The sequence below is a fragment of the Paenibacillus herberti genome (genome assembly GCF_002233675.1).
Taxonomy (GTDB): Bacteria; Bacillota; Bacilli; order Paenibacillales; family Paenibacillaceae; genus Paenibacillus_O; species Paenibacillus_O herberti.
Window position 1 is genome coordinate 230,687 of sequence record NZ_NMUQ01000002.1, and the last position, 57,671, is coordinate 288,357.

Genomic DNA, 57,671 nt, shown 5'->3' on the forward strand with positions numbered 1-57,671 from the left:
CATCGAGCCCATACGCGTTGCAGACTGAATGACTAGCGCCGACTGCTCACGGATGATATCCGGCGTGAAACGGCCAGCAGGCCCGGATACGGACAGCGCAGCAGCCAAACGACCGCTGAGGTCAAATACAGGCGCCGATACAGCAGCAGCTCCAGGCTCGCGCTCCTCTAGGCTCGTGGCATATCCGTTGCGACGGATTTCATCCAGCTGGTCACGGAAACCTTGCGGGTCGATGCCCGGAGGAAGCGATTCAGATGACATCATCTGTTCTGCCAAAGAAGGTTCAGCAAAAGCGATCAACACCTTGCTGGATGCCCCGACGTACAACGGCAAACGTACACCGACCGGAGCGACCCGCCGAATGGCTTGATTACTCTGAACGGCCTGAATCCGAATCCGCTCACTACCGTCGCGAACGTACAGACTCACGGTCTCGCCAAGCGTGTCACGAAGCTTCTCCATCTCCGGCAGGCAGATGACAGCAGGATCGCCAGAGCGGGATCTATGCGCAGACAGTTCCCAAATCCGCATGCCAAGCCGATATCGCTCCGAGCTGCGGTCACGCTCAAGAAAACCTCTGTCCTCAAGCGTCGCCAGCATGCGATGCACAGTACTTTTATGCAGACCGACCTTCTCGGCGATTTCAGTCATGGGCAGATCGCTGTCCGTTGTGAAACATAACAAGATATCAAGGGCTCTCTCGACGGCCCGGACATTCGATTTGCCATCTTCGGAAGCTTTGGCCACTCGGGATGATTGATCCATAGGTTCACCTGCTTTCTCTTCAGCGACGTGATGAAATATAAAAATCATATGCCAGTTGAACGGCTTTATATATTGAGAATCATTATCAGTATAGTGGATGAGGCGACGTCCGTCCACTCTTCTTTCATTCCATCTAGTTTCACTCAATGAAACTTAGATTCTCCTAGTATAACCGCATTCCCTTTTTCCGTAAAGAAATTGGCTTTTTTTACAGCAACATTACAAGAGCTTAACAAATGCTCGACATCAATTGACAGCCCGGCCAAAAGACACATACAGTAGTAGTACATAGGATCTATAACGCTTACATGACAAGGGAGGGGAAGACGATATGAGCAGTTCCACTCTGCGTACGCCGCTTCAGCTAGAACCTGCGCTGATCTCCATCGTCCCTCGCCGCGATACACGCCGCAACGCTCTCGTAGCCGGAGTATCCGCAGCGGTCGCCCTTACGCTTCTGCTGATTGTCGCCTTTCACGGTTATATCGCCTGGATGGTCGCTTATCCCTATGTCGCTCCTGTGCTCTCCAATCCAATGGAAGCCAAGGGGCTGAAGTACCAGGATGTAACCTTCCCGAGTCTCAGCGGTCGCACGACTGTCAGCGGCTGGTATATCCCGGCGGCTGCGGGCCAATCCGCAAAAAGTGAATCAGACCGAACGATTGTGCTGAGCCATGGTTATGGTGCCAACCGCGAGGAAAACTGGGTTCCGATGTATGATCTAGCCAGCCTGCTCAATCGGCTGAATTATAATGTGTTAATGTTTGATTACGGATATGCCTCCAAGGAATACCGCGCCCCCGCCACCGGTGGCTGGGAAGAGTCACAGCAACTGCTGGCTGCGGTCGATTATGTCCGCTCCGAAGGCTCCAAGGAGGTTGTCGTGTGGGGATTCAGCATGGGTGCTGGCACGGCGCTGCAAGCCGCATTACAGACCGACCGAATCGACGCGATGATTCTTGATAGCACCTTTGTCGCCAGTCCCGATACGTTGTTCGAAAATGTACGCAATATCATCGACCTGCCCCGCTTCCCGTCGCTGCCTTTGATCGAGAAGTTGCTACCGCTGTGGACCGGGGTCGATTTTAACAAAATCCCGGCCGAGAAGGTCATGAATACATCCTACTCCATTCCGATTTATATGATTCATGGAACGATGGATGCCAAGGCATCTTATCAGTCCTCAGAATCGATTTTTGGGAAGCAGACCAACCCACTGTCCCGCGAATGGATCGTTTCAGGGGGCCAGCATGAGCTGCTGTTCCGTCAGCATCCGAAGGAATATATCCAGCGGGCTGCGCTTTTTCTCAGTCAGGTCAATCAATCACTTGAAAATGGCGATGGGCTGAAAGCTTAAGGGCTGTAGTAGTTGAGCCGAGTTTGAATTGAAGTTAACGAACCGAGTCCGTGGGATGGATTCGGTTTTTTTGCGTCCACTCGGAAGTAGCGACATAACCATGCCTGCATGACGAATACATCTATACAAGCAGCAACAGTCAAAACGGGGGAATAAAGGAGGAAACAAATCATGAGCCGATGGAAAGGACCTTCCGGACAGCAAAGACTGCTCGAGGAAATTAAGGAATGGAAGCTCGAAGAAGCCGAACATATCTCGCTCATTCTGCAATCGGCTCCAACACTGGAGCCGGCGTATATTAATCTTTTGCGGGAGTGGCAGCCGCTTCTGGAGCGTACTGCGGCTGCGGCCGAGGCTTTGCTGGAGAGCCGGCTTAGCCGGGCAGACGCAGGCTCCTCGGAAGCGGAGCTCGAGACCGCTTGGCCGAGCGCGGTAGAGTCTGAGACGGCGGAATCTGATGCGACTCGGGGCATTGCGGCGGCGGAACCCGGGTTGGCGGGGACTGCAGCGGCAGAGCCGGGTTCGGTGCAGCCTACGGCGGCTCAGTGGGATTTGGCTCAGCCTGCGGCGGCTCAGCCAGGTTGGGAGCAGCCTACGGAGGCCCGCCCGATTTCGGCAGAGCCCGCGACGGCGCAGCCGAGTTCATCAGAGCTGCTGGAAGCGTCGGCGGCGCAAAGCAGCGCTCTCGTCCAACAGCTACTGCAGTTGCTGGGATCAAGCTCTACGCTGGGGCGAGATGTTTCGGCAAGAGCTGTCGTTCATCATACGCTGCGCGAATCAACGGCCTGTTTGGCCAAAATCGAAGTGGCGCAGCTAGAAGCTTTGCGCGAGTCGGCAGATACAGAGCTTGAGGAGGAGGAGAATCGCACAGGAACCCCAGCAAGCGGTACGGCGGTAGGGGCCGGTACTGTCGGCGAATGGAAACAGGTGCCTATCGGTGGGCATACGCTGCCTCCACTGCCTTATCCCTACAACGCCCTGGAGCCATACATCGATGAGAAAACGATGCGCATCCACCATGACAAACATCATCAGACCTACGTCAATGACCTGAATAAGGCCGAGATCCAGCTTCAGGAATCGCGTAAAAGCGGTAACTTTGATCTGGTAAAACACTGGGAACGCGAGCTTGCCTTTAATGGAGCCGGTCATTATCTGCATACCTTGTTTTGGACGGTTATGTCGCCTCAAGGCGGCGGACGGCCAGTCGGCACGCTTGGAGACGCGATTGATCGTGATTTCGGTAGCTTTGACGCCTTTAAGAAGCAGTTTTCGGAAGCAGCGAACAAGGTGGAAGGCGGCGGATGGGCCATTCTCGTATGGAGTCCCCGCAGCCGCAGGCTGGAAATCCTTCAGGCTGAGAAACATCAGGATCTGTCCCAGTGGGATGCCATTCCGCTGCTGCCTCTCGATGTCTGGGAGCATGCCTATTATCTCAAGCATCAGAATGTTCGGGCCGACTATGTGAAGGATTGGTGGAATGTTGTGAACTGGCCCTATGTGAACCAACGGTTCGAAAAAGCAAAAATGCTAGCATGGGAGCCATTCTGAGAGCCAGAACTTTCTGATTGGCATTAAAAATACGAAAAGCCTCCTCCGTAATCGGAAGAGGCTTTAACTTATTGCTTGAGAAGCGCTAGGAATTCCGAGCGCAGCGCGCTGCTAGAACGGAACTCTCCACGAACGCCGGAGGTGATCGTTTTGCTTCCGGGCTTCTTGACGCCGCGGGAGCACATGCACAAATGCTCACCCTCTACGACGACCATGACGCCTTGTGGATTCAAAGCTTTTTCAAGAATATCGGCGATCTGGGACGTAATTCTCTCCTGCACCTGCAGCTTACGAGTGACAGCCTCGACGAGGCGTGCCATCTTGCTGAGTCCCAGGATATGGCCATTTGGCAGGTAGCCGATATGGATTTTGCCGAAAAACGGCGCCATATGATGCTCACACTGGCTGTAATAGACGATATCCTTGACGATGACGAGTTCCTCATGGTTCTCGTCGAAGGTGACGCCGAGCACGTCAGCCGGATTCACCTCATAACCTGCAAAAATCTCCTCGTACATGCGGGTCACGCGCGCAGGCGTGTCCAACAATCCCTCGCGGTCGACATCTTCGCCGACCAGCTTGAGGATTTCTCGGAGATGATATTCAATCTGCTCGCGGTTGCGTGCAACCATGGAGTTGGAATAATCTTTAAGACCTGCCATTGCTGCCTCTCTTCCTCGCGGACCGAGCGGGCGGCTGGCTTACTTTCGCTTGCCGCCACGCTGGTTGGGAATGAATTTCTGTTGTCCGCCGCCGCCCTGCTGGTTTTTCATCATGCTCTGGGCACGTTGCATTTGTTTGTTATTGAGGTTGTAACCCATCTGCTTGGCCATTTTTTGAAGCATTTCTGGATCGGATTGCATCTTCTCCATCTGCTTACGGAGATAGAACACTCCGATGAAAAATCCGCCGACCAAGCCGACGATCAGCGTTACAATCGGGATGACGATATTGTACCATTCCACGCGCTGTTCACCTGTCCTTTTTCGATGTTCATTAGAGCTTCTTCATCTTAGCATTATCACCGAAAAGGCGCAATTTGCAGCTTGTGGATGGCTTGTAGCCCTGAAGAAACTCACAAACTTATCGGCCCCGCTTTCGCCTTCGCCTCGCTCGTGCTCACGCGCTCCTACATCTCGCCCGCAGCGGCAGGCTCCGCCACTGCCGTCGCAGCCCGCTCGGCGCGCAGAGCCGCCAGCGAGCGCTCCGCCCAGGAGCGAGCTTCGCTGTCGCTCTCCTGCTCCGCCGCTTGCGCGAGCGCAGCTTCTGCTTCGGCTCCGCCAATGCGGCCGAGAGCCCAAGCTGCCGTGCCGCGCAGCACAGGCCGCGCATCCTCTTGCAGCACCTGGACAAGCTCAGGTACAGCCGAGGCTTCGCGGAAATTGCCGAGCGCAATGACCGCGTTGCGCTGAATCGGCTTTTTGCCGCGCCAGGAGGCGGCATTCGTCCCGAACCGCTCCTTGAATTCGCGGTTCGATAGCTGCAGCAGCGGGACCAAGAGCGGCTTCACTTGCTCGGGGTCAGCTTGGAACTCCGGATGCCGGGTCACGTTAATGCCCTTGTTCACCGGGCAAACGATCTGGCAAGTGTCACAACCGTAGAGCCGGTTGCCGATTTTGCGCATCAGCTCCTCGCTGACCATTTCCTTCGTCTGAGTGACAAAAGAGATACAGCGCTGCGCATTCAGCTGACCTGGACCGATAAGAGCGCCCGTTGGGCAGGAATCGATGCATTTGGTGCAGCTGCCGCAATTGTCCAAAAGCGGTGAATCCGGCTGAAGCGGCAAATTCGTAATCATCTCCGCCAAATAAATGAAGGTGCCATGCTTCCGATTCATAATAAAGCTGTTTTTACCGCTCCAGCCGATGCCCGCGCGCTCCGCTACAGCCCGGTCGGATAGCTCGCCGGTATCTACCATCGATTCCGCGCGCAGCTCCGGCACTCTTGCTTGCAGCCACTCTTCAAGCCGCTGCAGCCGGTTGCGCAGCACGCTATGGTAGTCCTCGCCCCAAGCAGAGCGGGACAGAATGCCGCGTCGCGCTCCAGGCTCCGAACGTGGAGGGTGGGGCAGCTTACTGGGATAGGCTACCGAAATTGCAATGATGGACAGCGGTTGCTCGAACAACAGCGACGGGTCCGTTCTCTTGTCTAGATCGCGTTCCTCGAAGCCGGACTCAAAACCCTGCTCTCGGTGTTGAATCAGTCGCCCTTTGAGCTCCGTGAACGGCTCAGCCGACGCCACGCCAATGTCGTCGATTCCCAGTCCAAAAGCGGCTTCCTTCATCTCTGCCTTCAGCCAGCTCCAAAAAGCCGCATCCCGAATCGGCTCTGCCATCTCCCTTCCCCCTTCGAATTCTCGAAAACATCCCTGCTCCGAGCAGCCTCATCTTCTGTCTAAACCTTCATCGCTCCGACGACTGCGAGCTATTCGCATCCTCGTTCCGATCAGCCTCAGGCTCTACCCGAAGCTTTCATCGCCTTGATCGCGCCGACCGCCAGCTCGTCGCAACGGTTATTCCATTCATTGTCGCTATGTCCCTTGACCTTGACATAGGACACTTCATGGATGCCCATCAGTTCCCATAACCGCTGCCATAGCTCCTTGTTCTCCACCGGCTGACCTTTGCTGTTTTTCCAGCCGTTGCGCAGCCAGCCTTTGATCCAGTTGTTTTGGAAACAGTTCACCACGTAGGCCGAGTCGCTGTGCACCGTAACCTTGCATGGAACCTTAAGCAGCGAAAGCGCCTCGATGACCGCCTGGATCTCCATGCGGTTATTGGTGGAGTGAGGCTCCGCCCCAGAGATTTCCTTGCGCTTGTCTCCATAAAATAACACCGCTCCCCAGCCTCCGGGGCCTGGATTGCCCGAGCATGCGCCATCCGTGTAGACCATGACCTCTTTCATGCCTATCGCTCCCTCCATACGTTTGCCCAATCCGTCCGCTCATAGACGTCCAGTTCGGTCGAGCGGCCAAAGGACTACTTCGGCCCGGCCTGTTATGGCCTTTTCCTCAATGGTGCCAAAAGCCCGGCTGTCGCGGCTTGCCCGCCACTGTCTATTGTCGCCCATTACGAAGAGATGCCCTGGCTCGACCGTGATCGGTCGAAAATTCTCCGCCGCCGGCTGCAGACCTACATAAGGCTCGTCAACCGTGTCACCGTTGCGCAGCAGCTGGCCTTTTTTGAGCTCAACTACATCGCCGGGAAGTCCGATCACTCGCTTGACCAAATAGCCGCTACTCCCTGCTAGCGGATTCGGATCGCGAATGATGATGACATCGTTTCTATGGATCGGCAGCATGCTGCCAGCGAGGCGGCTGATAAGCAGCCAATCGCCATCTTCCAGAGAGGGACGCATCGAACTACCCTCAACGACCGACAAATTTAGCACGAATCGGTTCAGTAAAAGTACAACAGCTACCGCAATTACGATCATTCGCATTAATGCAAAAAGCTCTCGCTGCCAATTTGGCCGCCATAAATTGCTCTGACCCTTGCCGGATTGGCCGGGGGACTGCTCCATCTCCATTCCCGCAACCTCCTCCGCTAGGGAGTTCGTCATGCCTGATCTTCCTCCGCTTCGTGGTCCGGACGGCTTGTCCAGGCCTCGTAATAGTCCAGTACGACTTGATCCTCAAAGGGCGATTTACCACTGCGAATACGCTGTGTGACCTCGCGTAACCCCTGATTAACCTTCGAATCTACGACAGGAGGATAACGATATTCCTGTTTGTGCCGCTCGTACTCATCCCGGTCAACGACAGCGAGTTCTCCGCCCGTCGTGCGAATCACATCAAGATCGTAATCGATATAGGTGAGTACATTGCCCGCAAGATAAGGAGGAGAAGCAAGATTGCAGTAGTATCGGATTCCATAATCTTCGATCATTGCCACTACATTGAACCATTTTGTCGGAATGAAAAAGGATACAGCCGGAACCCGGCTAACCCATGTCGAACCGTCCGCCTCCGTAATCGGCGTCTGGTTGTTAATCAGTACCAGCATGTTTTCCTCCGCATGCTGCGGAAGAAGCATACTTTGCGGCATCAGCCAGTTCCGCTGCCATTGGCGATGCAGATGGCCGTCGTGCTTAAAGCTTTTTATGAAACAGCGCCGATACGTATCCACTTACGCACTCCCTGACTTAAACATCTTATTTAATAAGAAAAGCACATCCGGACGCCAAAATCAATGGACGTCGGACATGCTCACAGGAATAGATGCCTTATTGAAGGACGAGAGCAGCATGAAACGCGAGGAAGGCTTGTCCTATCCTGCTACAATGCTGAGCTTCTGGAACGAATGATAAAAATCGCTCGGCTCGAAGCCAAGGGAGCTGTAAAACGTAAGAACGGGTTCATTATGCTTGTCCGCAGTGACGAGAATCTTCGATACGTTGCGTTGCTCAAAGCGGCTACGCAAGCCGGAGATAAGACCTTTAGCGATGCCTCGTCCCCGATAATCCGAGTGAACGGCCACACGATAGTAATATCCGCGGTTATTGTCAATTGTCCCGATGATGATGCCGGTAACTTGATCTCCATCCTGTGCAATCAGCACCAAATCGCTGTCCCAAGACAGCTGGCGGCTGAGAGCTTCCTTCGTTTCATCGTAACAATCCTCAGATAATACAGATTGCAGCAATGAGGTTACGGCACGATAGTCCGCAAGCTGGAAAGAACGAACCTGCATGAATGCTTAGCTCCCTTACATTCAATGTCGTTGTAAAAACTATTCTCGATTATACGACAAAAGTTAACTAAATCCAGCGTTTTTGTACAAAAAACTCAAATAAATTTAACATTGCGCTTACATTCTGCTGAAAGCGCTTCAATGCTAACGCTTACACAATTGTTTGGACTTTATAACGTCCGGGTAAGGGTATAAATAGAAATTTTAGTGGCATTCTAGAATTTGGATTGCCTGGATGTAATTTTCCTGTTTATGCAGGCGAACCGCCCAGCAAACAAACCGTTCCCTCAGATGTCGGTTACTAGGGTCAACTCTATATCCGCGTTTCCACATGGGTTTTTAAAGGTAAGAACCCGACTTTTGAAAGATAAATGTTGATTTATTCAAAAGCTTGAGGGATAATATTGTAGAATCGCTACATACCATTGAGGAGGTTTTCCTGAATTATGGCACATCAACTTCCAGCTCTTCCGTATGCTAATAACGCACTGGAGCCCCATATCGACGCTCTCACGATGGAAATCCATCACGACCGTCACCACAACACGTACGTAACCAATCTTAACGCCGCTCTGGAGTCCGCTCCTGAACTGGCTTCCAAATCCCTGGAGGATCTTATCTCCGACCTGAACAGCGTACCTGAGTCCATCCGTACAGCTGTCCGCAACAACGGTGGCGGCCATGCCAACCACAGCCTGTTCTGGACGACGATCGGCCCGAACGCTGGCGGCGCTCCTACAGGCAAGCTGGCTGAAGCTATCGAAAGCGAGCTTGGCGGCTTCGCGAAATTCCAAGAAGACTTCGCCAAAGCAGCTACAACGCGCTTCGGCAGCGGCTGGGCTTTCCTGGCGGCTGACAAAGAAGGCAAGCTGAAAGTGTACAGCCTTCCTAACCAAGACAGCCCGATTTTTGAAGGCGAAACGCCTTTGCTCGGACTGGACGTATGGGAGCATGCCTACTACCTGAACTACCAAAACAAACGTCCAGACTACATCAAAGCGTTCTGGAACGTTGTTAACTGGGATGAAGTTAGCAAACGCTACGAAGTAGCTGCTAAGTAATTCCTGAACCTAAGGTTCCGCAAGCCTCTGGCCTGCGGGGCCTTTTTTTTGTTTGCGTTGCTTGTGTTGCTTGTGTTGCTTGTGTTGCTTGTGTTGCTTGTGTTGCTTGTGTTGCTTGTGTTGCTTGTGTTGCTTGTGTTGCTTGTGTTGCTTGTGTTGCTTGTGTTGCTTGTGTTGTTCACACCAGTTGTCACTACTCCACCTGAATCATGAGCTTCTCGGGCTCAGTGCGTTCTTTCCATCCTTCCGAATCCTCGTCCTTCCCCATCGTGGGCAAAAGTTTTTGGGCAAATGGTCAAGAGGATAGGCATATGGCGCATAAACTAAGTTATTCGTGCGTCATACGGAAGGGAGATATTTGATCCGATATGTCTCAATCCTATCTGTACCATGACCCCAACGCCTATCGGTACGTATACGCAGGAGGAGATTGCGGCTGCGGAAGCCCCCGCGCCTTCCAGCCTGCGCCGCCACCGATCCCCCCGACTCCGCCGACTCCACCTAACCCGCTTCAGGGAGCCGGACTAATGCCGCCCTTCCTCTGGCCTGGCGGAGGAGGGCAACCCGGTCCAGGACACGGGCCTTGGCCTCCAGGGCCGGGGCCTTGGCCTCCAGGACACGGACCTTGGCCCCCAGGACACGGACCTTGGCCTCCAGGGCCGGGGCCTTGGCCCCCAGGACACGGACCTTGGCCTCCGGGGCCTGGACCTTGGCCTCCAGGGCCTGGACCTTGGCCCCCAGGACACGGGCCTTGGCCTCCAGGGCCGGGGCCTTGGCCTCCAGGGCCGGGGCCTTGGCCTCCAGGGCCTGGACCTTGGCCCCCAGGACACGGGCCTTGGCCTCCAGGGCCGGGGCCTTGGCCTCCGGGGCCTGGACCTTGGCCTCCAGGGCCTGGACCTTGGCCCCCGGGGCCTGGACCTTGGCCTCCAGGGCCTGGACCTTGGCCTCCGGGGCCTGGACCTTGGCCTCCAGGGCCTGGACCTTGGCCTCCGGGGCCTGGACCTTGGCCTCCAGGGCCTGGACCTTGGCCCCCGGGGCCTGGACCTTGGCCTCCAGGGCCTGGACCTTGGCCTCCAGGGCCGGGACCTTGGCCTCCAGGCCAGCCGCCTCGCCCGGGGCCGTTCCCGCCGAGGCCGGGGCCAGCGCAGGCCGTCGCTCCAACGCAGTCGGCGCCGATTAATTCGGCGCCGCCGGGCCCGGCCGCGGCTCCAAGTGCTACGGCGCCGGTGACCGTCCGCATTGACGGCGGGGAATCGTTCCCTTTTGTCACCGAGGACTACCAGATTCCGTTTTATGACGGCATGAACATTGCTCAAGCATTGGAGTATACCGGCGTTGTCCGCGCGAGTCCGAGCGGCTTACAATCCGTTGGCGGCGTGCGCAACGACATCTCCGACGACGTCCGAATCGGAGAAGGCGTGCAGTACACGCTGCGGCTGAATGGTCGGCAAATCCCCCATTCGCTGTTAAGCTTCCCTGTCCATCGCAGGGATGTGATCGGCGTCGAGCTAATTGTCATCGGCTAACAAACACAAAAAGACGGGGCCGTCCTAAGTCATCTAACGATGACTCTTGGGACGGCCCCGTCTTTTTATTAAAGTTCCTATCGCTTCGCTTCAACATTAGGGAAGTTCGGAGCGTCTCAGCTTGTCCATGCACATACTTAATGGACCTATTACCGCGAAATGCCCTCAATAGCGTCTCTCAGATCCGTTACGCATGAAGGGACTCTAATTCATGCACACGAAGCTCAAAGCGCCTCAGATTCGAATACAATTCAGCGCTATCAGCCTATATTGTATTGGCGATCAAAATAATTAAGGGGCAGCCCCGAAGTCATCTAACAATGACTTTTGGTGACAGCCCCTTATTGCTATTATATCCCCTGCCAGCCAAACAAAAAGGCAGACAGAGGTTCTATTTTAAACCATGACTTGGCAGATCTGATTCGTGAGCTCAACCGGATCTTCGATCGGCAGTCCCTCGATAAGCAGTGCTTGGCTGTACAACAGCGAGGTGAATAGCTCCAACTTCGCGCGGTCATTGGCATAAGCGTCCTTGAGAGCAGTGAATACTTCATGGTTTGTGTTGATTTCAAGAATTTTCTGAGCCTTGGCTCCGGAGCTGTCCGGCATAGCGGCCAGAACCTTCTCCATCTCGATCGTCAGCTCGCCCACAGTGGCGAAGCAGACCGGATGTTTGCGCAGGCGACGCGAAGCGCGCACAGCACTGACTTTGCCGCTCAGCAGCCCTGTCATATCCTCGAACAGCGCCTTATTTTCCTCATCGGCCGCTTCGTCCTCCGGCTTCTTCTCTTCCTCGATGCCAAGGTCGCCGCTCGCTACGGAACGGAATTCCTTCTCCTTGTAGTTCATCAGCATGCGGATTGCGAACTCGTCGATATCGTCGGTGAAGAACAAAATCTCGTAGCCTTTATCCAGCACCATCTCGGTTTGAGGCAGCTTCTCGATACGCTCGGCGGAGGAGCCGCTTGCGTAGTAGATGTATTTTTGATCCTCGGGCATGCGGGAGACATATTCAGCCAGAGTTACGAGCGATTTGTCCTTGGAGGAAGTGAACAGCAGCAGATCCTGCAGCGTTTCCTTGTGGGAGCCGTAATCGCTGTAGACGCCGAACTTCAGCTGGCGACCGAAAGCCTTATAAAACTTCTCGTAGTTGTCACGGTCATCCTTAAGCATCGATTGCAGCGCGCCTTTGATTTTAGACTCGATGTTTTTGGCGATTAGCTTCAACTGACGGTCATGCTGCAGCATCTCGCGGGAGATGTTGAGCGACAGGCTCTCGGAATCGACCATGCCCTTCACGAAGCTGAAGTAGTCAGGCAGCAGATCGGCGCATTTGTTCATGATGAGCACACCGCTGGAGTAAAGCTCCAGCCCCTTTTCGTACTCCTTGGTGTAGAAGTCGAACGGGGTCGTCTCCGGGATGAACAAAATCGCTTGGTATACAACCGCTCCATCGGCGCTGATATGGGCATGTTTAATCGGCTTGTCGAAGCCGTAGCGCTTCTCCTGGTAGAAGTTCTCGTAGTCCTCCGGCTTCAGCTCACTCTTGTTTTTGCGCCAGATTGGCACCATGCTGTTGACATGCTGCTCTTCGGTGAACTCCTCGAATTCGCCCTCTGCGCCTTCCTTTGGACGGCTGGAAGTGAAGTCCATTTTGATCGGATAACGAATGAAATCAGAGTATTTCTTGATGAGCGCCTTCAGACGGTACTCGTTCAAATAGTCGTCGTAGCTGTCTTCTTCGGTGTCTGGCTTGATGTGCAGGACAACTTCCGTTCCCACTTCAGCCTTCTCTGTCGGCTCGATCGTGTAACCTTCCGTCCCCTCGGATTCCCACTTCCAGGCGGTATCACTGCCCAGCGGACGCGAGATGACAACGACTTTATCGGCCACCATAAACGAGGAATAGAAACCAACGCCGAACTGCCCGATAATGTCGCGACCGTCCTTCGCCTCGTTCTCCTGCTTGAAGGCCAGGGAGCCGCTTTTGGCGATGACGCCGAGATGGCTTTCCAGCTCTTCCTGGTTCATACCGATACCAGTGTCGGTGATCGTCAGCGTGCGAGCTTCCTTGTTCGGCGTCACTTTAATGAAATAGCCCTCTTGATCAAAAGTTAGGCTGTCATCCGTTAACGCTCTATAATAGATTTTATCGATGGCGTCACTGCTGTTGCTGATGAGCTCACGCAGGAAAATCTCTTTTTGCGTGTAGATGGAGTTGATCATCATTTCCAGAAGACGTTTCGATTCCGCGCGAAACTGTTTCTTATCCAATTCGAATCTCTCCTCTGTTTATCGTAATGGGCGGATTAGCACTCTCTACGATCGAGTGCCAGCACCGTTTATATATCATGGACGGTTTTTACTTGTCAAGATAAGGAAGGGTATGATTAATTCTTCTTAAGCTCCTTGCCCTGCTTATCGAGCTCCTTACCATTGCCATCGATCAGCTTGAGCTGACCGTTCTCGTACCCGACTTTATAAACAACCTCGAAGTTTCTCTTCACCGTCTCGCCGTTTTGCGCATGCTCCTCCGCCTCGATGGTTGCCGTTACCGTCGCACTTCGATCGCTGTCCTTTGAGACGCTCAAGCTCTTAATGACGACATTTTTGGTTGGCAAGTAACCCTTGCGGAATTCCTCATATGGGTCTACCTGTTTCCAGATATAGCCGATGAGCGAGTACGCATACACATAATCACCATTGTTGAGACTTTCGTAGAAACGGGAAACAAGATACCCGGCATAATTCGTGATCGTCTTTTTGTCAGCCGCTGATGACTCGTCGTGATTGGTGACACCTGGCAGCTTGGTCATTGGACTGCGTGACCATGCCTCAGCAATGCTGATTAGATCCGCGATCGGTATGCTGAATCCAATCTCGCCATCCTGCATCTCGGCAGAGTTCATGCCTAACACCGCTCCGGTTGTCTGGTCTATTAAAGGCCCCCCGCTGTTGCCAGGAGCAATAGGAGCGGAAATCTGGTACAGATTGCGGTACGTGTACGGCTTCATCATGAAGCTTCTTCCAAGTCCGCTGACAATGCCGGTCGTAACCGTACTTTGCAGGCCCAGCGGACTGCCGACGGCGATGACGGGATCCCCCACTTCGACGCGTCCTCCGCGTTCCAGCTTAAGTGGCTGTGAACCAGCCAACTCCGGCACTCGTACAACAGCGATATCGAGATCGGTGCCGATGCCGATTACCTCGCCGGTTAGCTCCCTAGCGTCCGAGGTAGTCACCCTCACCGTGCGCGAGCCAGCTACCACATGTGCATTCGTCAGCACATCGCCTTTGTCATTGTACAAGAATCCAGAGCCAAGTCCGCTGTCGCTTGAGATCGTGACGACCTTTTTCTGAGTATTAAAAATAATTTCCTTCAACGCGCTCGCCCCACCGGTATCCTGGCCTGCAGGCGGAGTCACAGCGAGCAGCGGCTCTGCCCCTACTCGCTGTGGCAAATATTGATGCAGCGCCAGCGCAACCGCGCCTCCTGCCAGCAGCAGAAGCGCAGCCGCCGCTGCGGACAGCTTCTCGTTCCATTTCATTTTAGTCGTCCTCTTTCCACACCTGGCTAGCCTACTCAACATACCAGGTAGCCTTCGTGATGACAGCGGTGACTTCCACACCTGACATTGAACTTATGCCCTGGAATTTCGCCTTGCCGCCTGGCTCAATCGTCATTCCGGACTCGGTACGGGCTGTGCCGCTCCCCACCGTACGGCCTTCCTCATCAATCAGCTTGTAGTCCAACTGGACGGAATGAATTCCTCGTGTCGCCTTGCTCTCAACCTCGCCAGAGACGAGCACCTTACCCGAGTTGTCGCGGGATACCTCGATGTTCCTCAGCGCAACTGCGGCCGTATGGTTGCGCAGCTGCTCATCATACGCGATCTCCCGCGCTGCATCCAGGCGCTCCTGCTCCAAGCGCTCGTATTCCTCTCGCTCACTAGTAATCCGCGAGGACATATCCTTGAGCTCTTCTACCGCTCCAGCATGCTCCAGAGCCTCATTAACGACCGCCTGCGCAGCGGAATAATCTCGGGTGCGTAGCAGCTCATCGGCCTTTTTGACGCCGGTCTCAACCATGAGATCCAGGATACGTTGCCGCAGTTGAACCGCTCCGGCATCTTGCAGCCCCCGCAACCGCTGCAACCGATCTGCCAGCTCCGGCACTGTGTTCAGCCCCTCCAGTTCCAAATAAACCTGCTTCACCAAGAGCCTTGCCCCCTCGGCAGCAATCCGGCTGCGTACGGGATCGAACACCCGCTCCTGCCGGTTGGCAACAGCCGCCTGAGCTTGCCTGAGCACTCCCTCTGCCTGTTTTAATCGACCGCTCTCCAGCAGGCGCGCCGCATCCTTAACCTGATCATCGAGACGGTTCGCTTGCTCTACAATATCCAAGTCCCGCAGCAGTCCCGGGCTGTCCGGGCGCGACTTCGTCGCCTGCAGCAGCAGTTGCTCCGCCTGTGGATAGCGCCCTGCCAGCGCCTCACGCTCCGCCCGCTTTTGCCATTCAGCTACACGGTGATTCACGCTACTGTCATACCACAGCACACCGAGCGCTGATGCTCCGCCCAGCAGCAGCGCCAGTGCAGGCAGCAGCCACAGCCTCCGGCGGCGGGCACGCTCCTCTGGTGTGAGAGTTGCCCCTTTGACATCGACCATGACAGACTTCGCATACGCCGGCAGCATCCGACGCCGCGGGCGCTCACCCTTACCTCCATGCCGCTCTCCATGAAGCGGCATGGATAGCGACGGGCCCTCGTCCTCTTGCTCCGCCCGGTCTTCCCGCTCGTCTGCTCTCATACGATGCAGCAGCTCGCCAGCATCCGGCTGTCGACCAGCATCCGGCGAAGTCCCAATCTCCTGAATGTGCTCGAGCCACTCCGCGCGCTCACGCCTGCGCACGAGCAAAGCCGCCGTATGCAGCGGCTTGCCGCAGCGGCTACAGAAGCTCGCCTCGTCATCCAGCGTCTTATAGCCGCAGTATGGGCAAGGAGTTCTTATCACCGCAGCAGGCCATTCCATCTGTTCCGATTCCCTGCTCATGAATGGTTTGCCTCCGCTATCTTCAACGTCGTTCCGCCTAGGAACAACGGCTTTTTACGTTCATACGCCGATCGGCGTATTTTGTTTCCTGTATGTGCGCTTTAACTATACGATTGTACCTTATAAAAAGACCCAGCCCCAAGTATAACCCTTTTCCTATACATAGAAATATCATCCAATTGAACACGCCCGCCTTCTACAAAGGCCTATAGAGGTGTTCATACTTGGCATTATGATCTCGGTCATGCTGCGTGCCACAATCGGAACAGCTCCAATCCCGTAGGCTAGCTGTTTGACCTCGGGATTGCGAGTTCCGCAACCATGACAAAGCTGACTCGATGGATAGGTTTTCGCCACGACACTTAACTGTCGACCATACCAAACCGCCTTATAGATCAGCATGGTGCGGATCGTTGCCCAGTTGATACCTATACCTAAGTCAACGCCAAGGACGGTTTCTAACTTGGGAAGGGATTGAATGTCCACTTCGCAGAGAAGGAAAACAAAGTAGTTGCCGCTTGGGTTCTTTCTTTCGAATCGTAGCCGACGTTTTTTTTGCATTCAAAAAACGCCGATTCAGCTCCACTTTGTAGAAGAGGAAATCTTCTCGGCTATTTCAGGATAAAAAAAACCATCCAGAACCTATGACTCATCTGGATGGTTGATCAATTACGATGCCCGTCAAGTCAAATAGTGGTCAATCCGGGATTAAGCTTGTTACGCATATACTCGCGCACCGCATCAGCAAGGTCCTCGCGCTCCAACGCCATGTCTATTGTCGCTTGGACAAAGCCCAGTTTGTCACCGACATCATGACGGCGTCCCTGGAATTTGTAAGCGTGCATCGGCAACACGGAGTTGAGCTTCTGCAGGCTATCCGTCAATTGGATTTCGCCGCCCTTGCCCGGCTCAGCTCGCTCCAGCAGACGGAAAACAGCGGGATCGAGCACATAGCGGCCCACGACAGCCCAATTGGACGGCGCCTCACCGGGAGCTGGCTTTTCCACCAAATTGCGGATGCGGGGATACAAGCCCTCGCCTTCCAGATCCACGATGCCATACTTGTGAGTCTGATCCTTCGGCACTTCCATGACCGAGATGACAGACGACCCGGTTTCATGGTAGTAATTCATCATTTCGCCCAGGCAAGGCTTCTCAGACCGCAGAATATCGTCGCCGAGCAATACCGCGAACGGCTCACTGCCAATGAAGCTGCGTGCGCAAAGCACAGCATGCCCAAGCCCGAGAGGCTCACGTTGACGCACATATACAATGTCCGCCAAGCGGGAAATTCCACGTACCAGCTCCAGCATTTCCTCGCTGCCCCGCTCTTCAAGCTCGGCCTCCAACTCCACCGACTTGTCAAAATGATCCTCAATAGCGCGTTTGTTCCGACCGCTGACGATCATAATGCTCTCGATACCCGAGGCAACCGCCTCTTCTACAATATATTGGATGGCCGGCTTGTCGATTAGCGGCATCATTTCCTTCGGCTGCGCCTTAGTTGCAGGAAGGAATCTGGTGCCAAGCCCGCCGGCAGGGATAATGGCTTTGCGAATATGGGTCAAGATTGGACCACTCCTTAAGGATAAAAGTCAGTGGAAGCAGCCTCATCGCCTATCCGGCGAGAGTCATCCCTATCATCCATGATGCATTCAGTTTACCAATTCTCGAGGGTATGCGCCACATAGGGTTATGCTGCGAGGACACTTTAACAGATATATGGCTAAAGAGGGTAGGTCATGTTGATTACTGGATCGCTGCGAGCTGAATAGATTCCCCTTGACAAAAATACTTATTTATAATAATTTTAATTTAATAAAGATAACAATCTAAAGCCAAAAAGGAGCTGTTCTTTCATGACTCAAGTTAAAGGTAACGTTACCTCATCTGTAGAGGATCTTTCTGCTGCCCTCAATCTGCAAGTAGCGAACTGGAATGTACTTTATGTCAAGCTGCAGCAGTTCCACTGGCTCGTCAAAGGTCCTCATTTCTTCACGCTGCACGAGAAATTCCAGGCGCTGTACGAGGAAGCCGCCCTGCGCGTGGACGAACTTGCCGAGCGGATTCTTGCCATCGGCGGCCGCCCGATCTCCACGATGCGCGACTACTTGACCGCATCTTCTCTTACCGAAGGAAGCGGCAGCGAATCCGCCATCGAGATGGTCCGCGCGATCACAGCCGATTATCGCGTCCTCGTGACGGAGCTGAAACAAGCGATCACCGTAGCCGAAACAGCCGATGATGAAGTTACCGCCGATATGCTGCTGGCCATCAAGGAAGGGCTTGAAAAGCATATTTGGATGCTGGATGCCTTTACAGCACAGTGAGGGCAGCAACCCGCTCAGCAATATTCATCCCAAAAAGGCCGTTCCATGCTTTCCCGCTCACAGTCATAGCGGGAAAGCCGAACGGCCTTTTTTCATTATTGAAGAGTTCCGGTATAATGCAATGCGCTAAAAATATAAATCTCCATATCATCGATGAATTGCTTGATACCAAGCTCCGCCAGTTGGGAGGCGCCTTGGGCATCAACCATTCGCACATCCGACAGCAGCGTTCCGATAACAAATAAGTGGGTGGTGTCCAGGGAGGCGAATTGGAATATCCCCTCCTCCTTCCCCTTCTCCAGAATGAGTCTTAGGCGATTCCATACCTGTCCTCTATGCCGCTCAATCACATCGACGCGCGGCGACTGGAGAGCCAATTCCTGCTGTATGATCGCCCCGATCTCCCGATCCTTGAGCCGAAAGCTTGTCGCTCCCTGGATGATGTACCTAAGTTCTGTTGCCGGGTCCGTGGAAGAGGGCATTTCATCGAGTCTGTGATCTGGAAAATAAGTGTCGAAGATCGCCTCGAACACACCTTCCTTCCCACCAAAGTGGTAGGAAACAAGCGCGACGTTAGCGTCCGCCTCCTCGCAAATTTGCCGCACGGTCGTTTTGTCGAAGCCCTGGCGTGCGAACAGCCCTTTGGCCGATCGCAGAATTCGGCTCCGCACATCATCCTTTTCCTCGCTCAAAGCCTACATCCCTTTCCCATCTACCGTTCTTGTCTCTCTTCAGTTTAAGGGGCTTACTGCTCTTGGTGCAACCTGCTGCTGCCCTACAGACGGGCTTTTCTTAAAGAAGACGGTCGCCAGACTAACCAGCAGCGCCAATCCCGATATGAGCACCAGCATGAGTACGTCGGCGCTGGCGGAAGGACCTCCGAATAGCAGGCTCATACCGCCCTCCACCCCGTACGTAGCCGGCATAAAGGTTCCAATGGTGTGGAAAAAGGAAGGAAGAAGCTCGCGCGGTGTAGTCGCCCCGGAACTGACCAACTGCAGCGACATAAACAGAATGTTCATGAACATGCCGGCCATGCCCAGCAAATGAATGAACATCTGGGACACCAGCATGAAGGTCAGCAGCATCAACAGCTCGAACAGCCATACCGCGCCGAAGCCGCTGTTCATCTGCCCGCCGAGCGCAACTAATAATCCCGCCCCGATCAACGAAACGACTACGGCTGTGCACACCGTTACGATCATTTGTGCGCCGAAAAGCCGCCATTTGCCGATCGATGTACCAATAGCTAGTGAAGTCTGCTTAAAATTGAGCGCCATGATCATCGCTCCGACCCAAGAGGCCAGGACGATCATCATCGGAACCATTTGGTTATTCATTCCTGAAACGACGTTCATGGACTGCACATCAGCGGCAACACGATCTGACAGCTTACCGCCAGCAGCCTGGGCTGCATCGGCCGTCATTCCCTGCTGCTGGAGCACACTGCTAATGCCAGCGGCCGACGCCTGGCTGTTGGCTTGCGCTGTAATTTGTCCCGAAACGGCAGTCATGACACCTTTGACCATCGTAGAATTAGATTCATTGATCCAATACTGGATTTTCGCTCCCTCATCCGCTCCGGCCGCTTTCGCCGTAAAATCCGCTGGTACATGCACGACCATCTGCACCTCGCGCTCATTGAGCAGCCGTTTCGCTTCATCCACACTAGTTACAAGCGACATTTGAAAAGGTAGCTCTTTGACGAGCTGCTGAGCCAGCTGATCTCCGATTTGGCGGTCGTCGCTGACGACGGCAATGCCGAACTGGTTGGTCCGGTCGTTAACTCCGCTGTAACCCGTCATCCATATGACGGAGAATATAATCTGTACAGCAAGTGCTACAGCTATACCCGCTTTCGTAGTCGGTCTTCCCAAAAATGCCCTTAATGCCTGAGCCATGTTGATCTCTCCTTTTATTTTACAACTAAATTAAACAAACGTTTTAAATGATTGTTTAAATATACTCACAAAATGGCTGCCCGTCAACAGGCAATTAGCGGGCGGGGGAAAATGGCAGCGCTTGGAAACACTCTAAATTCCGATATACATTTAAGTATGGTAACTACTTAGGTACCTATATAGGTAAATGAAAAACGTCCGAATAATCCTGCGCTGTGCAGGATCATCGGGACGTGCTTCTCCTCTAGATTTGAATGGAATAGGGATTGAACTCGGCTTACGTGGGCAACGCAACTTTTTTTGTACGATTTATCGTATAAAATTCGGTTTATAGCCGCCTCTTTTCAACACTTTGTGTGATAAAACATACAAAGCCCAGCTTTCTTCGCCTATGCCCAGCCATTTTGAATGATTTATCGTACAATATCCAAAATATCAGCACGGCCCGGATGCATGTTGAGTGAAAAATCATACAAATTGTGCATGACCATATCAAACGAGACTGATTTGGTGGTACGACTTAGGCCTATCTAAGCCGCAGTTGCCCCGACAAGGCTGAGACAAGCGCAGAGCACTGGCACTGGCACTGGCACTGGCACTGGTGCTGGCACTGGCACTGGCACTGGCACTGGCACTGGCACTGGCGCTGGTGCTGGCACTGGCACTGGCACTGGTGCTGGTGCTGGAGCTACCGCTACATCACAATTCTAGCCGGACGTTTCGTAAAGCGGTTGGCATAACTGGAAGCGACATACGCTTCCGGCTTGACGCGCGGCACGTAACAGCCAATCGTCTGAACCCGCGCCACCATCTCCTGCACATACAGCGCCGTCGGGCTGACGCAGGGTTCGGTCCCTGCATCGATATCGATAAAAGCGCAGAGCTCCGCCCCTTGATACACATAAGGCAGCAGCAGCTCCTCCATTTTTCTGATGACCGAGAGCTCCTCCAAATAAGCGGCCATCTCCTGGGAAAGCGACGTCTCGAAGGCCAGCTTTTCGTGAATCGAATCCAGCTCTCGGCTCAGCACATAAGGGCGGTAGCAAGCCCACGCTCCGCGGCCGATCCGATGCAGCACCAGCCCGGTAATGAATTTTGTATGGTTGGGATGCACCTGGCAGTCGGTGCCGATCGCAAAGTGGTAGCTTGCTCTGGGGTCCTCCGATACAAAGCGCAACAGGCGCTCGACAACCTCATCCATCGACAAATGCTGCTCCTTGACGTTGTGGAATCTCAGCCGATTGGCCCGATCATGGGCCTCCGGCTTTCGTTTGTACTTCGTCACCTTGCTCTCACCGCCTCGCTGCCTTTTATTTCCTTCTATCAGCTTATGCGGCGGCGGTTACGCCTATGAACCAACCCCCGATCCACTGGGGACCGGGGGTTGGCAAAGGAACCTATATGGAAAAAGAAAACTAGGTACGCAGCTTAATCTGCAGCGAACCAGCCGGTTCGCCATTCCAGAGCGCGGTAAGACGCTCTCCATCGAGCAGCGCTGCTACGCCAGCTGGCGTGCCGGTGTAAATAACGTCGCCGCGGCGCAAGCCGTAACGCGACCCGATATGCTCTGCCAGTACATCCGGCGGGAAGATCATATCGGCAGCATTGCCAAGCTGGGCGACCTCCGTTCCTCGCAGCAAAGAGAAATCCGCTCCAGTCAGACCGGCGAGCCCAGGGAATGGAAGCCAAGGACCGAGCGGCGATGAGCCAAGGAAACCTTTGGCGGCTAGCCATGGATGACCCTTCTCCTTGAGCCGGCTCTGCACATCGCGCAGCGTCAGATCAAGACCAAGCGCCATCGCATCAAACAGCTCGTCTGCCGCCAGTCCCGGCTCCCAGTCCCGCCCGGCGCGCAAGACGATCTCCAGCTCGAAGTGGACCTCGCCTTCGCTGCCCGAAAGCTCCACTTCGCGGCCGTCCATCGGGACCAGAGCATGAGTCGGCTTGGTAAACACCATTGGAGACTTCGGCACCTCATTACCAAGCTCCAGCGCATGCAGGCGGTAGTTGCGCCCGATGCAATAAATATTGCGGATCGATTCCAGGTTAAAGTCCGAATGAAGGCTCATGATGGAAACACTCAGCTCCTGTTTTTGGATTTTTGGGCTTCGATCCCCTCGACCAACTCGTTCAAATAAGTCCAACGTTCCAATAACTCTTCCAGGCGGCCCTCCAGCGTTTCCTGCTCCGCCATTAATTGTTGAAGCCGAACGGAATCGCTGCCCGAAGTGCCCATTTCCTCCTGCACACGGGCCAGCTTGTCCTCGGCCTCGGCAATCCAGCCGTCAATCGCCTCGTAGTCCTTCTGCTCCTGATAGGACATGCGCAGCCGTGCCTCGCGGCGCGGCGCTGCATCACCAGTGGAAGCTGCATCCACGTCGCCGGTGATGGCGGTAGTCGGTGAGTCGCTAGCTGCCAGCGATCTGCGGACCCCTGTTGCCCCAGCTCCTCCGCCGCCCGCTGGCTGGTTATCGGAGGCACCTTTTTTAGCGAGGCCTTCCTCGTATTCCGTGTAGTTGCCCGTATGCTCCGTGATGAAACCCCCGCCCTCAAAGGCGTAAATGCGCTCCACCGTCCGGTCGAGAAAATACCGGTCATGGGAAACGACCAGCACGACGCCCGGGAAATCCTCTAAATATTCTTCCAGTACGCTCAGCGTGGCGATATCCAGGTCATTGGTCGGTTCGTCCAGCAAGAGTACATTCGGTGCACCGCTCAAAATGCGCAGCAGTTGCAGGCGGCGCTTCTCGCCGCCGGACAGCTTGGCAATCGGTGACCACTGCATCGCTGGCGGGAACAGGAAACGCTCCAGCAGCTGGCCTGCCGAGATCGTCGTGCCATCGGCGGTACGTATTTGCTCCGCCTGCTCGCGGATGTACTCAATTACACGCATCGACTCATCCATCTCCTCATGCTCCTGGGAGAAGTAACCGAGCTTGACGGTAGGACCGAGTGATACTTCTCCGGCATCCGGCTGCAGCCTGCCCGCAATTAACTTGAGCAGCGTGGACTTGCCGCTGCCGTTGCGCCCGATAATGCCGACACGATCTTCGGGAACAGCGATATAGCTGAAATCCCGGATCAACGTCCGCTCGCCGTACCCTTTGCCCACGTTTTCCAGCTCGATGATTTTGCGGCCAAGCCGTGACGAGGCCACGGACAGATCAAGCTTGCCAGCACCCTTGTCCGGCCCAGCTTCCTTAAGCGTCTCGAAGCGCTCGATGCGCGCTTTTTGCTTTGTGGAGCGCGCCTTCGCGCCCCGGCGAATCCATGCCAGCTCGTTGCGAAGCAGATTTTTCCTTTTGGCCTCGCTTGATGACTCACGCTCCTCGCGCTCCAGCTTGAGCTCCAAGAAGCGGCTGTAATTCGCCGTATAGAAGAACGCCCGCCCTCCATCCAGCTCGATGACCCGGTTGCTGACCCGGTCCAAGAAATAGCGATCATGCGTCACCATAAGCAGTGCGCCGCGCCGCTTTTGCAGCATGCCTTCCAGCCAGGCGACCGACTCATTGTCGATATGGTTAGTAGGCTCGTCCAAAATAAGCACATCTGACGGCGACAACAGCGCCGCCGCCATCGCAACCCGCTTACGCTGTCCACCGGACAGCGTGGCCAGCTTGGCGTCATAGCTCGTAATGCCGAGCTTCGACAGCGCTGTGCGCGCGTCGTTCTCCAACTGCCATGCGTCCTGCTCATCCATCGCCGCATTCGCCTTCAGCAGCCGCTGCTGCAACACTTCGTCGGAGCTATTGCGTTCCAGTTCCTCTAGAGCGGCCGCATATTCACGCACCGCCCGCAGTTGCGGCGTGTCGCCGCCGAGCACATGCTCAAGCACCGTCTCCTCCGGATCGAACTCCGGATTTTGGAGCAGCATGCGTACGCTAACGCGCGGCGGAATGACAACCTTGCCGGAATCAGCCGGATCGATTCCGGCTATTGCCTTGAGAAAAGTGGACTTGCCCGTTCCGTTCACGCCAATAATACCGATTTTGTCTCCTTCGGCGATGCCAAAGCTGACGTCTTCGAACAGCTTTTTCTCCCCGTAGGTTTTAGTCAGATGCTCTACCGATAACAGATGCATATCAGGCCCCGTCTTTCTTTGCTGGAATCTCGAACTCTCGTCCTCTAATCATACCACAGGCGAATGGGTCGTTCATGATTCGGGCTTATCTTACCTCAAGGTCGTGAGTGAAAAGCGTCGTTAAAGGGTCGACAATCGCAACGAAAGGCACAAAAAGTCAAGAACAGCTCCGAATGCACTTGTTACAATAAGAGTCATAAAGGAGGTTTGCAACGTGTGGGCTCAACATGAACAGTGGGTAAACAAAGCCATCCAGTACATGGAACGCCATCTCAAAGAGGATATAGAATTTGCCGACGTAGCCAGGCATGCTTCGGTATCGCGTTTTCACCTACATCGCATATTCCAGCGCCATATCGGCATGAGCGCCGCCTCCTACTTGAGAGAGCGAAGGCTGGCCTGCGCAGCCACCGAGCTCCTGAATTCCAGCAAGCGCATTTTGGATATCGCTCTGGAATATCGTTTTGCAGGCCAGGATTATTTCACGAGATCCTTCAAACGAGAGTACGGACTAACCCCGCGAGTTTACCGCAATGCTTTTCGCTCATTCAGACCCAAAAATAAGGAGGATAATTCAATGGAAAACTTCGCTAAAAAACAGCTGCCCCCCGGATGGATGTTGACAGGAGTATACCCGCATCAATATGAGATCGGCATTGATCGTACTACAGTGCACCGGGGTAAAGCCTCCGGTTATATCCAGGCTGGGGCTTCTGCCGACGCCTCGGGATTTGGCACGATGATGCAGACGTTCCGGGCTGAAAAGTATCGGGGAAAGCGGGTGCGGCTGAGCGCATTCGTCAAAACAGAGAACGTGGACCAATGGAGCGGCCTGTGGATGCGTATAGATGATAACAGCGAGAATCCGCTGAAATTCGATAACATGCAGGATCGTCCCCTAACAGGCACGACGGATTGGAATCCGTACCCTATCGTGCTGGACGTGCCAGAATCTGCTGAGGCTATAGCGTTTGGCCTTCTGCTTAGCGGTTCAGGTAAGGTTTGGGTGGACGGTCTTCGAATCGAAGAAGTAGACCTATCCGTTCCGCTTACAGCAGGCGACGAAACGCTTGCCGATGCCCTCCCAGACGAGCCGTTTAATCTGGACTTTGAGCTGGAACCAAGTAACGCCGTATAAAATATCCCATAAAAAAAGCGGTACAGGCGTTTTCGCCTGTACCGCTTGTCTGTATCTATCTTATTTTTGCCACAGTCATTTCAGGCCGAATTAACGTTTGCCCGTCATTTTCTCCGGACGTACATACTCGTCGAACTGCTCGGGAGTGAGCAGACCGCTCTTGATCGCGCTCTCCTTGAGCGTCGTGCCGTCCTTATGTGCCTGTTTGGCGATTTTGGCGGCATTTTCGTAACCGATATAAGGGTTCAACGCGGTTACGAGCATGAGCGACTGATCCAGATTGCGCTGCAGCGTCTCGCGGTTCGGCTCGATGCCGACAGCGCAATGCTCGTTGAACGAGAGCATCGAATCGGATAACAGCACGACCGATTGCAGGAAGTTGTAGGCGATAACCGGTTTGTATACGTTGAGCTCGAAGTTACCTTGGCTGGCCGCGAAGCCGATCGTCGCGTCGTTGCCCATAACCTGGCAGGCTACCATCGTAATCGCCTCGCACTGGGTTGGGTTAACTTTGCCCGGCATGATGGAGCTGCCCGGCTCGTTTTCTGGAATCGTAATCTCGCCGATGCCGCTGCGCGGGCCGCTTGCCAGCCAGCGGACGTCATTGGCGATTTTCATCAGATCAGCCGCCAGACCCTTAATCGCACCATGCACCCAAACGATCTGGTCATGGGACGTCAAGGAGTGGAACTTATTGGAGGCGGTCACGAAGTTGTGGCCGGTTAGCTCTGCGACTTCTGCAGCAACCTGTACCGCGAAGTCCGGATGGGCGTTAATGCCCGTGCCGACGGCAGTACCGCCAAGAGCAAGCTCACGGATTGCGTCGGTGCTGCTCGTAAGCATCCAGGACGATTTCTCCAGCATGGCTTCCCAGCCGCTGATTTCTTGGCCGAGCGTGATCGGCGTAGCATCCTGCAAGTGGGTACGGCCGATTTTGACAATATCGTCGAACTTAACGCTCTTATCATGCAGCGTTGCCTTCAGCGTCTCCAAAGCAGGGAGCAAGCGAGTTTGTACAGCAATAACAGCTGCGATATGCATAGCAGCAGGGTAAGTATCATTGGAGCTTTGGGAACGGTTGACGTCATCGTTCGGGTGGATGCGCACCGAAGAGCCGCCTTCCTCTAGCAGTTGGTTGGCGCGACGTGCGATGACTTCGTTGCAGTTCATATTCGTCTGCGTACCGCTGCCGGTTTGCCAGACGACCAACGGGAACTCATCGTCATGTTTGCCTGCAAGGATTTCGTCCGCCGCAAGGCCGATCGCTTCGGCTTTCTCCGGCTCAAGTACGCCAAGCTTGGCGTTGGCCTGGGCTGACGCTTTTTTGACAATCGTCATCGCTTTCACGATTTCCAGAGGCATTTTCTCCCAGCCGATCCGGAAGTTCTCGCGACTACGCTGCGTTTGCGCTCCCCACAGCTTGTCTGCCGGAACCTTGATTTCGCCCATCGTATCCTTTTCAATCCGATATTCCGTCATTCGTTTTCCGCCTCCCTGAACTCATTTAAACCGCTTTCTAAACTTGCCAAGTCATATGCTTTACCGCTATCCATTTTAACGGAAATGACGCCGCACCGCTACCTGCCTGGAACATCTGCAGCCAATCCAGTTCGGCAGCTCCTTGCAATGGCCTTGAAAGTTGGGGCGAGACCGTCCGAAGCAGCATCAATCGACGATCCAAGCCCCAGCCCCCAGCCTGTCCCATGCCAAAAAAGATTAATTGCCTTTGGCGTCGCGGTATGCCTTCATATAAGCCTCCGCCTGGCGCTCGATATGGGTGAAGTCACCGGTTTTGACCGCTTCCTTCGTCAGATCTCCACCGATGCCGATGGCTATAGCCCCCGCCTTCACCCATTCCGACAGATTGCCGAGCGACACGCCGCCGGTTGGCATCACATTCGCTTGCGGCAGTGGACCTTTGATCGCGGAAACGATGCTTGGTCCATACACGCTGCCCGGGAACAGCTTCACGATGTCCACACCAAGCTCAAGCGCGCTCTGAATTTCCAGAATTGTCATCGTGCCCGGCATGACCGGGACCGCATAACGGTTGCACAGTTGAATCGTTGCCGGGTTAAGCGCAGGAGCAACGACGAATTCGGCTCCAGCCAAAATAGCGGCGCGTGCCGTCTCTGGGTCCAGCACTGTGCCGACGCCCACGATTGCATATTGCTCTGAAGAAGGATCAGCCTTGCTCGAAAATTCCGCCGCAAGCTGCTCAATGGCACGCAACGCACCCGGTACCGTCATTGTAATCTCAATCGCCTTAATGCCGCCTTTGATCGCATGGCGAGCCATGCGCGCTACTTCGTCCGCGGAGTCGGCGCGAAGAACCGCTACCACTCCCGCATCCACAACGGCTTGGGTCACTCTTAGTTTATTCAGCATGTCTGCACTCCTCCTAGGATTACCGGCAAGAGACCGCATTTCAGTTATTCACATAGCTCTCAGCCGTTTGGACCGTTTTCGGTCCTATTTATCAACCTAACAACGCGCAGCTGTCGCTAACAAGCGGTGCTGCAACCGGAAACATTGTCTCACCTGACGCTATCAGGGTCAACCGTTTCGCGCTTGTGGATAAACCTGAATCCATACGAAAAAGTCCTCCCTTTTCGAGGAAGGACTTCTATAAGTTATCCACAGGGGGACAACCGAAATTTAAATCCTGTTTTCTCCACATCCTGCTCAGTCGTTGCGCCGTAAAGCATCCACTTATCCGCAGGGGCATGTGGATAATGTGGATATCTTTTGTGTATATGTGGATACAACTGTGGATAAATGAAATACCTACAAACAGGTCAAAATAATTGGGCCTTGCTCGGTTACGGCAATCGTATGCTCAAACTGCGCTGACCAGGAGCGGTCGCGCGTGCGCGCCGTCCAGCCATCGCGATCCAGCCAAATCTCTCCCCCACCCGTCGTGAGGATCGGCTCAACGGTCAGCACCATGCCAGCTTCCAGCCTCACGCCGCTGCCGGACAGACCAGAATTTCCGACCTCCGGGTTCTCATGAATGGCGCGGCCAATCCCATGCCCCGCAAAGCTTGTCACCACGGAATGACCAGACTGCCTTGCCGACTGCATGACCGCTGCGCCGATGTCGCCGATCCGTCTTCCGATCCGGCATTCCGCAATACCGCGCAACATAGCCTGTTTGGCTCCCTCCAGCAGCCTTGCGGCGGTCGGCTGGGGACGCCCGATAGAGTAAGTCCAGGCGGAGTCCGCTTTCCACCCGTCTACATCCGCCACCATGTCGATCGTGACCATATCCCCTTCCTGCAGGGGAATCGTGTCCGGGAAACCATGGCAGACGACCTCGTTAACGGAGGCGCAGGTGGCGTAAGGATAACCTAAGTATCCTTTTTGTGCCGGCCAGGCTCCCCGCTCGGCCATCAAACGCTCCACAAAACGGTCGATCTCCTGCGTAGTAACGCCTGGAGCTATCCGTTTTGCAATAGCCTCATGGCATTCCGCTACAACCTGCCCCGCCCTGCGGATGCGTCTGATCTCTTCTTCCGATTTCCATTCTGCCATGTTGCCACCTCCGCATCCCTTATAGACTTAGTACATCTTATTCAGGGTCAACGCTGTCCATAACTAGGGATGCGAGAGAGCGCTTCAAATCAAAATCTAAAAAACCTTTCATCGGCCCTTAAGCCAATGAAAGGTTTCTGTGGTTAAAGAATAATATTGATTACAGTACCACCTAGTGACCGGGCAGGGATAACTGTGGAACCATAGAACGTACCCGATACGCCACCATACACTTCTACTCTATAAGCAACCGTCGAAGGATTAGAAATATTCGGGAAAATAGCGATCCCGTTCTCGGCAAACCGTACCGATGTTAACGCAACATTGGTATTTACCAAAAATATCCTGGCTATGAAATTCGGTGTTCTAGAAAGTGTTCCATTTCGATTGATTAAAACGACCGTAAAATTGGGGAAAGCATTTGCAGAAGAATCGCCTCCTCCATTACCACCTGGATAACATTGAGGCCTTCTATCACATCCGCAATTTTTAACTTCCAGCTTTTTCATTGCAATACTCCTCCTTGTTTTTTTTGTATCCTATGCAAGGAGAAGTAGAATGGTATGGTCAACTCCCTATTAAGAAAAAATAGATTGCTATATTCCATCAAAAAAAGATCCGCTGCTTCCCTGACGGGAATACGGATCTGTCGTTGTTATGGGGTCTAACTGACGGATGACTTCATTCTGCCCATCTCATGTTCTACCAGAGTGGTTAATTCGTCCTCATAGCCGCCAGTAATGCGGTATTTGCGGATATAGTCTTTAACAAACTTGCGCGGATCCTTGGGCTGAAAAATTCTCGTGAGTTCCTTGAGGCTTTCCTTGACTTCATTCTGGCTATGCTTGGCCATGAAATCTCCTCCTCTTACAGTGGATGGTCGGTCCGAAACATCAGAATCGAGAACGCGTGCGGCTTCAAGGCCGCTTCCCTCTACGGTACAGGCACCCCATGGCAGAAGAGTGAATGTTTATATTTTTCACACTATTATAGCACTTCATGCACACAGTAGGAAAGAAAATTCCAATTAATTACCTGTATTCCGGTCTTTTTTATCCGAATCAATTGAATCCGAATGCAGGTTTCCCTCGTCGGAATCCGGTTCAGAGAAATTCTGTTGCTGACGAGTGTATAAGCGAAGATAGGCGAATACGACAGCGATGGCCACGAGCACACCGAAGGCTACGGTCAATGCCGTTACCCATCCCTTAATCAACATGCCGCGCCCCCCGCTTCTCCAAAAAATGTCATCCAGAGAAGTATAGCTTATCCGCTCAGGCGCTTACAACCGCCCACTGACCCGGGCACCCTCCCTCTGAACTGTCTGGGCCTTATGGCGCTGAACACTTCCATTATTCTCCACTCTAAGGACTATCGACAAATATGGACATACATTGCAGGTCAATACCCGAAAAATAATCATTTGAAACAGGTTTGTTCTCCTAAGTAAATCGTCTGTGGCCCCCGCCGTAGCCAGGATAGCCTTGGGACATATGGCACAGAGCCCGCTGAACCCTATGTCTCCTCCTTTCTGCCGGCCAGCATCCGGGAAGGTTGAAAATGTCTTCCGACTCCCTGCGGGAGCCGTTTATCATGCCATCACCACGGCCTTGCGGCTCTCCCCATTCTATGTGCCTTATCGCACAAGTAATACGACTTAACCGACTCTTTTACGGTGAATGATACTCATTCAGACATAAAAACCGAATCGCGCCACTGCACGATCCGGTTCGCTATCCGGCTGATTCTATTCCTCGTAGCTTATGCCAGGGTTTTCAAGGCGAGGCAATCCGACATGACCGACCGTTCCTTTGCCGAGCTCGCTCTCATAATAGAGCTTGCCATGATGGTTCTCGACGATTTTGTAGGTCATAACAAGTCCGAGCCCCGTCCCCTTGGTTTTGGTGGAGAAAAACGGCTCTCCAAGCTTAGCCAGCTTTTCATGAGGGATTCCTCCCCCTTCATCAAAAACGCTCGTCCAGATCATACCGTCCTCGCCGGTCCGGACTTCGACCTGAATCGTCCCTCCTGAGCCCATTGCCTCGATGCTGTTTTTAATGAGGTTAATGAACACTTGTTTGAGCTGGTTGGCTACCCCCTGCACAAATATCTCTTCATCCGGCAAGCGCAGCACGAGCTGCACATTGTTCATAATCGCTTGCGCCTCGATGAGCATGATGACATCGCGCAGCACCGGACCGAGTGGCACCGGCAGGAAATCCACCGCCTGTGGCTTGGAGAGCACTAACAGCTCGCTGACGATCTGCTCAATCCGCTCTAACTCCATAGCCATAATCGAGATATAATTGCGGCGATTGTCCTCTTGCATCAGCTTGGTGAAGCCCTTGAGCGAGGTGAGCGGATTACGGATCTCATGGGCAATTCCGGCGGCCAGCTGGCCAACAGCCCCCAGCATTTCGGACTTGCGCAGCAGTTCCTCCGTCGCTTTGCGTTCGGTGATGTTCTCGGAAATTTTCATGTAGTGGATGATTTCCCCACGCTTGACGATTGGCAGCAGCTTGGCCTGTTCCCAGTAGATCGAGCCGTCAAGACAACAGCCGGCCAGCTCGCCCTCCCAGATCTCGCCTTCCTCCAGACACTTCCATATTTCGTCGAACGAGACGCAGCTCGCTTGCCAATTATCCAGCTCGTTCAAGTGGCGGCCAAGAACCCCCTCTGATGTGTCGCCGGTCAGCTCCAAGAAAGGGCTGTTGGCATACACGATGTGCCCCTGCATATCCGAGATCACCATTAGGCTTGTACTCTGCTCAACGGCGTAGGAAAGGCGCAACAGTTCTTCATTCATCTCCTTCAACTCTGTAATATCCACGAGCGTGATGATGACGCCCTTGGTCAAATGCTCCACCGTACGGTATGGCATCATCCGCATTTTGTACCACTTGCCGCTACGACTCTTGATTTCCTTCTCCGTTGAACGCAGCGACTCAATTACGCGTCCAGCATCCTCAACAAAGTCATCGTAGTAGAATTGATGAGAAATATGATGGAACGGTCTGCCGATGTCTACATCCAGCAGATTGATCTCCTTGGTGACGGTTGGCGTGAAGCGTCGGATACAAAACTGAGTGTCCAGAAAGATCGTCCCGATCTTCGTGCTCACAAGAAAATGATCCATATCGTTGTTGAGCTCGGTCAGCTCCTGGATTTTGAACTGATAGTCGGAGTTGATCGTAACGAGTTCCTCGTTGACCGCCTGCAGCTTCTCGTTTGTGCTTTGCAGCTCCTCATTGGACGCAATCAGCTCTTCATTCGTGCTCTGCAGCTCCTCATTGGACACCTCAAGCTCCTCGATTGCTAACTGTAACTTGTCCTCGGTTAGACGCAGCTGCTGTTCCAGCCAGAGCATCTGCCGCTGAACGCTCTCGTCCAGGTCGATGAGCTTGCCGATTCCCTCAGCCTTCTCTTCCGATCTCTGAAAAACAACTAGGTAATAGTTGCTGAACGCCGTCAACGAACGGGAAAAAGGACGCACAATGACATGGACTAGCTCCTGACCGACCGGCGTATGGATAACGAGATCCCGGAAGCGAATTTCCTCCTCTTGGTCTGAGCGTATTTGCTGGATCGCTGTCACGATGGAGATGGCCAGGCTGGGATCGACGATCCGGTGCAGGTTCCAGGAAGGCTTGCCCTCTACCGGTGACAGGAAGGACTGGATATTGCCGGTCACATGCTGTACATCGTAATGCTCATCTAGCAGCAGAGAGGGTAGCATATGCTCGTTGACATAGGTACTGTAAAATTGATTCTGCCGGCGATTCTCTCCAATGTCCGACACCGTCGACGGACGGCGGCGCTTGTTCTCTGCGCTTGCAGGCAGATTGCGGTTGCCTTCTATATTTAGAGAGGATAGAGCTGGAAGCTTCTGTGAGCTTTTATGATGAAAAATGTTCCACTTGCTGCTCGTCACCTCGAACAAATGGTCCATCCGACTGATCGTCTCGCTCGGTCCGAGGAACATATACCCCCCCGCGGAAAGCGCAAAATTAAATAGTGACAGCACCTTTTGCTGCGCAGCTGGTTGCAGGTAGATAAGCAAGTTTCGGCAAGCGATGAGATCAAGATTGCTGAACGGCGCGTCCTTGGTCAGATTATGCGGGGCAAAAACAATGAGCCGACGCAGCTCTCGCGTAACCTGATAGCTGTCGCCCTGCTTCGTGAAAAAGCGAGAGAGCCGATCTGGGCTTATCGAGTTCTCGATTGATAGCGGATACACGCCGTGGTTGGCGTAGTCGATGGATTGCTTGTCCACATCGGTGGCGAATATTCGGACACGGATCCCATCCGTCAATCCTTCCGCCTCTAGCGCCTCCATTATGAGCATGCCGATGGAGTAAGCCTCCTCGCCCGTTGAGCAACCCGCCGACCAGATGCGCAGATCCTGGCAGTTACCCTCCGCTTTTTGAAGCAGCAGCTCCGGCAGCACCTTGTCCCGAATCACCTTGAATGCATCCGGATCGCGAAAGAAATGAGTGACATGGATAAGCAGATCCTGGCGGAGATCATAAACCTCATCGGGCTTCTCAAGGATCAGCTTTTCGTACTCTTCAAGTGAGGAGCAGTCCGTTTCGCGCATTCGCTTTTCCATCCGCCGAATGAGACTGCTTTTTTTGTAAAAGCTGAAGTCGATGTTCGTTTTCTCGCGCACCTTTTCCAAAATCCGCGTTATGACCGACTCCGTGTCATCCCGGTCGTTACATGAGGAAATCACATGCGTGACGCTCGGAGTGAGCGATTGCGGAAACTTTAGTTTATTGGCGATCTTTTCGGGTGAGAGGACAAAATCGACATTGCCCGTATCAATCGCGCTGCGCGGCATTCCGTCGAATTTGGCTGTTTCTCCATTTTGCGCAAAAACAATGCCCCCTGCCTGCTTGACCGTGGTGATGCCCCGCGTGCCATCCGTACCAGTGCCAGACAGCACAACCGCAATCGACTGCGACGTCGCGTCCTCCGCTAGTGAGTAGAAGAAATGGTCGATCGGAAAATGGGCTTCGTCCGGATGAGGCTCGGCCAGCCAAAGATGCCCCTTCCTCAACGTAAACATTTGGCGGGGCGGAATCAGGTAGATCGTATTGGATTGTACCTCCATGCCATTACGTGCTATATGAATACTCATCGGTGTATGTAAAGAGAGGATTTCGTTCATCTGATGATCGGGAGACAGATGCTGAATAACGACAAAAGCCAGTCCGGTATCCGGACTGGCATGCTGGAAGAAGCTTTTGAGTCCTTCCAGACCGCCGGCCGATGCTCCGATTCCAACGATTCGAACCGGAGTTCTTCCTTTCGCGATAACCGCTTCATTGATCGGCTGTACACGTGACATTGGCTGTCCCTCCTCATTCCCGTTCATGCGGCCGGCAAGACATTGCTTGAATCCTTTTGGCAACACTCGCAGAACCATTATAATTCTCCCTTTAACGCAAATATCCTCCAATAAAGTAAACTTCCTCATATTTCGCTAAAAGAAGGTACTTTTCGTCTTTATTTGCGCTGGGATAGCGGGGGACAACCGAATGAAAGCTATGCTAGCTGGATTTCCTTGATGCAGTCTGGAGCTTCGGATGGCGAGAGGCAGCCGGGATGAAGCTATGCTAGCTGAATCTCCTTGATGCAGTCGGGTGCCTCGTACTGCTCGTCATCCACCGCATTGCTCACTGGGTAGATACGCAGCTGGAAAGGCTCAAGCGGCTGAAGATGCCGTCTCAGGAACGAAAAATCGCGGATCGACGGATGCAGCCAATCCTCCATTCCCTCCTCGTCCATAACGACCGGCACTCGCTCCTGCCATTGCGACAGCGCTCCAGAAGCCGGCACCGTCACGATTGTCGCAGCTCGGGCCAACCGTCCCTCCGGCGTGCGCCATTCCTCATAAAGACCGGCCATCCCAAACAGGGGGCGGCCCTGAACTTGAATATGCATGGCACGGGGCTGACGGGGACGGTTTTCCTCGCGCCGTTGCCTTGGATTGTTATACACTTCCTGCTGCTCCCAGCCGTACAAGCCACTGCAAGGAATAATGCATCTTCCGCTTGCCAGCATCCGTTTGAAGAAAGGTTTTGACTCTAGCGTGCCTGCATCGGCGTTAACCGAGTCTTTGGCCCAGAATGGAAATAAGCCCCATCTGGCTTCATCCAGAATCCGAACACCTTGACGGTCGTTACGGACAACAGGAATGGACTGGATCGGAGCGATATTGTAACGCTTGGCGTCAAGAGCGAAATGTTTTTCGATACGGAAATGCTGCTTCAGCTCGCTGATGTCGCTCGCGAGGGAAAATCGGGTACACATAAGATTGACCTCCCGGATGGTATAGGCTCTCTGAGTCAAACAGCTCCGTGTTAGCGAAGCTGCTGATTCATTCCTGTAGCATCTACATCCGGTGGAATCTTATTCATTAATATCCATTAATAGCTTGCCAATTAATATACGTTTAATATGGGACCTCGGGCGTGAACCGCTTGCGGAACCGGAGCGGCGGCATGCCAGCATGAGCGGCGAATAGGCGGGTAAAATGCGGCAGCTGACGGAAACCGCATGCCTCCGCAACCTGCGCGATGGGCCAATCGGTGGACAGCAGCAGCAGCTTAGCCCGGTCCAGCCGGTAATACAGCAGATACTGCTGCGGCGTACAGCCGAATACCTCAACCATGCAGCGTGCTATATAAACCGCATGGAAGCCGAGCGCCTCAGCCAGCTCTGCATTGCTCGCGGACTCGCGGAAATGCCGCTTCATATAGGCCGCAGCCTGCTCCGCAACGGAAACGGCAGCCGCGCCTTGCGCTCCTTCGCGTCCGCCAGCTTCAAGAATGCGCAGCAGCTCGGCGAAGCGCTGCTGGCGAAGCCAGAAGCCGTCCGGCCCAGAGTCAGCAGCAGCCTCGGTAAGCTGCTCGAATGCCTCTCCTGCAGCCGGGACATCAATTAATCGAGGCAGCCGAATCGTGTGTGTAAAATGGTCGCCAAGCAGCGTTGGTTCGCTGCCAGCCGCTGTCTCTTCCCAAGCTCCGGAGTTCTGGAATTGCACTAGATCGAACTCAACTGGCTCCAGGCAAGTTCCTCCACTCCAGCGCGCTCCGGCAGGCCGCAGCAGCAGTGCTTGACCTGCTTCTACCGTCCAGAGGCGTTCCTCTTCCCTAACCCGTAGCTGACCTTTGCGTATGTACAGCAGCTCGAATACCCCGAGATCGACCCGGCTGGGATGCTGCTCTCCAATTTCGTAAGCCCTCCGCCCCGCGTCCACCAAAAAAGGAAGCGGCGGACAACGGAAAGTCATGACGGGCATATCCTGCATGTTGCGTTCTCTCCTGCCTAAAGGGCTACAAACCCTGAAATATAAAGGGCTGCAAGAGCCCTGACATAAGCGAAAAGCCAGGCGCCGCACAGAGCGCGGACACCCGGCCTTCCGGACATTATTCTATTCTATCAAAATATCGATCTTGATTACAGGCCGGGTCGTAGGAACGCTAACGGGATTAATGATGGGACCGTCCATGACCCTTGAACAGGCGGGGCAGCACACGGATATATACCAGCTCACCTGCAAGCTCAACAATTGTCTGCATAACAATTGCCGCCGCAGCGATTACAGCCGCCTCTTCCGGAAGAGCGAAAGCAAGCGGCAGGACGACCAGCGAATTTCTTGTTCCTGCACTGAAGGCAAGCGCCCGGCTCGCTCCGGCTTCCAGCCGAAACAGGCGACTTGCCGCATAGGCCAGCGCAGGACTTAAAATCATGAAGGCGACATAAACCGGGATAACCGGTGCGATGGCGTCCAAGTGGTCCGCTGCCTTGCCAATCTGCGAAGCCATAATGACAAAGAGCGCTACAGCCATGAACGGAACAGGCAGCCAAGCGGCTGCATTCCATAGCTGCTCGCCGCTTCTGCGATATTTTGCCCAAAGCTGGGTGAACACGGCAAGCACAAGCGGCACCGCGATTAATACGAGAAACGCCTCCACAAAAGGACCTGCTTCCACAACTTGAGCCGCTTCGGCTCCTACTAACATCCATAGGTATAGCGGAAGCAGGAGAAGCTGAGCGATAAAAAGCAGCGGCGTGGCAGCCAGCATGAGTTTCTCGTCGCCTTTGCCAAGCTGAGTGAACACGATGACATAATCGATGCATGGAGCGAGTAGCACCAGATAAACTCCAAGGAGCACAGGCGGATGCTCCGGCAGAAAGCGGGTCAACAGCCAAACGAGCATTGGGACGGCCACGAAGTTGACGAGCAGCAGCGCCGCGACGAAACGTTTGTTGTCCATAATCCTCCTAAGTTGGAGGAAAGGAATTTGCGTAAACATGCCGTATAACATCAAGGCAAGCACAATGGAGATACTGTTTTCCAGAGTAGGGCCCTGCTCAGGCCACAAGAGGCCGACCCCCGCCCCAACTAGCAGCGCCGCGACATAAAGCTGTATTTGATAATGCTCAAGCTTTTCCCGGGTAAAAAGCATATCCGCCTAGCTCCTATCTATTCGCTGCTTCTCTCCGTTGTTCCGCCGCTTGCTTGAGAAGACACCAACTACATTAATTGTTCTATTCTATCCTATCAGACTGGCGACGCTGCCTCCACATTTCCCAGAGTTGTCACAACTTTCGTCCGAAAGAACGAAACCGACGCTTGTCCCATCCGTTAACGGTACAGGAGCATGCTGCTCATCACGATAACCGCCAAGGAGGTTCACATGCTAAAAACCGCCGTTGGACGCTTCCGCGTCATTAGCCTGCTGGAAGGTCTTTCGTTCCTGATTCTACTCTTCATCGCGATGCCGATTAAATATTTGGGAGGCTGGGATACACCTGTCGCCATTGTCGGCGCCGCGCATGGCGGGTTGTTCGTCCTCTACATGCTTGCCCTGCTCCTTGCCACGATTCAGGCCCGCTGGAACCTGAAGCGATTTATCATCGGAGCCATCGTTTCCTTTGTGCCTTTCGGCACCTTCTGGTTCGATAAACAAATCCGCCAGGATGCGGCCTGATCGATTTATCTCGATGATGATCGCTTAACGGTAATACCAGGTAATACTTTATTTCGAAAAGGATGCCTACGCGTGTGCCTGCTTTTTCAGAGCAGACAAACGAGTAGACATCCTTTTTATGCTCTTATCAGCGTTACCACTGAAGTTCCAGGTATAAAACGACTTTAACCACATGGAACCAAGTTGGCTGCCTGCTGGAAAGGAATCTCCTCGGCCAACTGGCATGCCCTCCTCTGTAACAATTGGTGGGATTCTTTTATAGCTGATCTCCACCTTGCTTTGAACAAACTAGCTGGCATATACTTGACCCAATTCACCAAACAGAGGAGGCCGATGTGCAATGGAAACTACATTCGTGACTTACATGCTGATTGTCCCGACACCGGTCCCTAACGGAGCAAGCCGATTCTGATTCGCTGCATGTCTCTGCTTTAGTAAGCAGAGGCTGCCGCTTATCATTTCGGCACCGCAGGAGACCATTCGTCTCCTGCGGTTTTTTTATGCCCGCGGGATCAGGAACGCGGGCCCCACCGGCCCGCATGCCGTTTCGGCCCGCGGTCTCATGCCTTGCAGGCAAGCCCGCATGTTTAGCGCGGGTTTTTTGCCGTTTCTAAACAACTTAACCATTGAAATTTCCTATCACTGAAAAGCCAATCTATTTTATAAGGGGGAATTTACCTTGACGTCAGAAGAAAAAACACCAATCTTAACTATGCTCGAAAGCTACGGCTGGAACGAAAAATGGGAGGAAAGTTTGAAGGGAGCGCAAGCGAAAGCAGGAGGAACCGAAGGGCTGCAGCCTGCCCGGATTACCGCTCAGTTCTCGCATCTGTACCGACTGGTCTCCGCGTCGGGCGAGCATTTGGCCGAGGTGACCGGGCGTTATGCCTTTGATGCGGCGAACAAAATCGCTTACCCCGCAGTCGGCGACTGGGTGTTGGCTGCCGTACCAAAACAGGGCGACAGCTCCCGCGCTAGTATTCATGCGCTGCTCCAGCGGCGCTCGGCATTGATCCGCAGGGAAGCCGGTTCGGTTCCGGAGGGTCAGGTTATAGCAGCCAACATCGATACTTTGTTCCTCACGACGGCTATGAACCATGACTTCAACTTGAGAAGGATCGAGCGTTATATGGTAGCTGCTTGGGAAAGCGGCGCATCCCCCGTCGTGCTGCTGACGAAGGCCGACCTCGTCGAAAACCCCGAGGAGTTGGTACGCCAGGTTCAGGCTACTTCTCCCGGCGTGCCAGTACATGCGGTCAGTGCGCAGGAGAATGAAGGGCTCGACCAATTGCTGCCGTATTTGAAGCCCGGCACGACGATCGCTGTCGCTGGTTCTTCCGGCGTTGGCAAATCCACGCTGCTCAATTGGCTGGCTGGCAGCGAAGAGCAGCGCGTGCAGGGTGTGCGCGGCGGCGACGATCGCGGGCGCACACAACAACGCATCGCGAGCTGTTCCGCCTGCCGGATGGCGCGCTGCTCATAGACACGCCAGGCATGCGCGAGTTGCAACTTTGGGAGCAGGATGGCGGTTCGGACGCGCATGCGGATGCTTTTGCCGACATCGAGGAGTTGGTACAGCGATGCCAGTACCGCGACTGCACGCACGGCAAGCGCGAACATGGTTGCGCGATCAAGTCCGCACTGGCTCGCGGCGAGCTGGATGCCGGCCGCTATGAGAATTATCTCAAGACCGGGCGCGAGCTCGCCCGGATTGCCCGCAAGGAGCAGATTGCGGCGCGCAAAAACCTCACGCCGGCCCAGAACCGGCTGCGCAACAAGCAGGAGCGTCGCTCCGGCAAACACTCCTCGCAAAGCTGGGAGTGAGGCGGGACGCGCTTTCGGCGCAGACGGCTCAGTAGCACACGGAGCGAAGACGCCTCATCCCCCCTTCTAAGCTCAGCACGATTCGTTAGAAGGACAGACATGAAAAAAGCGAGCCCTGCACAATCTGTGCTTGGCTCGCTTTTGTATTTAATAATAAGCAGTCTAGCTCTGGCCGATTACTTTTCCTACGCGGGTCAAGATGTCGGTCGTCGAAGCGGGATCATTCACATCATATTCATCGATGTTGAGGCGCAACACCGGACATGCGCTGAACTCGCCAATCCACCGAGCGTACCGAGCATGCATATGCTCCCAATACGAGACATCGGTTTGGATCTCCATCTCTCTGCCTCGCTCCGTAATCCTTCTAAGGATCGACGGAAGGCTTCCCTCGATGTAGATAAGGACATCGGGATGCGGGAAATATGGCGTCATAACCATAGCCTCATACAGGCTGGTATACGTTTCATAATCGACCTTGGACATCGTCCCTTGGTCGGCGTGCATTTTGGCAAAGATGCCCGTATCCTCGTAGATCGAGCGATCCTGCACAAAACCTCCACCCAGCTCGAACATCTTCTTCTGTTCCTTGAAGCGCTCCGCCAGGAAATAGATTTGTAAATGGAAGCTCCATCTCTCGAAATCGTGATAAAACTTGTCCAAATAAGGGTTGTAGTCAACCTGCTCCAGCGACGTGCGGAAGCCCAAACGCTGTGCCAGTGCAGAGGTTAGAGTCGACTTGCCGACACCTACCGTTCCGGCGATTGTGATGACCGCATTGTCGGGAATGCCGAATGGGTTCATTGTGATAAGCACTCCTTTACGCGGTGAACGATCTGCCCAAAATGCTCCGGATTGGCAACAAAATCGACCTCGTTCCCATTAATCGTGATAATCGTGGTAGACGGCTCACGTTCCGCCAGGGAAGTCATTGCCGCATCATAATCCTGAATTAGTTGCTGCAGGTAATCTGCGGATATGTCCTCCTCGAACGAACGGCCCCGCTTGGCGATCCTCTCCAGCAGAACCTCCAGATCGGCGCGGATGTACAAAATGAGATTCGGCTTGGGCAGATCATCCGTCAGCACATGGTAGATGTGGCGGTATTTGTCCCGCTTGATTCCTTTTAACGTGCGCTCGCTGAATATCAGGTTTTTGTAGATATGATAATCCGAGATGATCGACTGGCCTTGGGTGAGCTTTGGAATGACGGCATCCTCAAGCTGCTTGTATCGGTTGCACAGAAAGAACATCTCTAGTTGAAAGCTCCAGTCGTCCATGTCCTGATAGAACTTATCAAGAAAAGGATTCTCCTCCACAATTTCTTTGACCAACGGAAGCTGAAGCTCGTCCGCCAGCATGGAGGCTAGCGTCGTTTTGCCAGCCCCGATCGGGCCTTCGACGGCAATGTATGGTGCGTGGTTCATCGTTGTTGCTATCCCCCTCAGATACGGTCCATGAGAAAAAATGACCTTCCCATTATAGCCGCTCCGGCGGCAAAGGAGAACGGGGAAATTCGACCGGTAAGCTCCCACCTGGCGTTCGCTTTGCGAAGCAGACAAAAAAGCCGTCCCTGAGCTATGTCCTGCATAGCTCAGGGACGGCTTCGCGAATCAATCAACGTCGATTCAAGCAACCGGAGCAGGCATCGCGGCCATTTGTCGGCCTAAAGCGCGCAGCTCTTCTTTTTCAACATCCGTAGGATTGAACTCCACCTTGAAGCCCGGCGCAATCACCGTCGCTCCGCGCTCCTTAAGCTTAGTCTCAACCTGATCCACCGCTCCGCAGTAAATATCATACGAAGTATCACCAGAGCCAAACGCAGCCGCAGCCCGCCCCTCCAGGTTCACTGCGTCCATTCCTTCATAGAAATCCAGGAATTCATCCGGCAGATCGCCTTCTCCCCATGTATAGGCTCCAATCAGAATGCCCTCATACTGCTCCAGCTCGGAAGCTTCGACATCCATAATGTCGCGAATGACCGCCTGCGCCCCCACCTCGCGTACGCCCTCGGCGATCGCATCCGCCATTTCTTCCGTGTTGCCGGTCATGCTGCAGCATACAATAATGATTTTATCCATATTTCTCTGCCACTCCTCTTCTCGGATGGTTCAACCTACCGGCACGCCGTCGATCTGACGGATACCCTCATACAATGTAGCCAAATACATCTGTTCACCGCGTACGTCCACATCCGTTACCGGTCCGCAGGCATCAACGGAGCGCATAGCCAACCTGCCGCCAAACCAGCAAAGCCGATATAAACCACGGTCAGTACAAAGCAGTAATTGCTTGCCGCGCACAACGACCGAGAACAGAAACAGTCCTTTATAACGGAATCGCTCAAAGCCTTTCTGCGGATTGCCAACTACAAGTTCACCGTGCTCACTCACGCCGATTAGCTGACCGTTATAGATCGCAAGACTGGTAACGCCAGTGCCCAGGTCGAACTCCATCCAAGCGGAGCTGAAGCGGTCGTAAAGCGCCAATCCCTTTTCACAGCCTAGGATGAGGTATTGCGGAACGTTCAGAATGTCGTAAACCTTGCGGTCCGGAAATGCTGCCATTCCCCAAGATGCGCCATGAGAGCACCACAACCCATGCGACGTGCAAGCGTAGAGACAGCCGCCTTCGGCACGGAACTGGAAGCAAGGCAGCTCTAGCTCCTCCTGTTCCCACTGCTCTCCATCGTATGAAATGAGACCTTCGCTCGTACAGGCGTACAACGTTTCTCCGGCCATTACGAGCCGGTTGACGGTATGACCTTCCTGTTCCGGCGCACTAATTCTCACCCATTCGCCTTCCAAGCGGCGGCTGTAGATGCCGGATCCCATCGTTGCGGCATAAAGCGTTTCGCTGCCCGCCAGCACCGATGAGCAAGACAACGGCTCCCGAGCTTCCCTCGTGCTCGCCGCGTGTTCGGTCGACATTGCTGCTTCCCCCTTCTTACTCGTTCCTGCAGATTGCTGCTGATATGGCACGCATACGGCAACACAGCGTTCCCGGCTGTAGGATGTTGCGTGAAAAGTTTATTGGAATATTGCTAATGTTATTAGTGTTATAAGTACTGTCGAAGAGCATCGAATAGATGAATCCGCGTCGCTCAACCTAGTGTGATAATGATTCTCAATTTCAAGTATTATGATAAACATTCTCAATTGAGATGTCAATGCTATCCTTTATATCGCAAACACCGTAGAAATTAACTGAATTTCATCAATAGGATCCGCTGCGCGAACCGATCCTTTTTCCGGCCGCTGCGGGCCGGGTTTTTCAGTGGGATCCCATAGATGAAGGAATTAAGTTACCGACGCAGCTCCAGCGAGACCGCCACTCCACCATCACGAAATTCGACCGAGCGAATGCCAACCAGCGGCGGCAAAAGATCGCCTACGGGAATCGTCATCGGTTCCAGCAGCGAGTCCGGCAGATCGAGCCCCCTCAGCTTAAGTCCCGCGGGGGTAGCAATCAGATTCGGGGCTCGCCATTCCAACTGATATTTTGCCTGTAGGCCGAAATCCAATAGATCCCGGTAGCGCCCATTAATATCAGCCGTGAGCAAGCCGCCCTGCAGGCCAAACTTCGCTCCATCTACCCGGAATTCCGGCGTCACTTGGGGCTTATCGGAGAGCTCGGAGCGAGCCAGATTATTGATGTCCTCACCGCTAAGAAACAGCTCCGCTTTGCCGGAGCGGATCATCCCTTGAACCTTGCCGACCAGATCAAGTGGAGCGTGATCGAGCGTAAGCTCCTGCTGCGGCCGGACATACCAGATCGCTCCGGCTGTGGCCAAGCCTGCCAGAATAACGAGTGTGAGCAGCAGGCCGAACAATCTTTTCACGAATTTTCCCATGTCAGCTCTCCCTTTTTCTATATAAATGACAGCATCTTCTACAGGAACGTCCGTCCACCAGCACGCTGGGCACGAACTGCTCCGCTGCTCCGCCTCGCCATTGACAAAGCCCGATGCGGGGGGTATAACAAAACACATCATCTCATGTACCGGAAAGGAAGAGAAGAAGCGAATGAACTCCAGCACCCCTTCCCCACAAGACCCAATTCACGTGCCTGCCCAAAGCCATGAGCCTATTGTCAGGATTCCGCTGGAGGAGATCATGCATGCGCAAATGACGCTTAATGAGGTCATTACCCGCACCCCGCTCCAGCATAATCGCGTGCTTTCGGGCCGTTATAACTGTAATGTTCTGCTCAAGCGGGAGGATCTTCAGGTGGTCCGCTCCTTTAAGATTCGCGGCGCTTATCACCGTATCCGCACCTTGCCTCCAGAAGAGCTTGTCAAAGGGGTTGTCTGTGCCAGCGCCGGCAACCATGCCCAAGGTGTGGCCTACTCCTGTCAGACGCTCGGCATTCGCGGAAAGATTTTCATGCCTAGCACGACGCCACGTCAAAAGGTGACGCAGGTGGAGTTTTTTGGCGGCAGCCAGGTGGACATTGTACTCATTGGCGACACGTATGACGATGCCTACGCGGAAGCAGTCAAACAATGCGAGCGCTCTGGCGCCGCCTTCATCCATCCGTTCGACGACCCGGCCATCATCGCTGGAAACGGCACAGTTGGCAAAGAAATCATGGATGCAACCGACACCTTACCAGACTACGTGTTCGTTACTGTCGGTGGAGGTGGTCTGGCCGCAGGCGTCGCTTCCTATATTAAAGCTGTTTCGCCGCGTACCCGCATTATCGGCGTAGAGCCAGAGGGAGCTGCCTCGCTGGAAATGTCGCTGCGCGCCGGAAAAGTGACGCCGCTTGATACGATCGACAAGTTCGTCGACGGCGCAGCAGTCAAACGCATTGGCGATTTGACCTTTGCCATCTGCCGCGAACTGCTCGACGATGTTGTGCTTGTGCCGGAAGGCAAAGCATGTACAACACTGCTGAGCCTGTACAACGAAAATGCAATCGTTGCCGAGCCGGCCGGTGCGCTTGCGGTGGCCGCCCTGGATTTGTATCGCGAAGAGATAGAGGGCAAAACAGTCGTTTGCATCATCAGCGGAGGCAACAACGATGTCGATCGGATGCAGGAAATGAAAGAGCGCTCCCTCATTTATGAGGGGTTGAAGCATTATTTTACCGTCAACTTCCCTCAGCGTACGGGCGCGCTTCGTGAGTTTTTGGACGAGGTGCTCGGTCCGAACGACGACATCGTTCGGTTCGAGTACACCAAAACGCATAACAAGGAGAACGGTCCCGCACTCGTCGGCATCGAGCTGAAGTACCGCGAGGACTACAGCGGCTTGATCGGCCGCATGAAGGCCAGAGGTTATCAGTTCGTCGAGCTGAACAAGGACCCAGTGTTGTTTGATCTGTTGATTTGATGGATTTGAAGGGTTAGTGCGGATTGCCGCGCTCGTACGCGAGTGATCTGGCGAGCTTGTATGCGAGTGATCTAGTATGCGAGTGATCTGGCGAGCTTGTACGCGAGTGTTCTAGCGAGCTCGTACGCGAGTGATCTGGCGAGCTTGTACGCGAGTGATCTTGTATGCGAGTGATCTAGCGAGCTCGTACGCGAGTGATCTGGCGAGCTTGTACGCGAGTGATCTAGCGAGCTCGTACGCGAGTGATCTGGCGAGCTTGTACGCGAGTGATCTAGCGAGCTCGTACGCGAGTGATCTTGTATGCGAGTGATCTAGTCAGCTTGTATGTGAGTGATCTAGTCAGCTTGTATGTGAGTGATCTAGTCAGCTTGTATGTGAGTGATCTAGTCAGCTTGTACGCGAGTGATCTGGCGAGCTCGTACGCGAGTGATCTAGCGAGCTCGTACGCGAGTGATCTATTCAGCTTGTATGTGAGTGATCTAGTCAGCTTGTACGCCAAATAAAGAGGCTCGTTGCTCAAAGCTTAATGCCCGCTCTCCGAACCCTCGGAAGCGGGCATCTCTATTTCCGGGACGGGGCAAGACTCAAGTAACTTCGACTTCTTCCTTGGCTCGTCAGGGCCACTTTTGACGCGCTCAAGTAGCTTTGACTACTTGCTTTGGCTCGGCGGAGCCGCTTTCGGCGCGCTCAAGTAGCTTTGACTACTTGATTGGCTCATCGAGGCCGCTTTAGGCGCGCTCAAGTAGCTTTGACTACTTGATTGGCTCATCGAGGCCGCTTTAGGCGCGCTCAAGTAACTTTGACTACTTGATGAGCTCGATGGAGCCGCTTTAGGCGCGCTCAAGTAGCTTTGACTACTTGATTGGCTCGGCGGAGCCGCTTTCCGCGCGCTCAAGTAGCTTTGACTACTTGATTGGCTCATCGAGGCCGCTTTAGGCGCGCTCAAGTAACTTTGACTACTTGATGAGCTCGATGGAGCCGCTTTCGGCGCGCTCAAGTAGCTTTGACTACTTGATTGGCTCGGCGGAGCCGCTTTCGACGCGCTCAAGTAGCTTTGACTACTTGATTGGCTCGTCAGGACCGATTACGACGCGCTCAAGTAGCTTTGACTACTTGATTGGCTCATCGAGGCCGCTTTAAGCGCGCTCAAGTAACTTTGACTACTTGATGAGCTCGATGGAGCCGCTTTAGGCGCGCTCAAGTAACTTTGACTACTTGATGAGCTCGATGGAGCCGCTTTCGACGCGCTCAAGTAGCTTTGACTACTTGATTGGCTCGGCGGAGCCGCTTTCAGCGCTCTCAAGTAGCTTTGACTACTTGATGAGCTCGATGGAGCCGCTTTCGGCGCGCTCAAGTAGCTTTGACTACTTGATTGGCTCGATGGAGCCGCTTTCGGCGCGCTCAAGTAGCTCTGACTACTTGATTGGCCCGTCGGAGCCACTTTTGACTCGCTCAAGTAGCTTTGACTACTCGGTCTGATTATCAGCAACGCTTCTCCCAATCAATTTCTATCCAACATACTCTGATTATAAATGTATCTACAAACTCGAGAGCCATTGGATATCGCTTTTATTTTCCCAACCAACGATAATTTCCTTAGGTATTTGATTGCTGTCTTTTCATGGATACCTACTTCTTTCGCTACTTTGTAAGGATAAATCGCAGTACTTTGTTGCCTAATGTAGTTGAGCAAATTAGATTCAATTTTAGACACATTTGCTTTTTCTTGATTCGTTGCCAAATAGGGCTGTAATAAGTTTTTCATCATGGATCGAATCAGTTGAGGCTCGTGGTTGAGTGTATCGTAGGGAATGGAGATGTTACGGTAACCAAGTGTTTGCAAATAAAGCTCTCTCATAAGTTCCCGGCTATATTTTGTACGATCCGTCTGCTGCACATGGGGGCCATAGCCTTTCACATCAATGTTAAATCGGTGGATGCCGGCCAACCATACAAAGTCCAAGTAACAAGGAGCCCCTCTCCAGTCGACTATCTCGTACTCGGGATGAAGATTGTCAAAGTTGCCGAACAGGGGCCACCAAACCTCACGTAGAAAAAGGATCTCACCATGGGAATGCCCTCTTCTGAGCCGGTCCCTCCTTTCCCCTTTGCGAGCTTTAAGATGTTGGTTAAGCCATTTTTCATGAGCTTGATCGAATCCGCTGAAATCAATAGCTTTCATAGTCCACCACTCCTTCTCACTCACTGATTTAGGAACAAAAAAAGTCCTGTCTCCGAACATTGATCGTTGTCTGCAAGTAGACCTCCTCCTAAGAGAAAGAAATCTTGCACACAAGATCAATGGGAAACAGGACGTTCTTCGTCACTGTGATATTGCAATAGCTACACTTAGATTTTAGTTTGACTGTCGGAAGTCCGCAAGAGCTTAAATGTGTTCATAGTGTTCATAGTGTTCATAGTGTTCATAGTGTTCATAGTGTTCATAGTGTTCATAGTGTTCATAGTGTTCATAGTGTTCATAGTGTTCATAGTGTTCATAGTGTTCATAGCGTTCATAGTGTTCATAGTGTTCATAGTGTTCAATGTGTTCATAGTGCTCAAGCACTCATCACGCCCGGATCACATGTTTGCGAGCATCGAGAATAATACCGGCCGTCTCCTCAATAGCGCGGTCCGTCACATCCACGATCAGGCAGCCAAGCTGGCGAAAAAGAGTCCGCGCATGCTCCAGCTCCTCCGCCACACGCTCCAGGCTAGCGTAGCTAACACCGGAGGGCAAGCCCATACTTTTCAGCCGCTCAATGCGGATGCTGATTAGCTTTTCCGGGTCCATCGTCAGTCCGACGAAACGACCGCGCGGTACGCGGAACAGCTCTTCGGGCGGTTTCACCTCAGGCACGAGCGGATAGTTTGCTACTTTGTAGCCTTTGTGAGCGAGATAGATGCCAAGTGGAGTTTTGGATGTACGGGAAACGCCGAGTAAAATCAGATCCGCATCGCCCCAGCCGACAATATGCTGCCCGTCGTCCGACTTGACCGTGAACTCAACGGCTTCGACCCGGTTGAAGTAATCCTCATCCATCCGATGCAGCAATCCGGCCTGCTGTTTGGGTGCTGAGTTGAACGTCCGCACGAAGCCTTCCATGACAGGCCCCATAACATCGACCGCAGAGACACCTAGACGGACCGATTCCTGTCTGATCATCTCGCGCAGCTCCGGAAGCACCAGTGTATATACCACGAAACTGCCGATTGCAGCGGCATGCTCCATCAACTGGCGGATCTCATCTTCAGATTTGACGTTCGCCCAACGCTCCAACTGAACGGATTGCGCCTCGAACTGCTTAAGAGTTGCCCGGACGACCGTCTCCGCTGTCTCTCCCGCAGAATCAGAGCAGACTAAAATCCTCTTCATCTCTTCGTTCAAGTTTTATCCCGCCCCCTAGCCGTCTCGCTCTCGCCTGGACCTATGTTTAATTCCTAGCGGAAGCCTCATAAAAAAGCCGCATTACCGTCGTTTTCGTAATACGCCCGACGGCTTCTAGCCCTGCATCCGGTCCGCCCTGACGAGGCTGGACAATCGGCACCCCATCGATCTCGCGGGCAATCATGATCGCCATTGCGTCGCGCACCGTATGCTGGGGCGTGATCGTCGCCAGATTAGACAGGCGAGTCATCACCAGTCCAAGCGGCATAGACGAAGCCTGCGGATTGCCAATCGCAACCTTGAGCAAGTCCTTGCGCGAAACAATACCCGCCAAACGTCCCTCGGCATCGACAACAGTAAGGCTGCCTACATTTTCCAGAAACAATGCCACAACAGCATCACTGACCGTCGCAGTCTCACGGAGTACAACCGGAACCTCCATAATTTCGCGCACTGGCAGCATAGCTGCATCGGCAGCTCCGTCCGGGCCCGATTCGCTCCCGCCGTCCTTACCTAGAAAATAGCCGACTTTAGGCTTGGCATCCAAGTAACCGAGCATGACGAGCAGGCCGAGGTCGGAGCGGATCGTTGGACGCGTCACCCCGAGCAGCTCAGCGATCTGCTCTCCCGTAATCGGAGCACGCCTGCGGACCGTTTCCACGATCTTTTTTTGCCGCGTTGTTAGTTTGATCGCCGTTCCCTCCGCTCGCTTCATCTTCTCCACCATTGTACCCGATGCCGAAGGATTTTTACACCGGCACGGCTTCTTTGCGACCAGGCAGTGGATCAGCCTCAAGAACGGCTTGCGCCGCTGCAATGCGGGCCATCGGAATGCGATAAGGGGAGCAACTGACATAGTCGAGTCCGATCGCATGGCAAAAGAAAATCGATTCACGGTCGCCGCCATGCTCGCCGCAAATGCCGGTTTTAAGATCCGGTCGCACCGCGCGGCCGTTCTCCGCCGCCATCTGGATCAGTTGCCCAACACCGTCCGTGTCCAGCACCTGGAATGGGTTGCTCGGCAGTAGTTTGCGCTCCACATAACGGGCAAGGAACTTGCCCTCGGCGTCATCGCGACTGTAGCCGTAAGTCATTTGCGTTAAATCATTGGTACCAAAGGAGAAAAAGTCCGCATGCACCGCGATCTGCCCCGCCGTCAGCGCCGCTCTCGGCACCTCGATCATCGTGCCGATGCGGATCGGCCGCGCCTCGCGCTGCTCCGCCGATAGCAGGCGGCGAGCGGTCTCCTCGACCTCCGCCCGCAGCAGTCCCAGCTCCGCGGCGGCGCCAACGAGCGGGATCATAATTTCCGCACGCACATCCACGCCCCGCTCCGCGCAGGCTGCCACTGCGCGGCATACTGCCTCCGCCTGCATCCGGTAAATTTCCGGATGCATAATGCCAAGGCGGCAGCCGCGCTGGCCGAGCATCGGATTCGTTTCGCGAAGCGCCTCCGAGCGCCGCAGCAGCCTTTGCAAGTGCAGCCGCTCCGCTTTTTCCGTTGTCGCATCCAGCTTGCGTTGCAGCTCCTCCCGTCCCGGAAGGAACTCATGCAGCGGCGGGTCCAGTAGCCGGATCGTAACCGGTAAGCCGTCCATGGCCTCAAAAATGCCCTCGAAATCCTGCTGCTGCATCGGCAACAGCTCAGCCAGAGCATTCTCACGCTCAAGTTCTGTTTCAGCGGCGATCATCTGTTGCATGACTACCAGTCGTTCCGGCGCAAAAAACATATGCTCCGTGCGGCATAGCCCAATCCCCTGAGCGCCGAGTGAACGAGCGGTCCGGGCATCCTCCGGCGTATCTGCATTGGCATATACCGCCAGCCTGCGAATTTCGTCGGCCCAGCGCAGCACCTTAAGCAACTCCTCCGATGCAACCGGCTCGCGAAGCGGCATCTGGCCTAGAATGACCCGGCCCGTGCTGCCATCCAGCGTCAGCCAGTCGCCTTCACGGATGAATGTGCTTGTGCCTTTGCCAGAAGCTGCAGCTGCACCTGCACCTGCACCTGCACCTGCACCTGCACCTGCACCTGTTCCTACACTTAAACTCGCAGCCACGCCTGTGCCTATTCCCCCACGCACCGACATGCAGCGTGCATCCACATCAACTTCCAGCGCCTCGCAGCCGCAGATGGCCGGCTTGCCCATGCCACGCGCCACTACTGCGGCATGGCTCGTCATTCCGCCGCGACTCGTCAAAATGCCCTCCGCGGCGAGCACGCCGTGAATGTCATCCGGCGTCGTTTCCGGCCGGATTAGAATAACCGGCCGGCCCTCACGGCTCCAGCTCTCAGCGGTATCCGCATCGAAAACAGCCATGCCGATTGCCGCCCCTGGCGAGGCCGGCAGCCCGCTTGCGAGCGGCTGCGCCCCGGCCGACTCGTCGATGCCTCGGTGCAGCAGCTGCTCTAGATGAGGCAGCTCCACCCGCCGAACCGCTTCCTCACGGCTGATCCTGCCTTCGCGGACAAGATCAACCGCAATGCGCAGAGCAGCTTGAGCATTGCGCTTGCCGCCGCGCGTTTGCAGCAAAAACAGCTTGTTATGCTCCACCGTAAACTCGATATCCTGCATATCGCCATAGCGCATCTCCAGCTTCGAGCACCATGTCTCCAGCTCGTCATATACTTCCGGCATAATGTTTTGCAGTTCTGCGATCGGGCGCGGAGTTCGCACTCCCGCAACCACGTCCTCTCCCTGCGCATTTACGAGGAACTCTCCGTAAAGACCCGGCTCTCCAGTAGAAGGATTACGCGTAAATACAACCCCTGTGCCGCAATCGTCTCCTTTATTACCAAAAGCCATCTGCTGAATCGTCACGGCCGTTCCCTGCAAATCAGAAATTCGGTTGATCCCACGATAAATTCGAGCTCGCTGATTGTTCCACGAACGGAATACCGCTTCCACAGCGAGCCTCAGCTGCTCCAATACATCTTGCGGGAACGGACGACCGGCAGCAGCAGCAACCGAATTCTTGTACTGCTGGACCAGTTCTTGCCACGCAGCGCCACTCAATTGCTGATCCTCTGTGCAGCCGTGGTTGTGCTTGAGCTTTTCCAGCAACCGCTCGAACCGCCAGGAATCCAGTCCCAGCACAACTTCCCCGAACATCTGGATAAGGCGACGATAACAGTCGTAAGCAAAGCGCTCGTCTCCGGTCTGGGCCGCCAACGCTTCCACCGTTTCATCGTTCAGGCCAAGGTTGAGGATCGTATCCATCATGCCCGGCATGGAGGCCACCGCCCCGGAGCGCACCGAAACGAGCAAGGGATCTACGCGGTCTCCTAGCCGCTGGCCCGTCTTCTCCTCCAGTCTGCTAAGCGCCTCTTGAATACTCGCCCACAGCTCTTCGGAAAAAACTTCGCCATCACGGAAATAGTCCATACAAGCCTCCGTCGTAACGGTAAAACCGGGGGGCACAGGAACACCGGCCGCTGTCATCTCTGCCAGATTAGCCCCTTTGCCTCCTAGCAGGTTTTTCATGCCGAAATGGCCTTCCTCGAAAAAATAAACCTTCCGCTCCGCCATCCTCTATTCCTCCCCAGCCGATGCCACTACCGCTGCCATAACCGCTGCCGCTTCCGGCTGCAGCTCTCGACAGTTCAACGACTCGCAAAGACTATAAAAACGCCTGACTCTGTTCGTAGGAAGCGTATACATAATCTCATTGCAATTCCGGCACAGCACCAGACCGTATTCCAACTTGCTGCCCACCACAGCCGCTTGTTCCGCTTTCATGTGCTCATCCCCTTTTGAGAATTAATGGTATAGGCCTTCCATCCCGCTAACAGTCCAACGCGTTAAACATTCATCCTGTTAAAATAAAACCTGTTCCTGAACATCAGCCCACCGGACTTCCTTTCCGCAGCGGCTGGAAATCAGGTCAGCTAAATCGATGACGCGGCAGGCGTAGCCCCACTCGTTGTCATACCAGGCGCTGAGCTGGATGGAGCTGCCGCGGACGAGCAGACTGAGCCCGTCAACAACGGCGGACTTGTCGCAGCCGATATAATCGGCCGAAACGAGCGGCAGCTCGCTGTAGCCGACATATGCCCCTATGGGACCAGTTGTCGCTTCCTGAAATGCCGCTCGAACAGCTTCAGCGCCAACTGGCTCGCCAAGCTCAAGTTGCAGCTGCAGCAGAGATACATCCGCTACCGGGACGCGTACCGCCGTGCCTTGAATGAGCGGCGCAAGCTCCGGAAGCACCTCTTTAAGTGCTTTGGACATGCCCGTGACGGCCGGTACGATTGAGGAAGTGCAAGCCCGGGCCCTTCTCAAGTCGCGATGCGGATTGTCCATATGATTCTGATCGTTGGTAAAAGCATGGATCGAAGTCGCCCAGCCTCCCCGCACGCCAAAGGCCTGATGAAGCACCTTCAGCACCGGTGCCAGGCAGTTCGTCGTACAGGATGCAGCTGAAATTAGGCGATGCAGCTCCGGGTCAAATGCGGATTCGTTCACGCCCATGACGGCGGTCAGATCCGCCTCCCCGGGAGAGGTCAGCAGCACTCGCGCCGCTCCTGCCGTCAGATGCCCCTCCATACCGGCACGCTTTGTGAATGCTCCGGTGGCGTCAATGACGAGGTCAATGTCAAGCCGTTTCCACGGCAGTCGGGCTGGGTCTCTTTCGGAGACGAGCTCGATTCTGCGTGACCTTACGATCAAGCTGCTATCAGACGGTTCAATACCGCCTTCCCACCGTCCATGCACCGTGTCGTATTTCAGCAGATGGGCAAGCGTTTCGGCCGGGCAGGTCGTATTGATGGCAACTAGCTCAAGTCCAGATGATGAAGGCAGATCGAGCAGTCGCCGTATGCACAGCCTTCCGATTCGTCCCGTTCCGCTAATCGCAACCCGCATGATGCATTCTCCTTTAACTCTAAAATATAATACTCATAAATTATTTATGACGCCTAATAAGATATGCGTTCCCGATAGCAATATGCTTGAACGCCGGCGTCAGCCGATTGCCTGTTCTCCCCGCTCAACTGCCTTCAGCGACAAATCATGGCGCGTATGAATATACCTTACGGTGCGCGTAGCTGCCCGCATGACGACCGAATGGGTATGCGCCATACGGCCCGGCAAATACCTAACGCCTTCTAGGAAGTCACCCTTCGTGACACCTGTAGCGGCAAAAATAACATCTCCATTACCAGCCATATCCTTCGTACCGAGAACTCGGGACGGGTTGGAGATTCCCATTAGAATACAGCGCCTTAGCTGTTCGTCATTTTCCGGCAACAGCCGGCCTTGGATCTCGCCGCCCAGGCATTTGATCGCCGCAGCCGCCAGCACACCTTCCGGCGCTCCGCCCGAACCAACATAAAGGTCTACGCCTGTCTCGGGATAACAAGGGGCCATCGCTCCTGTGACATCCCCATCAGTCAGCAGCCGAATGCGGACGCCGAGCTCTCGCAGCTCGCTCATTAACGCGGCATGGCGCGGCCGATCGAGCAGGAGCACGGTCAGCTCCGACAACGGCTTGTCGAGCTCACGCGCTGCTTTGCGTACTGTGGCGGATAACGGATCAAGCAGGTTTAGCCTTCCAGCCAGCTCCGGACCAACAGCGAGCTTTTCCATATACATGTCCGGAGCATGAAGCAGTTGGCCTTTGGGTGCTAATGCCAGTACGGAAATTGCATTGTTCAACCCCCGCGCAGCCAGCTCCGTGCCTTCCAGCGGATCAACGGCTACATCCACCTCCGGGCCGATCCCGGTACCAAGCTTCTCGCCGATGTACAACATCGGAGCCTCGTCCATCTCACCTTCTCCGATGACTACTTTGCCGCGAATCGAGATCGATCCGAACATTCTCCTCATCGCTTCCGTAGCAGCATCATCCGCTTGCATCTTGCTGCCTCGTCCGACCCAAGGCGCGGACGCCAGCGCCGCAAGCTCGGTTACACGGACAACCTCAAGTGCCAATTCCCGTTCCATGCCCTCACCCCTTCCGCCTCTACTTGCTTAAGTTTCAATCTCAGAAATAATGTAACACAATTAAATATGAGTCACAATAGGCGAATAATCATCTATTTAGGATGCATAAATGAGCAGGACGTCCCAAAAGCCCCACTCTAAATCTAAAAATCATTAAGCTGCATCAGCAAAACGGGAGGAGACTGAGCATGGCTCAGTCTCCTCCCGTTTTTTTCTGTGAATGCTAATATCAAATCTCTTTTAATGCCAACTAATCTCATCGCACACCAGTTCGACCATTCATGCTCTAACGGAACTCAGAGAGCTTATTCCCCATCAAACACGGGTTCAAGCCAGCTAACGAAACTGAGAAGCGTTATTGAGGTCAGAAATGATGATATTCCCAAGAAAATGCCGAAATAGCGTCTCTCAGTTTCGTTACGCATGGAGATGCATTTGAGGTGCATTGAAGGTGCATTGGAGATGCAAAAGTCCCCCGCATTGCTTCCCACTTTCGCTACGTAAGGCCAGTCAGGAATTCCTGGTCGGCCTTAAAAATTTGTGAGAGCCCCCGATCAAAAGAGAGAGCTTACCAAGCGTAAGCGCTAGGGGCTTCGCCGCCCGGTCCAGGGAAAATTTCGTCGATGCGCTTCAGCGCGCTCTCGTCCAGCTTAATCTCCACAGCGCGCAGCGAGCGCTCGAATTGCTCCAGCGTGCGAACGCCGATGATCGGCGCGGTTACAGCAGGCTGATGCAGCAGCCATGCTAAGGAGACCAGATCCTCCGTCTCGCCAAGTTCATCGCAGAGCTTCCCGTACTGCTCCAGTTGCTCCCAGTGTTTCTCCCAGCGCTGATCGCCACTGCGACTGCCAGCATCGCCGCGACGGATATTGCCAGAGAGCGAACCTCCGTCAAGCGGACTCCACGGAATGACCCCGATACCATGCGCCTGCGCCGAAGGCAGCACCTCCAGCTCAGGCAGGCGGGTCAGCAAATTATATTTATGCTGCTCCGACACGAGGCCGAGTAGACCGCGCGCTTTGGCCTCGCCCTGGGCTACAGCCAGATCCCAGCCGGCAAAGTTGCTGGCGCCGACATAACCGATCTTGCCCTGCATTTGCAGATGGCTGAAAGAATTCCATAACTCGTCCCATCCGACGCTGCGATCCACATGATGCATCTGATACAGCTCAATATGGTCGGTCTGCAGGCGACGCAGCGAGTCCTCTAGATGACGGCGGATTTTGTAAGACGATAAGCCGGGCTGATGATTAGGCCCATCCACGTTATTATGCATATCTCCATAAACCTTGGTGGCGAGTACAGTGCGCTCCCGACGGTTTTCACCTTGAGCAAACCAGCGCCCAATGATCTCCTCGGTCAGACCGGCATTCTCCCTCCAACCGTAAATGTTGGCCGTATCAAAAAAGGTAATGCCGGCGTCGAGCGCCGCATCCATAATGGCAAAAGCTTCTTTTTCCTCCGTGCTGACTCCGAAATTCATCGTGCCAAGGCAAAGGCGGCTAACCTGCAATCCTGAGCGTCCAAGCTTTGTGTACTCCATAATCGATTCAATCTCCTTCCGCAGCTAGAGGATGAATAACGATTCAAGTATACCTCTGACTTCTGAACGTTGACAAAAAAAACTCCTTTAGAAATCGATAATCTCCCGCTAATAGAGGAAGTCTAAACTATTAGGCAACGAAGGAACTGCCGGCAAGCCAGCATAACAGCTGTACTAGCCATAGGCAGAGCCGACTTAAGGAGGTTACATCGTTGAAGCTTCTCACCCGATCCATCGAGCAAGCCTCGCCAGTCCTTCCTGCTCCCGTCTCTTCGCCGGATGGCGGCAGCCTTGAACTTGGGCGCCAGCCAAAGCTGATGATTCTGTACGCTTCCTACGGGGAAGGCCATCTTCAAGCAGCCAAGGCCATTCGTGATTCCCTCGTTCAACGCGGCATCCACCGCACGGTGCTCGTCGATCTGATGGCGGAGGCGCATCCTTTACTGAATGAGCTTACTCGCAAAATCTACCGCACCAGCTACACGATCCTGCCAGGCGTTTACGGCTGGGTATACGATCTGACCCGTCCCATGAAATCGAATACGCTTTTTGCGGCTTGGCTGCATTCCTTTGGCCGTTCCAAGCTGCGGAAGCTGCTCCAGCAGGAACAGCCAGATGTGCTGCTCCATACGTTCCCGATATTTGCTGGCCCCGCTTCCCGGGGACTTTTCCGGCCACCGTTAACCGGTGCGGTCGTTACGGACTACGATTTGCACCGACGCTGGGTACATCCCGGCATTGACCGATATTATGTCGCTACCGACGATATGCAGGCAGAGATGAGGGACGCAGGTATCGCACCAGAACGGATCTGTGTGACCGGCATCCCCGTCCGGCAAGGTTTTGAAAAATGCCATCAACATAGCGATCGCGAGCAGTTACTCCGATATGACCTTGATCCCACCCTGCCGCTCGTGCTCATCATGGGCGGCGGCTCCGGGATTATGAACGGCATCACCGCTGCCTGCTCGCTGCTGCTGCAGCAGCCAGATCTGCAAATCGCCCTCGTATGCGGCCGTAACGAAGCATTCGCCAGCGAAACCCGGCGCCATTTCCATACCCATCCGGCAGGGGATCGGCTTCATGTATTCGGCTACGTAGACGCCCTGCATGAGCTCATGCAGCTGGCCTCCTGCCTGGTGACAAAGCCCGGTGGACTGACTCTGGCGGAAGGACTAGCCGCGGGCGTGCCGCTCGTTCTGTATCGTCCCATGCCCGGCCAGGAGCGGCGGAACGCAGATTTCTTAATTCAAAAAGACGTCGCAGCTGCCGCCGGCACTCCTGCCGAGTTGGCGGACGAGATCTTGAAACTCTTCGCTGATCCAGAACGTTTAAGAGAAAGATCGCATCGACAGATGGAACTTGGCAAAGCAGACGGAGCCATCCGGATCGCCGATGATTTGCTACAGCGGTTGTTCGGGTATACGGATAGTGAATACCATTTTTCTCCTAGCTTCGATCAAGGAGGACATATGGATGAACTTTATCCCGAAGCGCTCCGGTAACTCTCAAATCCCACTGTTTGCCATCATCTTGCTGCTCGTTGAATTTGTTCGAGGAGCGGCGCTCGTCAGCTTTTTGCCGTTATACGGCACCAATACACTTGGGCTGACGCTAGACGTAGTAGGTGCCGCGATTACGGCGCATTA

57 protein-coding genes and 2 pseudogenes (2 of these 59 running past the window's edge) are annotated in these 57,671 nt (G+C 54.2%); 14 read left to right on the forward strand and 45 right to left on the reverse strand.

Translation table 11 applies throughout. From position 1 onward, the window contains the following. Window positions 1-765, reverse strand: the 5' portion of a protein-coding gene (locus CGZ75_RS13610) for an IclR family transcriptional regulator (protein WP_089524851.1). 12 nt of this gene lie to the left of the window's left edge; 765 of the gene's 777 nt are visible here — the first part of the coding sequence; the start codon lies at window positions 763-765; its stop codon lies off the left edge, out of view. Between the two features lie 331 nt (window positions 766-1,096). Between CGZ75_RS13610 and CGZ75_RS13615 the strand changes: the two genes are divergently transcribed. Together CGZ75_RS13615 and CGZ75_RS13620 are read left to right on the forward strand one after the other, a co-directional pair. Then, window positions 1,097-2,122, forward strand: coding sequence for an alpha/beta hydrolase (locus CGZ75_RS13615; protein ID WP_089524852.1), 1,026 nt, complete (start codon window positions 1,097-1,099; stop codon window positions 2,120-2,122). Window positions 2,123-2,293: 171 nt separating this feature from the next. Then, the gene (locus CGZ75_RS13620; protein WP_089524853.1) at window positions 2,294-3,673 is read left to right on the forward strand and encodes a Fe-Mn family superoxide dismutase; all 1,380 of its coding nucleotides are present in this window, start codon (window positions 2,294-2,296) and stop codon (window positions 3,671-3,673) included. Between the two features lie 68 nt (window positions 3,674-3,741). On the opposite strand, the gene folE is transcribed toward CGZ75_RS13620, so the two are convergent. The 7 genes from folE to CGZ75_RS13655 all read right to left on the reverse strand — a co-directional run bounded on the left by folE (window position 3,742) and on the right by CGZ75_RS13655 (window position 8,364). After that, the gene (gene folE, locus CGZ75_RS13625; RefSeq protein WP_089524854.1) at window positions 3,742-4,335 is read right to left on the reverse strand and encodes a GTP cyclohydrolase I FolE; all 594 of its coding nucleotides are present in this window, start codon (window positions 4,333-4,335) and stop codon (window positions 3,742-3,744) included. A gap of 39 nt (window positions 4,336-4,374) precedes the next feature. Beyond that, on the reverse strand, window positions 4,375-4,638 hold the full coding sequence (locus CGZ75_RS13630; protein WP_089524855.1) for a YneF family protein: 264 nt from the start codon (window positions 4,636-4,638) through the stop codon (window positions 4,375-4,377). Between the two features lie 164 nt (window positions 4,639-4,802). Further along, window positions 4,803-6,008, reverse strand: coding sequence for a tRNA epoxyqueuosine(34) reductase QueG (queG, locus tag CGZ75_RS13635; protein ID WP_089524856.1), 1,206 nt, complete (start codon window positions 6,006-6,008; stop codon window positions 4,803-4,805). A 116-nt stretch (window positions 6,009-6,124) separates the two neighbouring features. Then, a complete protein-coding gene (gene rnhA, locus CGZ75_RS13640) occupies window positions 6,125-6,577 on the reverse strand; it encodes a ribonuclease HI (RefSeq protein ID WP_089524857.1) in 453 nt (150 codons plus the stop codon). Between the two features lie 39 nt (window positions 6,578-6,616). Then, window positions 6,617-7,234 carry a signal peptidase I gene (gene lepB / locus CGZ75_RS13645; protein WP_089524858.1) on the reverse strand — a complete coding sequence of 206 codons (618 nt, stop codon included), beginning with the start codon at window positions 7,232-7,234 and terminating at the stop codon, window positions 6,617-6,619. Next, entirely contained in the window at window positions 7,231-7,800 is a 570-nt protein-coding gene (locus CGZ75_RS13650) for a DUF402 domain-containing protein (RefSeq protein ID WP_089524859.1), read from the reverse strand. Before CGZ75_RS13650 ends, lepB begins: the two co-directional genes overlap by 4 nt. A gap of 141 nt (window positions 7,801-7,941) precedes the next feature. After that, on the reverse strand, window positions 7,942-8,364 hold the full coding sequence (locus CGZ75_RS13655) for a GNAT family N-acetyltransferase (protein WP_089524860.1): 423 nt from the start codon (window positions 8,362-8,364) through the stop codon (window positions 7,942-7,944). 446 nt (window positions 8,365-8,810) lie between these two features. On the opposite strand from CGZ75_RS13655, the gene CGZ75_RS13660 reads away from it, so the two are divergent. Together CGZ75_RS13660 and CGZ75_RS25290 are read left to right on the forward strand one after the other, a co-directional pair. After that, window positions 8,811-9,425 (forward strand): superoxide dismutase, encoded by a 615-nt coding sequence (locus CGZ75_RS13660; protein WP_089524861.1) that lies wholly within the window; start codon window positions 8,811-8,813, stop codon window positions 9,423-9,425. A gap of 48 nt (window positions 9,426-9,473) precedes the next feature. Then, entirely contained in the window at window positions 9,474-9,638 is a 165-nt protein-coding gene (locus CGZ75_RS25290; protein WP_176444836.1) for a hypothetical protein, read from the forward strand. Between the two features lie 288 nt (window positions 9,639-9,926). Here CGZ75_RS25290 and CGZ75_RS25295 read toward each other — a convergent pair whose 3' ends face one another. Continuing rightward, a complete protein-coding gene (locus CGZ75_RS25295; RefSeq protein WP_089524862.1) occupies window positions 9,927-10,586 on the reverse strand; it encodes a tropomyosin in 660 nt (219 codons plus the stop codon). A 65-nt stretch (window positions 10,587-10,651) separates the two neighbouring features. Between CGZ75_RS25295 and CGZ75_RS25300 the strand changes: the two genes are divergently transcribed. Then, window positions 10,652-10,951 (forward strand): hypothetical protein, encoded by a 300-nt coding sequence (locus tag CGZ75_RS25300; RefSeq protein WP_089524863.1) that lies wholly within the window; start codon window positions 10,652-10,654, stop codon window positions 10,949-10,951. A 396-nt stretch (window positions 10,952-11,347) separates the two neighbouring features. Here the strand turns inward: CGZ75_RS25300 and htpG are convergent, their stop codons facing one another. The 6 genes and pseudogenes from htpG to galU all read right to left on the reverse strand — a co-directional run bounded on the left by htpG (window position 11,348) and on the right by galU (window position 17,571). After that, window positions 11,348-13,225 carry a molecular chaperone HtpG gene (gene htpG, locus CGZ75_RS13675; RefSeq protein ID WP_089524864.1) on the reverse strand — a complete coding sequence of 626 codons (1,878 nt, stop codon included), beginning with the start codon at window positions 13,223-13,225 and terminating at the stop codon, window positions 11,348-11,350. Window positions 13,226-13,341: 116 nt separating this feature from the next. Continuing rightward, the gene (locus CGZ75_RS13680) at window positions 13,342-14,499 is read right to left on the reverse strand and encodes a S1C family serine protease (RefSeq protein WP_089524865.1); all 1,158 of its coding nucleotides are present in this window, start codon (window positions 14,497-14,499) and stop codon (window positions 13,342-13,344) included. Window positions 14,500-14,530: 31 nt separating this feature from the next. Then, on the reverse strand, window positions 14,531-16,003 hold the full coding sequence (locus tag CGZ75_RS13685) for an FxLYD domain-containing protein (protein WP_089524866.1): 1,473 nt from the start codon (window positions 16,001-16,003) through the stop codon (window positions 14,531-14,533). 196 nt (window positions 16,004-16,199) lie between these two features. Next, a complete protein-coding gene (locus CGZ75_RS26495) occupies window positions 16,200-16,385 on the reverse strand; it encodes a zinc ribbon domain-containing protein (RefSeq protein ID WP_425436516.1) in 186 nt (61 codons plus the stop codon). Continuing rightward, window positions 16,361-16,564 (reverse strand): annotated as a pseudogene (locus tag CGZ75_RS26500) (hypothetical protein); the annotation flags it as partial. The gene CGZ75_RS26495 and the pseudogene CGZ75_RS26500, both read right to left, overlap by 25 nt. A 125-nt stretch (window positions 16,565-16,689) precedes the next feature. Continuing rightward, entirely contained in the window at window positions 16,690-17,571 is an 882-nt protein-coding gene (gene galU, locus CGZ75_RS13695; RefSeq protein WP_141136759.1) for a UTP--glucose-1-phosphate uridylyltransferase GalU, read from the reverse strand. Between the two features lie 291 nt (window positions 17,572-17,862). Between galU and CGZ75_RS13700 the strand changes: the two genes are divergently transcribed. Further along, the gene (locus tag CGZ75_RS13700) at window positions 17,863-18,333 is read left to right on the forward strand and encodes a Dps family protein (RefSeq protein ID WP_089524869.1); all 471 of its coding nucleotides are present in this window, start codon (window positions 17,863-17,865) and stop codon (window positions 18,331-18,333) included. A 95-nt stretch (window positions 18,334-18,428) separates the two neighbouring features. Here CGZ75_RS13700 and CGZ75_RS13705 read toward each other — a convergent pair whose 3' ends face one another. From CGZ75_RS13705 to CGZ75_RS13725, 5 genes are all read right to left on the reverse strand, one after another. Further along, window positions 18,429-19,025: a TetR family transcriptional regulator gene (locus tag CGZ75_RS13705; protein ID WP_089524870.1), complete on the reverse strand. Its 597-nt coding sequence runs from the start codon at window positions 19,023-19,025 to the stop codon at window positions 18,429-18,431. A 39-nt stretch (window positions 19,026-19,064) separates the two neighbouring features. Beyond that, window positions 19,065-20,234, reverse strand: coding sequence for a YhgE/Pip domain-containing protein (locus CGZ75_RS13710; protein WP_089524871.1), 1,170 nt, complete (start codon window positions 20,232-20,234; stop codon window positions 19,065-19,067). A gap of 694 nt (window positions 20,235-20,928) precedes the next feature. Beyond that, window positions 20,929-21,519: a ribonuclease H-like YkuK family protein gene (locus CGZ75_RS13715; RefSeq protein ID WP_245850856.1), complete on the reverse strand. Its 591-nt coding sequence runs from the start codon at window positions 21,517-21,519 to the stop codon at window positions 20,929-20,931. A gap of 130 nt (window positions 21,520-21,649) precedes the next feature. After that, on the reverse strand, window positions 21,650-22,303 hold the full coding sequence (locus CGZ75_RS13720; protein WP_089524872.1) for a fumarylacetoacetate hydrolase family protein: 654 nt from the start codon (window positions 22,301-22,303) through the stop codon (window positions 21,650-21,652). An 11-nt stretch (window positions 22,304-22,314) separates the two neighbouring features. After that, complete coding sequence (locus tag CGZ75_RS13725) at window positions 22,315-24,315, reverse strand: ABC-F family ATP-binding cassette domain-containing protein (RefSeq protein ID WP_089524873.1); 2,001 nt, start codon at window positions 24,313-24,315, stop codon at window positions 22,315-22,317. A gap of 214 nt (window positions 24,316-24,529) precedes the next feature. Here CGZ75_RS13725 and CGZ75_RS13730 point away from each other — a divergent pair, with 214 nt between their 5' ends. Next, window positions 24,530-25,453, forward strand: a complete 924-nt coding sequence (locus tag CGZ75_RS13730; protein WP_245850857.1) for a helix-turn-helix transcriptional regulator — start codon at window positions 24,530-24,532, stop codon at window positions 25,451-25,453. Window positions 25,454-25,543: 90 nt separating this feature from the next. Here CGZ75_RS13730 and fumC read toward each other — a convergent pair whose 3' ends face one another. The 10 genes from fumC to CGZ75_RS13775 form a co-directional block, all read right to left on the reverse strand. Beyond that, the gene (gene fumC, locus CGZ75_RS13735) at window positions 25,544-26,932 is read right to left on the reverse strand and encodes a class II fumarate hydratase (RefSeq protein ID WP_089524874.1); all 1,389 of its coding nucleotides are present in this window, start codon (window positions 26,930-26,932) and stop codon (window positions 25,544-25,546) included. Window positions 26,933-27,169: 237 nt separating this feature from the next. After that, on the reverse strand, window positions 27,170-27,838 hold the full coding sequence (locus tag CGZ75_RS13740; protein WP_089525877.1) for a bifunctional 2-keto-4-hydroxyglutarate aldolase/2-keto-3-deoxy-6-phosphogluconate aldolase: 669 nt from the start codon (window positions 27,836-27,838) through the stop codon (window positions 27,170-27,172). Between the two features lie 402 nt (window positions 27,839-28,240). Then, window positions 28,241-28,987 (reverse strand): type I methionyl aminopeptidase, encoded by a 747-nt coding sequence (map, locus tag CGZ75_RS13745; RefSeq protein ID WP_089524875.1) that lies wholly within the window; start codon window positions 28,985-28,987, stop codon window positions 28,241-28,243. A 143-nt stretch (window positions 28,988-29,130) separates the two neighbouring features. Beyond that, complete coding sequence (locus CGZ75_RS24575; RefSeq protein ID WP_141136760.1) at window positions 29,131-29,496, reverse strand: hypothetical protein; 366 nt, start codon at window positions 29,494-29,496, stop codon at window positions 29,131-29,133. 155 nt (window positions 29,497-29,651) lie between these two features. Beyond that, complete coding sequence (locus CGZ75_RS13750; RefSeq protein WP_089524876.1) at window positions 29,652-29,840, reverse strand: hypothetical protein; 189 nt, start codon at window positions 29,838-29,840, stop codon at window positions 29,652-29,654. 174 nt (window positions 29,841-30,014) lie between these two features. Next, a complete protein-coding gene (locus CGZ75_RS13755) occupies window positions 30,015-30,206 on the reverse strand; it encodes a hypothetical protein (protein WP_089524877.1) in 192 nt (63 codons plus the stop codon). A gap of 528 nt (window positions 30,207-30,734) precedes the next feature. After that, window positions 30,735-34,337: a CheR family methyltransferase gene (locus tag CGZ75_RS13760; RefSeq protein WP_089525878.1), complete on the reverse strand. Its 3,603-nt coding sequence runs from the start codon at window positions 34,335-34,337 to the stop codon at window positions 30,735-30,737. A 263-nt stretch (window positions 34,338-34,600) separates the two neighbouring features. Further along, a complete protein-coding gene (locus CGZ75_RS13765) occupies window positions 34,601-35,302 on the reverse strand; it encodes an SOS response-associated peptidase (protein ID WP_089524878.1) in 702 nt (233 codons plus the stop codon). A gap of 142 nt (window positions 35,303-35,444) precedes the next feature. Beyond that, entirely contained in the window at window positions 35,445-36,302 is an 858-nt protein-coding gene (locus CGZ75_RS13770; RefSeq protein WP_089524879.1) for a helix-turn-helix transcriptional regulator, read from the reverse strand. Between the two features lie 181 nt (window positions 36,303-36,483). Then, a complete protein-coding gene (locus CGZ75_RS13775) occupies window positions 36,484-37,464 on the reverse strand; it encodes an arsenic resistance protein (RefSeq protein WP_089524880.1) in 981 nt (326 codons plus the stop codon). A gap of 231 nt (window positions 37,465-37,695) precedes the next feature. Here CGZ75_RS13775 and CGZ75_RS13780 point away from each other — a divergent pair, with 231 nt between their 5' ends. From CGZ75_RS13780 to CGZ75_RS25825, 3 genes and pseudogenes are all read left to right on the forward strand, one after another. Then, window positions 37,696-37,989, forward strand: a complete 294-nt coding sequence (locus CGZ75_RS13780; protein WP_089524881.1) for a DUF3817 domain-containing protein — start codon at window positions 37,696-37,698, stop codon at window positions 37,987-37,989. 712 nt (window positions 37,990-38,701) lie between these two features. Continuing rightward, window positions 38,702-39,444: pseudogene (gene rsgA / locus CGZ75_RS13785) on the forward strand (GTPase RsgA); the annotation flags it as partial. A gap of 39 nt (window positions 39,445-39,483) precedes the next feature. Next, window positions 39,484-39,813, forward strand: coding sequence for a ribosome small subunit-dependent GTPase A (locus CGZ75_RS25825; protein ID WP_245850958.1), 330 nt, complete (start codon window positions 39,484-39,486; stop codon window positions 39,811-39,813). Window positions 39,814-39,975: 162 nt separating this feature from the next. On the opposite strand, the gene CGZ75_RS13790 is transcribed toward CGZ75_RS25825, so the two are convergent. The 5 genes from CGZ75_RS13790 to CGZ75_RS13810 form a co-directional block, all read right to left on the reverse strand. Next, window positions 39,976-40,617 (reverse strand): deoxynucleoside kinase, encoded by a 642-nt coding sequence (locus tag CGZ75_RS13790; RefSeq protein WP_089524882.1) that lies wholly within the window; start codon window positions 40,615-40,617, stop codon window positions 39,976-39,978. Beyond that, window positions 40,614-41,240, reverse strand: coding sequence for a deoxynucleoside kinase (locus CGZ75_RS13795; protein ID WP_089524883.1), 627 nt, complete (start codon window positions 41,238-41,240; stop codon window positions 40,614-40,616). The genes CGZ75_RS13790 and CGZ75_RS13795 overlap by 4 nt, the downstream gene beginning before the upstream one ends. Window positions 41,241-41,441: 201 nt before the next feature. Next, window positions 41,442-41,894, reverse strand: coding sequence for a flavodoxin (locus tag CGZ75_RS13800; RefSeq protein WP_089524884.1), 453 nt, complete (start codon window positions 41,892-41,894; stop codon window positions 41,442-41,444). Window positions 41,895-41,924: 30 nt separating this feature from the next. Then, window positions 41,925-42,743 (reverse strand): hypothetical protein, encoded by an 819-nt coding sequence (locus tag CGZ75_RS13805; RefSeq protein WP_089524885.1) that lies wholly within the window; start codon window positions 42,741-42,743, stop codon window positions 41,925-41,927. 374 nt (window positions 42,744-43,117) lie between these two features. Beyond that, on the reverse strand, window positions 43,118-43,666 hold the full coding sequence (locus tag CGZ75_RS13810) for a hypothetical protein (RefSeq protein WP_089524886.1): 549 nt from the start codon (window positions 43,664-43,666) through the stop codon (window positions 43,118-43,120). Between the two features lie 262 nt (window positions 43,667-43,928). Between CGZ75_RS13810 and ilvA the strand changes: the two genes are divergently transcribed. Both ilvA and CGZ75_RS24585 read left to right on the forward strand, forming a co-directional pair. Next, the gene (gene ilvA / locus CGZ75_RS13815; RefSeq protein ID WP_245850929.1) at window positions 43,929-45,149 is read left to right on the forward strand and encodes a threonine ammonia-lyase IlvA; all 1,221 of its coding nucleotides are present in this window, start codon (window positions 43,929-43,931) and stop codon (window positions 45,147-45,149) included. A gap of 290 nt (window positions 45,150-45,439) precedes the next feature. Further along, a complete protein-coding gene (locus CGZ75_RS24585) occupies window positions 45,440-45,652 on the forward strand; it encodes a hypothetical protein (RefSeq protein WP_141136762.1) in 213 nt (70 codons plus the stop codon). Between the two features lie 146 nt (window positions 45,653-45,798). On the opposite strand, the gene CGZ75_RS24590 is transcribed toward CGZ75_RS24585, so the two are convergent. The 10 genes from CGZ75_RS24590 to CGZ75_RS13865 all read right to left on the reverse strand — a co-directional run bounded on the left by CGZ75_RS24590 (window position 45,799) and on the right by CGZ75_RS13865 (window position 56,022). Next, window positions 45,799-46,197 (reverse strand): hypothetical protein, encoded by a 399-nt coding sequence (locus CGZ75_RS24590; RefSeq protein WP_217900068.1) that lies wholly within the window; start codon window positions 46,195-46,197, stop codon window positions 45,799-45,801. A 36-nt stretch (window positions 46,198-46,233) separates the two neighbouring features. Further along, window positions 46,234-46,638, reverse strand: coding sequence for a hypothetical protein (locus CGZ75_RS25620; RefSeq protein ID WP_217900069.1), 405 nt, complete (start codon window positions 46,636-46,638; stop codon window positions 46,234-46,236). A gap of 12 nt (window positions 46,639-46,650) precedes the next feature. Beyond that, the gene (locus CGZ75_RS13825) at window positions 46,651-47,331 is read right to left on the reverse strand and encodes a hypothetical protein (protein WP_141136765.1); all 681 of its coding nucleotides are present in this window, start codon (window positions 47,329-47,331) and stop codon (window positions 46,651-46,653) included. 387 nt (window positions 47,332-47,718) lie between these two features. Next, window positions 47,719-48,525 (reverse strand): pyruvate, water dikinase regulatory protein, encoded by an 807-nt coding sequence (locus CGZ75_RS13835; RefSeq protein WP_089525879.1) that lies wholly within the window; start codon window positions 48,523-48,525, stop codon window positions 47,719-47,721. 58 nt (window positions 48,526-48,583) lie between these two features. Further along, the gene (locus CGZ75_RS13840; RefSeq protein ID WP_089524891.1) at window positions 48,584-49,252 is read right to left on the reverse strand and encodes a helix-turn-helix transcriptional regulator; all 669 of its coding nucleotides are present in this window, start codon (window positions 49,250-49,252) and stop codon (window positions 48,584-48,586) included. A 34-nt stretch (window positions 49,253-49,286) separates the two neighbouring features. After that, the gene (locus CGZ75_RS13845) at window positions 49,287-52,064 is read right to left on the reverse strand and encodes a pyruvate, phosphate dikinase (protein WP_089524892.1); all 2,778 of its coding nucleotides are present in this window, start codon (window positions 52,062-52,064) and stop codon (window positions 49,287-49,289) included. Window positions 52,065-52,067: 3 nt separating this feature from the next. Further along, window positions 52,068-52,274, reverse strand: coding sequence for a GapA-binding peptide SR1P (locus CGZ75_RS13850; protein ID WP_089524893.1), 207 nt, complete (start codon window positions 52,272-52,274; stop codon window positions 52,068-52,070). A 78-nt stretch (window positions 52,275-52,352) separates the two neighbouring features. Then, on the reverse strand, window positions 52,353-53,399 hold the full coding sequence (locus CGZ75_RS13855) for a type I glyceraldehyde-3-phosphate dehydrogenase (protein WP_089524894.1): 1,047 nt from the start codon (window positions 53,397-53,399) through the stop codon (window positions 52,353-52,355). Window positions 53,400-53,498: 99 nt separating this feature from the next. Beyond that, the gene (gene glpX / locus CGZ75_RS13860; RefSeq protein WP_089524895.1) at window positions 53,499-54,479 is read right to left on the reverse strand and encodes a class II fructose-bisphosphatase; all 981 of its coding nucleotides are present in this window, start codon (window positions 54,477-54,479) and stop codon (window positions 53,499-53,501) included. Window positions 54,480-55,047: 568 nt separating this feature from the next. Then, on the reverse strand, window positions 55,048-56,022 hold the full coding sequence (locus tag CGZ75_RS13865; RefSeq protein ID WP_089524896.1) for an aldo/keto reductase: 975 nt from the start codon (window positions 56,020-56,022) through the stop codon (window positions 55,048-55,050). Between the two features lie 212 nt (window positions 56,023-56,234). Between CGZ75_RS13865 and CGZ75_RS13870 the strand changes: the two genes are divergently transcribed. Both CGZ75_RS13870 and CGZ75_RS13875 read left to right on the forward strand, forming a co-directional pair. Beyond that, window positions 56,235-57,527 (forward strand): MGDG synthase family glycosyltransferase, encoded by a 1,293-nt coding sequence (locus tag CGZ75_RS13870; RefSeq protein ID WP_089524897.1) that lies wholly within the window; start codon window positions 56,235-56,237, stop codon window positions 57,525-57,527. Continuing rightward, a protein-coding gene (locus CGZ75_RS13875; RefSeq protein WP_089524898.1) for an MFS transporter crosses the window boundary here: on the forward strand, window positions 57,499-57,671 show its start. Its footprint extends 1,027 nt past the window's final position; 173 of the gene's 1,200 nt are visible here — the first part of the coding sequence; its start codon is at window positions 57,499-57,501; its stop codon lies off the right edge, out of view. Before CGZ75_RS13870 ends, CGZ75_RS13875 begins: the two co-directional genes overlap by 29 nt.

Coding starts and splice junctions, on each gene's coding strand:
- CGZ75_RS13615 (WP_089524852.1), top strand. CDS start 1,097: ATGAGCAGTTCCACTCTGCGTACGCCGCTTCAGCTAGAACCTGCGCTG.
- CGZ75_RS13620 (WP_089524853.1), top strand. CDS start 2,294: ATGAGCCGATGGAAAGGACCTTCCGGACAGCAAAGACTGCTCGAGGAA.
- folE (WP_089524854.1), bottom strand. CDS start 4,335: ATGGCAGGTCTTAAAGATTATTCCAACTCCATGGTTGCACGCAACCGC.
- queG (WP_089524856.1), bottom strand. CDS start 6,008: ATGGCAGAGCCGATTCGGGATGCGGCTTTTTGGAGCTGGCTGAAGGCA.
- rnhA (WP_089524857.1), bottom strand. CDS start 6,577: ATGAAAGAGGTCATGGTCTACACGGATGGCGCATGCTCGGGCAATCCA.
- lepB (WP_089524858.1), bottom strand. CDS start 7,234: ATGACGAACTCCCTAGCGGAGGAGGTTGCGGGAATGGAGATGGAGCAG.
- CGZ75_RS13655 (WP_089524860.1), bottom strand. CDS start 8,364: ATGCAGGTTCGTTCTTTCCAGCTTGCGGACTATCGTGCCGTAACCTCA.
- CGZ75_RS13660 (WP_089524861.1), top strand. CDS start 8,811: ATGGCACATCAACTTCCAGCTCTTCCGTATGCTAATAACGCACTGGAG.
- CGZ75_RS13680 (WP_089524865.1), bottom strand. CDS start 14,499: ATGAAATGGAACGAGAAGCTGTCCGCAGCGGCGGCTGCGCTTCTGCTG.
- CGZ75_RS13685 (WP_089524866.1), bottom strand. CDS start 16,003: ATGAGCAGGGAATCGGAACAGATGGAATGGCCTGCTGCGGTGATAAGA.
- CGZ75_RS13700 (WP_089524869.1), top strand. CDS start 17,863: ATGACTCAAGTTAAAGGTAACGTTACCTCATCTGTAGAGGATCTTTCT.
- CGZ75_RS13710 (WP_089524871.1), bottom strand. CDS start 20,234: ATGGCTCAGGCATTAAGGGCATTTTTGGGAAGACCGACTACGAAAGCG.
- CGZ75_RS13720 (WP_089524872.1), bottom strand. CDS start 22,303: ATGAGCCTTCATTCGGACTTTAACCTGGAATCGATCCGCAATATTTAT.
- CGZ75_RS13725 (WP_089524873.1), bottom strand. CDS start 24,315: ATGCATCTGTTATCGGTAGAGCATCTGACTAAAACCTACGGGGAGAAA.
- fumC (WP_089524874.1), bottom strand. CDS start 26,932: ATGACGGAATATCGGATTGAAAAGGATACGATGGGCGAAATCAAGGTT.
- map (WP_089524875.1), bottom strand. CDS start 28,987: ATGGCAGAATGGAAATCGGAAGAAGAGATCAGACGCATCCGCAGGGCG.
- CGZ75_RS24575 (WP_141136760.1), bottom strand. CDS start 29,496: ATGAAAAAGCTGGAAGTTAAAAATTGCGGATGTGATAGAAGGCCTCAA.
- CGZ75_RS13750 (WP_089524876.1), bottom strand. CDS start 29,840: ATGGCCAAGCATAGCCAGAATGAAGTCAAGGAAAGCCTCAAGGAACTC.
- CGZ75_RS13755 (WP_089524877.1), bottom strand. CDS start 30,206: ATGTTGATTAAGGGATGGGTAACGGCATTGACCGTAGCCTTCGGTGTG.
- CGZ75_RS13760 (WP_089525878.1), bottom strand. CDS start 34,337: ATGTCACGTGTACAGCCGATCAATGAAGCGGTTATCGCGAAAGGAAGA.
- CGZ75_RS13765 (WP_089524878.1), bottom strand. CDS start 35,302: ATGTGTACCCGATTTTCCCTCGCGAGCGACATCAGCGAGCTGAAGCAG.
- CGZ75_RS13770 (WP_089524879.1), bottom strand. CDS start 36,302: ATGCAGGATATGCCCGTCATGACTTTCCGTTGTCCGCCGCTTCCTTTT.
- CGZ75_RS13775 (WP_089524880.1), bottom strand. CDS start 37,464: ATGCTTTTTACCCGGGAAAAGCTTGAGCATTATCAAATACAGCTTTAT.
- CGZ75_RS13780 (WP_089524881.1), top strand. CDS start 37,696: ATGCTAAAAACCGCCGTTGGACGCTTCCGCGTCATTAGCCTGCTGGAA.
- CGZ75_RS25825 (WP_245850958.1), top strand. CDS start 39,484: ATGCGCGAGTTGCAACTTTGGGAGCAGGATGGCGGTTCGGACGCGCAT.
- CGZ75_RS13790 (WP_089524882.1), bottom strand. CDS start 40,617: ATGAACCCATTCGGCATTCCCGACAATGCGGTCATCACAATCGCCGGA.
- CGZ75_RS13795 (WP_089524883.1), bottom strand. CDS start 41,240: ATGAACCACGCACCATACATTGCCGTCGAAGGCCCGATCGGGGCTGGC.
- CGZ75_RS13800 (WP_089524884.1), bottom strand. CDS start 41,894: ATGGATAAAATCATTATTGTATGCTGCAGCATGACCGGCAACACGGAA.
- CGZ75_RS13805 (WP_089524885.1), bottom strand. CDS start 42,743: ATGTCGACCGAACACGCGGCGAGCACGAGGGAAGCTCGGGAGCCGTTG.
- CGZ75_RS13810 (WP_089524886.1), bottom strand. CDS start 43,666: ATGGGAAAATTCGTGAAAAGATTGTTCGGCCTGCTGCTCACACTCGTT.
- ilvA (WP_245850929.1), top strand. CDS start 43,929: ATGCATGCGCAAATGACGCTTAATGAGGTCATTACCCGCACCCCGCTC.
- CGZ75_RS13825 (WP_141136765.1), bottom strand. CDS start 47,331: ATGAAAGCTATTGATTTCAGCGGATTCGATCAAGCTCATGAAAAATGG.
- CGZ75_RS13835 (WP_089525879.1), bottom strand. CDS start 48,525: ATGAAGAGGATTTTAGTCTGCTCTGATTCTGCGGGAGAGACAGCGGAG.
- CGZ75_RS13840 (WP_089524891.1), bottom strand. CDS start 49,252: ATGAAGCGAGCGGAGGGAACGGCGATCAAACTAACAACGCGGCAAAAA.
- CGZ75_RS13845 (WP_089524892.1), bottom strand. CDS start 52,064: ATGGCGGAGCGGAAGGTTTATTTTTTCGAGGAAGGCCATTTCGGCATG.
- CGZ75_RS13850 (WP_089524893.1), bottom strand. CDS start 52,274: ATGAAAGCGGAACAAGCGGCTGTGGTGGGCAGCAAGTTGGAATACGGT.
- CGZ75_RS13855 (WP_089524894.1), bottom strand. CDS start 53,399: ATGCGGGTTGCGATTAGCGGAACGGGACGAATCGGAAGGCTGTGCATA.
- glpX (WP_089524895.1), bottom strand. CDS start 54,479: ATGGAACGGGAATTGGCACTTGAGGTTGTCCGTGTAACCGAGCTTGCG.
- CGZ75_RS13865 (WP_089524896.1), bottom strand. CDS start 56,022: ATGGAGTACACAAAGCTTGGACGCTCAGGATTGCAGGTTAGCCGCCTT.